The organism is Rhizobium esperanzae, from assembly GCF_002204185.1.
Taxonomy (GTDB): domain Bacteria; phylum Pseudomonadota; class Alphaproteobacteria; order Rhizobiales; family Rhizobiaceae; genus Rhizobium; species Rhizobium esperanzae.
This window is the reverse complement of sequence record NZ_MXPU01000007.1, coordinates 223434-279601: the sequence shown is the minus strand read 5'-3', so window position 1 is coordinate 279601 and position 56168 is coordinate 223434. Positions and strand designations below refer to the sequence as shown.

Here is a 56168-nt window from a genome sequence, read left to right as displayed (position 1 = left end):
CCTGATACGGCGATCTTGCCACCTTCGAGTGGCAGTTGCCCGGAGATGTAGAGAAGATTGCCGCTAATGACATAGGGGACGTAATTTGCGGCAGGTGCTGCGGCTTCGGGTAGAGTTATCCCCATCTTAGTCAGGCGGGCTGCAATTTCGTCGGACATTTTCGTCTCCGCTTTTGTTGTCAATGTTTCAAAAATTATGCATCAAGACTAGAATCTTTATTATGACAGCTTCGAGCCTCGATTTGGCCGAAAGAGTTCATATAACATCGCGGCTGAGTCCAACAGGAGTGAATGAATGTTCCGATCGTCGCTTGCCGCTCTGCTTCTCGCCGGCCTTTCCGCCAATGCATGGGCGGGTGCGCCTGCGGCAAGCGCTGCGATCGCGACCGGTCTCGTCGCCCATCGCGCCGTCTACGATCTGGAATTGAAGGATGCCTCGGACCGCTCCGGCATCGCCTCGATGTACGGCCGCATGGTCTATGAATTCGACGGCAGCTATTGCCAGGGCTTCACCACCAATTTCCGCTTCGTGACGCAGATCGACACCGGCGACAGCGTGCGCGTCAGCGATCAGCAGACAAAGACCTTCGAGAACCTGAAGGACCGCAAGTTTACCTTTGACACCAAATCCTTCACCGACGACCAGCTCGACAAGGAGGTCAACGGCGCGGCCGAGAATCAGGCCAATGGCGTCAAGGTCGATCTCAAGCGGCCGGCGAGCCGTGAGCTGCAGCTTGGCGAAAGCCGCTTTCCGACAGAACATATGCTCGATGTGATCCAGAACGCCAAGGAGGGAAAACGTTTCTTCGAAGCCCGCGTTTTCGATGGTTCCGATGACGGCGATAAGTCGCTGGTGACGACAACCATTGTCGGCAAGCAGGAAACGCCGGCTGCCGAGGAGGCCGATGCCGGCAATGCCGGCGCCTTCTCGAAGACGGCCTTCTGGCCGGTGACCATCGCCTATTTCAACGAGAATGCAAAATCGGATTCGCTGCCCGTCTATCGCATGTCGTTCAAGCTTTACGAGAACGGCATCACCCGCGACCTGACGATGGATTATGGCGATTTTGTCCTGACCGGCAAGCTCGCCAAGCTCGAGCTGCTGGATCACAAGGCTGAGGTCTGCAAGTAGGCCGCGGTTTCTCCGCTGTCATAAAACTGTATCATAAAGTTCATTATTGTGTCGGCGACCAGCGATGATTGAGTCGCCTCCTGTCGTCCTACTCTTGTGATCGGTGCGATTCCAGCGGCCAGTCCATTGCGACGGGGCCTGCAGTTGCGAAATAGGCCTCCAGACCATCACGCGCCGCAAGCCTGGAAAGCCTCACTATCATCGACGAGACACGGCTTCCGCGGTGCCTTGGGCACCGCGACCGGCAATGCAGACGCGATCGGCACCCTGCTGCCGGCTGAGGTCGACGCCATTCTGCCGATGCCGGACGCCGGCGTCATGCCGTCGCTGCTGCCGACGCTGTCAGGCTGAGCGGCGCGTTTTCAGGGCAGGGCAGTCGGCCGGAAGTTCGGCATGATCCTTGTTTTTAGGCCGAGTGGAATGTTTTCCTTGCTTTTATGCCGAACCGAATGTATGGGCACCGGCATTCCACACGTAAGGCTTGGGATCGTCCGGGAGAAATCCGGGCTGTTCCGCCGGTGGCATTCTCTAAGAGGGTGCTGTTCGTCTTGCGGAGGTTCAACCGGAAAAGGAGTAACAAGGCATGGCATTGCCTGATTTTTCTATGCGTCAGCTTCTTGAAGCAGGCGTCCACTTCGGCCACCAGACCCATCGCTGGAACCCGAAGATGAAGCCGTACATCTTCGGCGATCGCAACAACATTCACATCATCGATCTGGCGCAGACGGTTCCGATGCTCTCGCGCGCTCTTCAGGTCGTCAGCGACACCGTCGCCCGCGGCGGCCGCGTTCTCTTCGTCGGTACCAAGCGCCAGGCGTCCGAGATCATCGCCGACAGCGCCAAGCGCTCGGCCCAGTACTACGTCAACTCGCGCTGGCTCGGCGGCATGATGACGAACTGGAAGACGATCTCCAACTCGATCCAGCGCCTGCGCAAGCTCGACGAGATCCTCAACGGCGAAGCCCAGGGCTTCACCAAGAAGGAACGCCTCAACCTCGAGCGCGAGCGTGAAAAGCTCGACAAGGCTCTCGGCGGTATCCGCGATATGGGCGGCACGCCCGACCTGATGTTCATCATCGACACCAACAAGGAAAAGATCGCGATCGACGAAGCCAAGCGCCTCGGCATCCCGGTCGTCGCCATCATCGACTCGAACTGCGATCCGGACCTGATCGACTATCCGATCCCGGGCAATGACGATGCATCGCGCGCCATCGCCCTGTACTGCGAGCTGATCTCCCGCGCTGCCATCGACGGCATTGCGCGCCAGCAGAGCTCTTCCGGCCGTGATCTCGGCGCATCCTCCGAAGTTCCGGTCGAGCCGGCTCTCGAGGAAGCAGCCGAAGGCTGATGAAGGCGGGCGGAGACAAAACTCCGTCGAAGCTTGCATAGACTGGGAAGGCCGCTCGCGACTCATCGAAGTTCGGCGGCCTTACCCGTTTCAAGGCGGAGGCGTCAGGCGCTCCGTCAGTAAAGTTTCGTTATGACGCGTCTTCATCACGTTGTCATACATACAGGTACATTTCGTGCCTCAATCCGGTGTCGCGCCGCTTTGCGGTCCACCGTTTGAACCGACAAGAGGAAGATAATGAGCGAGATTACGGCTGCAATGGTGAAGGAACTGCGCGAAAAGACAGGCGCAGGCATGATGGACTGCAAGAAGGCTCTTGCTGAAACCAGCGGCGACATGGAAGCGGCGATCGACTGGCTGCGCGCCAAGGGCATCGCCAAGGCCGACAAGAAGTCGGGCCGCACCGCCGCTGAAGGCCTCGTGGGCGTTTCGAGCCAAGGCACGAAGGCCGTCGTCGTCGAAGTCAACTCCGAAACCGACTTCGTCGCCCGTAACGATGCCTTCCAGGATCTCGTCCGCGGCATTGCCAAGGTCGCCGTTTCCACTGACGGCACGGTCGACGCCGTGGCTGCCGCGACCTATCCGGCATCCGGCAAGTCCGTTTCCGACACGATCAAGGATGCGATCGCAACGATCGGCGAAAACATGAACCTGCGCCGTTCGATCGCTCTCTCCGTCGAGGACGGCGTCGTTGCCACCTATATCCACAATGCTGTTTCCGATGGCCTCGGCAAGCTCGGCGTTCTCGTCGCGCTGAAGTCGACCGGCGACAAGGAAGCCCTGAACGCAATCGGCCGCCAGGTCGCCATGCACATTGCTGCGACCGCGCCGCTGGCGATCCGCCCGGAAGAAGTCGATGCCGCCGTCGCCGAACGCGAGCGCAACGTCTTCATCGAGCAGTCGCGCGCTTCGGGCAAGCCCGACAACATCATCGAAAAGATGGTCGAAGGCCGCATGCGCAAGTTCTTCGAGGAAGTCGCTCTTCTCTCGCAGTCTTTCGTCATCAATCCGGATCTCACCGTCGCAGCCGCCATCAAGGAAGCTGAAAAGGCCGTCGGCGCCCCGATCGAAGTTGCCGGCATGGCACGTCTCCTGCTCGGCGAAGGCGTCGAGAAGGAAGAGACCGATTTCGCAGCTGAAGTTGCGGCTGCTGTCAAGGGTTGATCTTTCAGCCATAATTGGGAAAACGCCAGGGCATCGCGTGACAACGCGGTGCCCTTCGTGTATCGGGCATTCACGGCAATTTACGAGGAGCCAAGATGTCTTTAGAGCCTGTCTATAAACGCGTTCTGCTCAAGGCTTCCGGCGAAGCGCTCATGGGTGGCCAGGGTTTCGGGATCGATGTCGCAGTGGCGGACCGCATTGCATCCGATATCGCCGAGGCAAGGCATTTGGGCGTGGAAGTCGGCGTCGTCGTCGGTGGCGGCAATATCTTCCGCGGTGTCGCAGTCGCATCCAAAGGCGGTGACCGGGTGACCGGCGACCATATGGGCATGCTCGGCACCATCATCAACGCGCTCGCGCTCGCAACCTCGCTGCGCAAGCTGAACATCGATACGGTGGTGCTTTCCGCCATCTCCATGCCGGAGATCTGCGAGAGCTTCTCGCAGCGAGCGACCCTTTATCATCTGTCGATGGGACGCGTGGTGATCTTTGCCGGCGGCACCGGCAATCCCTTCTTCACCACTGATTCCGCCGCCGCGCTGCGCGCCGCCGAAATGGGCGCGCAAGCGATCTTCAAGGGCACGCAGGTGGACGGCATCTACACCGCCGACCCGAAGAAATATCCCGATGCGACCCGCTTCGACCGCCTGACGCACCAGGAAGTGCTGGACAGGGGGCTTGCGGTGATGGACGTTGCCGCCGTGGCGCTTGCCAGGGAGAATTCCATTCCGATCATCGTCTTCTCGATCCACGAGAAGGGTGGTTTTGCTGAAATCTTGACGGGCGGTGGCCTCAAGACCATCGTCTCCGACAACTGATACAAGCCGCGCCGCGGTTTCGGCGCAGCCCTCGCTAGAACATGATTGAGCTTTAGGTGCGGTTGGCCTGAAATCTGAAACATGTTCTACATTAAGAATTAGAGCCTGAGACGTCCCGAAAACCGCTGACTTTTCGGCATCGCTCTAAACGGGAGCATCGACATGAGTGAAGGTATCGATATCAAGGAACTGAAGCGCCGGATGGACGGCGCGGTCTCCGCATTCAAGAGCGACATCGCATCGCTGCGCACCGGCCGTGCTTCGGCCAACATCCTCGATCCGGTCACGATCGAGGCCTATGGTTCGCGCGTGCCCTTGAATCAGGTCGCGAACATCACCGTGCCCGAGCCGCGCATGCTGACGGTTTCCGTCTGGGACAAGTCGATGGTCAGCGCCGTCGAACGCGGCATCCGCGAATCCAATCTCGGCCTCAACCCGATCGTCGACGGCCAGAGCCTGCGCATTCCGCTGCCGGAATTGAACGAGGAGCGCCGCAAGTCGCTCGTCAAGGTGGCGCACGACTATGCGGAGAAGAGCAAGGTCGCGATTCGCCATGTTCGCCGTGACGGCATGGACGGCCTCAAGAAAGCCGAAAAGGACGGTGTAATCGGCCAGGACGAGAGCCGTGCGCAATCCGAACGCGTACAGAAGATGACGGACGAGACGATTTCCGAAATCGACCGCTTGCTTGGCGAGAAGGAAAAGGAAATCATGCAGGTCTAGTGGACCTGTGCCTTTGCCTGGAAAGACCGGACGGGAAATGTCGGAATCTGTATTTGTGACTGTGCCAGAGCATGTTGCCATCATCATGGACGGCAATGGCCGTTGGGCCAAGCAGCGCGGCTTGCCGCGCACGATGGGCCATCGCAAGGGCGTCGAGGCGGTCCGCGAGACAGTACGCGCCGCCGGCGCGGCCGGCATAAAATATCTCACCCTCTTCGCCTTCTCCTCGGAGAACTGGCGCCGGCCCGAAGCCGAGGTTTCCGATCTGCTCGGTCTGCTCAAGGCTTTCATTCGTCGCGACCTTGCTGAGCTTCATCGCCAGAATGTACGCATCAAGGTGATCGGCGACCGCCACAGCCTGCGCAGCGACATTCTCGGCCTGCTGCTTGAGGCGGAGGAGACCACCAGGGACAACACGGCGCTGACGCTGGTCATCGCCTTCAATTACGGCTCGCGTGATGAAATCTCGCGCGCCGTCGTGAGTCTCGCGAGGGATGTCGAGTCCGGCCGCCTGCGGGCACAGGACATCACCCCCGCGCTGATCAACGCCCGTCTCGACACGGCCGGCATCCCGGATCCGGATCTCATCATCCGCACCAGCGGCGAGGAACGGCTTTCCAACTTCCTGCTTTGGCAGGCCGCCTATTCGGAATTCATCTTCATCCCGGAATATTGGCCCGATTTCAGTCCGGAGATTTTCCGCTCGGCGCTGGAAAAATTCGCCTCCCGCGACCGGCGCTTCGGTGGCCTGTCATCGCAGGCAGCCGCGGTCGGCACCTGATGCAGAAGGAATTGAAGCTCCGCATCGTTTCAGGATTGATTCTCGCGCTCATCGTTCTTGTCGCCACCTGGTATGGCGGCCTTGCCTTTCGCACCTTGGCCGTGGTGATCGGTCTGCTGATCTACTATGAATGGTCTAAGATAACCGGCATTGCGCGGGATTGGGTGGCCAATGTGGTTGGTTGGATCGGCGAAGCGGCGATCGCCTTCCTCGTGCTTGTCGGCAATTTCGAATTCGCCGCCGGCATGCTGGCCGGCGTCACCGCCGTCGGCATAGCCCTGATCATCCTGCACGGCACGAGTCGCTGGCTGCCGGTCGGCCTCTTCTATGCCGGCGCCACAGGCCTGGCGCTTGCCGCGATCAGAGGCAACGACCAGCCCGGTCTTTACGCCATGCTTTTCGTCTTTGCCGTCGTCTGGGCGACCGATATCCTCGCCTATTTCGTCGGCAGGGCGCTCCGCGGACCGAAGCTTGCCCCGTCGATCTCGCCGGGAAAGACATGGTCTGGCGCTATCGGCGGCGCCGTTTTCGCGGTCGCAGCCGGCGTCCTTCTCGCCCATTTCCTCCTTCCGGGCACCGAAGTCGTCGCCGCCGGCGTGGCGCTCATCCTGTCGGTCTGCAGCCAGTCGGGTGATCTTTTCGAATCCTTCATCAAGCGAAAATTCGGCGTCAAGGATTCGAGCCGTCTCATTCCGGGCCATGGCGGCGTCATGGACCGCGTTGACGGACTGATTTTCGCCTGTTTTGCTGCGTTCTTGCTTGCTGTATCATTTTCCCTGATAAAGGGAGCTGGCATGACGTCGCTCGGAGCGGCATTATTTGGCCTCTGATGACGCGGTAGCCCGACGGAAGGAACCATGGACGTGATGACCGGCATATACGCATTTGTGATGGGGAATATCGTCACCTTCATCCTGGTGCTCTCGCTGCTCGTCTTCGTGCATGAGATGGGCCATTACCTTGTCGGGCGCTGGAGCGGAATCCGTATCCTTGCCTTTTCGGTCGGCTTTGGTCCCGAGCTATTCGGCTTCACCGACCGCCATGGAACACGCTGGAAGATCTCCGTAATCCCGCTTGGCGGTTACGTCCGCTTCTTTGGCGACGAGGATGCGTCGAGCAAAACGGACAGCGACAAGCTTGCCGCCATGTCCGAAGAGGAGAGGGCGCGCTCCTTTGCCGGCGCCAAGCTGTGGAAACGTGCCGCGACCGTCGCAGCAGGTCCGATCGCCAATTTTCTGTTGGCGATCGCCATCTTTACTGTTCTCTTCACCGTCTATGGCCGCATGATCGCCGACCCGGTCGTTGCCGAAGTCAAGCCGGAGAGCTCGGCGGCCGCCGCCGGTATCCTTCCCGGTGACCTCCTGGTTGCCATCGATGGCGGCAAGGTCGAGACGTTTGAAGATGTGCGCCGCTATGTCGGCATGCGCCCCGGCCAAAGGATTGTCGTTACAGTCGAGCGCGGCGGCCAGAAGCTCGATGTGCCGATGGTGCCGCAGCGCGTCGACCAGACCGATCAGTTCGGCAACAAGATGGAAGTCGGTCAGATCGGCATCGCTACCGACAAGAACTCCGGCAATTTCCGGCTGCAGACCTACACTCCGCTCCAGGCGCTGCGTGAGGGCGTGATCGCCAGCGGGCAAATCGTCACGGACACCTTCAAATATATCGGCAACATCTTCAGCGGATCGATGCGGGCCGATCAGCTGGGCGGACCGATCCGTGTGGCGCAGGCTACCGGCCAGATGGCGAAGCTTGGCCTGGGGGCAGTGTTGCAGCTTGCTGCGGTGCTGTCGGTTTCGATAGGATTGCTTAACCTGATGCCGGTTCCGGTACTTGATGGCGGCCACCTGATGTTCTATGCGGTGGAAGCGGTCAGAGGAAAACCGCTGGGTGCCAAGGCCCAGGAAATTGCATTTCGCATAGGCCTTGCAATGATATTGACATTGATGGTTTTCACGACCTGGAACGACATCAGCCTGAGCTGAAGGTAAACGCGTAAGGCAAGGGAATTACTATTTATTTACGATGTTTCAAGGCTGTAGTGGCGAATGGGTCACGCTTGGAAATGAAGTAAACAGAAATTAACGCCCTCCCTTGCTTGTATGTCAAAAGCGGGTAAAACGACACACGTGACCGGAATCGGGTTCTCCCGGGGACGGGGACGAGGGAAAAAAGGTAATAGGTGAAATGAAGGCTGGTTCAAAGTTTTTGAACGCAGTATCGGCGGTTGCGCTGTCTGCTAGTGTTGTTGCTTCGGGCGCAGGTGCTTTGACGTTCGTTTCCGCTACGGCCGCCGAGGCCGCGGTCATCCAGCGCATCGATGTGCGTGGCGCAAGCCGCGTCGGCGCGGAAGCCGTCCGGTCGAACCTCACCATCACGCCCGGCAAGAGTTTCTCGAACACTGATATCGATAACTCGGTCAAACAGCTTTACGGCACGGGCTACTTCTCCGATGTGAAGATTTCGGTTTCCGGCGGCACGCTCGTCGTTAACGTCCAGGAGGCCCAGCTCGTCAATCAGGTGGTCTTCAACGGCAACCGCAAGATCAAGGACGACAAGCTCGCGACGATCGTCCAGACGCATGCTGCCGGTCCTTACAGCGACACGCAGATCCAGTCCGACATCCAGGCGATCAAGGATGCCTATGCCGCCACCGGCCGCAGCGAAGTCGAGGTGACGACGCAGGTGGTGCCGCTCGGCGAAGGCCGCGTCAATCTCGCCTTTGTCATCAACGAGGGCGATCGCACCAAGATCGATTCGATCAATTTCGTCGGCAACAACGCCTACAGCGCCGGCCGTCTGGCTGCCGTCATCAATACCAAGCGCTCGAACTTCCTTTCGTTCCTGACCCGCAAGGACGTCTACAACGAAGACAAGCTTCACGCCGACGAGGAAGCGCTGCGCCAGTTCTATTACAATCGCGGCTATGCCGATATGCGCATCGTTTCTTCCGATGCCAGCTTCGACGAGGCGACCAACAAATACACGCTCACCTTCAATATCGAGGAAGGTCAGCGCTACGACTTCGGACCGGTGACCGTCCAGTCGACCGTCGAAGGCGTCGGCTCCGATCAGCTGCTGCCGCTCGTGCGCACGAAGGAAGGCCACGTCTATAGCGCCAAGGAAGTGCAGAAGTCGATCGAGGCGATCTCCGATCAGGTCGCGTCGGCCGGTTATCCCTTTGCGCGCGTCACGCCGCGCGGTAACCGCGACCTCAACAACAACACGATCGGCGTCGAATATCTCGTCGACCAGGGCGAGCGCGCCTATGTCGAGCGCATCGAGATCCGCGGCAACAGCCGTACGCGCGACTACGTCATCCGCCGCGAATTCGACATGAGCGAAGGCGACGCCTTCAATCAGCAGATGATCACCAAGGCCAAGCGCCGCCTGGAAGCGCTCGGTTACTTCTCTTCCGTCAATATCTCCACCCAGCCGGGCAGCTCCCCGGACCGTGTCGTGGTGGTGGTCGACGTGCAGGATCAGTCGACCGGTTCGTTCGGTGTCGGCGCGGGTTATGCCGCTGGCGGCGACGGTCTGCTGCTCGAAGCATCGATCGAAGAAAAGAACTTCCTTGGTCGTGGTCAGTACATCCGCATCTCGGCCGGCGGCGGTCAGGAAGGATCGCGCGCCTACGGCGTCAGCTTCACCGAACCCTATTTCCTCGGCTACCGCCTGGCGGCGGGCTTCGACGTCAACCACAGCGAAACGTCGAGCAACGACAATTACGACTATGAGGAAACCAGCGTCGTTCTGCGCGTCACGGCGCCGATCACCGAAGATCTGGCGACGACTTTCCGCTATAACTACAAGCAGATGAAGTACGACGCTGACAACAGCGATCTTTCCGATCTGTCCGCTCCGTATCAGCACCTGGTTGAGGACAGCCCGTGGACACGTTCTTCCGTCTCGCAGACGCTGACCTACAACACGCTCGATGACACGGTTCTACCGCGCGAAGGCATCTATGCGACGGCGACGCAGGAAATTGCCGGCCTCGGGGGCGACTCGCAGTTCTACAAGATCTACGGCAAGGCCCGCTACTACCACCTGCTCGCCGACGATGCCGATATCATCGGTTCGGTTTCGGCTTCGGCGGGTTATGTCGTCGGGTTTGGTGAGCACCTGAATGTCTTCGACCAGTTCACGCTGACCAATGGCGACATTCGCGGCTTCGAGAACAAGGGTATCGGCCCGCGCGTCAGGGGTGACAACGACGATCCGCTGGGCGGTACAACATACTTCACCGCATCGGCCGAAGCGACTTTCCCGATGCCGGGCTTCCCGCGCGACTTCAACCTGCGCGGCGCGGTCTTCGCCGACGCCGGCACGTTGTTTGGCAATGACGTTGACCTGAGGGGCGACGGCATTGAGGGCGAAGACGCCTCGCTGCGCGCTTCAGTCGGTGTCGGTGTCGTTTGGCAGTCTCCTTTCGGTTCATTGCGTCTGGATTACGCAATCCCGGTCCTCAAGGAAGACTTCGACAAGACGCAAAACTTCAAGTTTGGCATCAACAACCAATTCTGATATCGGCAGTCCGGAACTGTAAGACTCAATTCCGTTCTGGAGCATTGCCGATGGAGCAAAACGTTTTTTTTCTGCCCCATGAAGGTCTGAAGCTCGCTGAGCTGGCAGAGTTTCTTGGGGCGGAACTCGTCAATTCCGATCATGCCAATGTCATCGTCAGGTCCGTCGCACCCATCAGCCGGGCGCGAGCGGGCGATGTCTGCTATATCCTGTCGCGCCGTAACCGCGAGGAGTTTGCGACCTGCGAGGCCTCGGCGGTGATCTGCGACAAGGCGCTTGCCGATCTCGTTCCTCCGCATCTTCCGGTTATCTTCTCGTCCAATCCGCATGCCGCCTTCGCAATGGCGGGCGGCCTGTTCTATCCCGCAGCATTGCGTCCGATCGCTCTTTCGGGTGAAAGCGAGATTGCTGCGAGCGCAGTGATCGATCCGAGCGCTAAACTTGAAAAGGGCGTGATCGTCGAACCGTTGGCCGTCATCGGTGCGCATGCCGAGATCGGGGCGGGAACGCGCATCGGCGCGAACAGTGTCATCGGCCCGAATGTCAAGATCGGCCGGGATTGTTCGATTGCGGCTGGAGCAAGCATACTTTGTGCGCTGATCGGCAATGGCGTCATCATCCACAACGGCGTTCGGATCGGCCAGGACGGTTTTGGTTATGCACCGGGTCCGCGCGGCATGATCAAGATCGTTCAGATCGGCCGGGTGATCATCCAGGACAGTGTTGAGATCGGCGCCAACACCACCATCGACCGCGGGGCCATGGACGACACGGTAATCGGCGAGGGGACCAAGATCGACAATCAGGTCCAGATCGGCCACAACGTCCAGATCGGCCGCCATTGCGCCATTGTTTCGCAGGTCGGCATTGCCGGCAGCACGAAGATCGGCAATGGCGTGCAGATCGGCGGCCAGGCGGGAATCAAGGGACATGTGACGATCGGCGATGGCGTGCAGATAGCTGCCAAAAGCGGTATCATGACTGACCTTGCCGCGGGCGGACAATATGGCGGTATACCTGCCCGTCCGCTAAAAGACTATTTGAGAGAGGCCGCGCAACAGGTGTCGAAGTCCAAGTTGCGCGGGAGGAACCCTGGAGGCAAGCAAAATGACTGAGGAAGCCACGACGACGCTTTCTTCGGCTGATATTACCGAGATCATGAAGCTGCTGCCGCATCGCTATCCGTTTCTCATGGTCGACAAGATCATCGGGATCGACGGCGACAACACGGCGATCGGCATCAAGAACGTCACGGTGAACGAACCGCATTTCACCGGCCATTTTCCGGAAGCGCCGATCATGCCGGGGGTTTTGCTGATCGAGGGCATGGCTCAGACGGCGGGTGCCATCTGCGCCAAGAACGAAGGTCAAACCGGCAACCTCGTCTATTTCATGACCATCGAGAATGCGCGCTTCCGTAAGCCGGTTGTGCCCGGCGACCGCGTCGAATTCCACGTCAAGAAAAACAAGCAACGCGGCAATATCTGGAAATTCCATTGCGACGCCAAGGTTGACGGCGCACTTGTCGCCGAAGCTGATATCGGCGCGATGATCGTTCGTAAGGATCAGGCATGAGCAATATCGCCGAAAGCGCCCGTATTCATCCGATGGCTGTCGTCGAAGACGGGGCTACCATCGGCGAGGGCGTCAAAATCGGTCCTTTCTGCCATGTCGGGCCGCATGTCGACCTGCATGCGAATGTCGAGCTCCTGGCGCATGCGGTCGTCACTGGCCGCACCGTGATCGGCAAGGGCACGCGCATCTTTCCGATGGCCGTCGTCGGCGGTGATCCGCAGAGCGTGCATCACGGCGGCGAGGAAACGACGCTGACGGTCGGCGCCAATTGCACGATCCGTGAAGGTGTGACGATGAACACCGGCACCGCCGATTTCGGCGGCCGGACGATCGTTGGCGACAACAACCTTTTCCTTGCCAATTCTCACGTCGCGCATGACTGCCGGGTCGGCAACCATGTGATCATGTCGAACAACGTCATGCTCGCCGGCCATGTCGTCATCGAGGATCGGGTCATCCTGGGTGGCGGCTCGGCGGTTCACCAGTTCACCCGCGTCGGCCGCCACGCCTTTGTCGGGGGCCTGTCGGCCGTGAGTTACGATGTCATTCCCTATGGCATGCTGAACGGCAATCCCGGTCTGCTGGGCGGCCTCAATGTCGTCGGCATGACGCGGGCGGGCATCGACCGCGCTGTCATCCACCGGGTGCGCCGCGCCTACAAGGCGATCTTCGAAGGAACGGGCTCAGTGCGCGAAAACGCCGCCGCGATCCGTGGTGAATATGCCGATTGCGAGCAGGTCGTGCAGATCCTCGACTTCATTGCAGCCGAGAGCGACCGCGCGCTGTCCTCGCCGACGCGGGGGCAGAAGGGCTAGTCCGTGGCTTTAACAGGCGACACCGCTGCGGGCCGGTTGGCGATCATCGCCGGCGGTGGCCTTCTGCCTTCCTATGTCGCCGAAGCCGCGCGCGCGGCTGGCGAAAATCCCGTTATCGTCGCGCTGAAGGACGAGAGTGATCCACGCTGGGAAGGCTATGATCACGCCGTTATCGGCATTGGCGATTTCGCCGCCCTCGAGGGTCTCTTCAACCGATATGGCGTCGAACGTGTGGTAATGTCGGGAAGTGTGCGCCGCCGGCCGGAATGGCGCGAGGTGCGCCCGACGTTGCGCATTCTGATGAAGGTCCCGGCCGCCATTCGCACACTGCTCTCCGGCGGCGACGATACCGTTCTGCAGATGGTGATCCGGTTGATCGAGGGGAACGGCCGGCGCGTCGTCGGCGCCCACGAGATTGCCCCCGACCTGCTCGCTTCCGTTGGCCCGCTTGGTGCCGCCGCGCCCTGCGAGGAAGACCGACGCGATATCAGCCAAGCCGCCAATGCCGCCGAGACGCTTGGCCGGCTGGATGTCGGGCAGGGTGCAGTCAGCATCGGCGAGCGCGTCGTCGCGCTGGAAGGACTTGAGGGCACAGATGAGATGCTGGACCGTGTCGCCGGCCTCAGGGCCGCCGGACGGATCTCGCCGCGCCGCCGCGGCGTGCTGGTCAAGCTCTGCAAGCCGCAACAGGACATTCGCGCCGACCTGCCGGCGATCGGCGTTGCCACAATCCAGAACGCTGCGAAAGCCGGCCTTGCCGGCATCGCAATCGAAGCCGGTCGCTCGCTGGTGCTTGATCGGACCGCAGTCATCAGCGCCGCCGACGAGGCTGGGTTGTTCGTCTGCGGCATCGATCGCGGTCTGCCGGCATGGGGGCTCGAATGAACGGGGCGCCGCTGAAGATCGCCGTCATTGCCGGGGAAGTGTCGGGCGATCTGCTCGGCGCCGATCTCATCGCGGCCCTCAAGCGGAATTACAGCGGACCGGTGGAGCTTGTCGGCGTTGGCGGCGAGGGGCTGCAGGCGGAGGGATTGAAATCCCTGTTCGATTTTTCCGAGCTGTCGATCATGGGCGTCACCCAGGTGCTGAGCCGGCTGCCAAGGCTGTTTGGCCTGATCCGTCGAACCACGGCTGAGATCATCGCCGCAAAGCCGGATATCCTTGTCATCATCGACAGTCCCGATTTCACCCATCGCGTCGCCAAGCGCGTGCGCACCGCGTTACCCGATCTGCCGGTCGTCAATTACGTCTGTCCGAGCGTCTGGGCCTGGAAGGAATATCGCGCCACGCGAATGCTCGGCTATGTCGATCACGTGCTTGCCGTCCTGCCCTTCGAACCGGCAGCCATGCAGCGCCTCAATGGTCCGGCGACAACCTATGTCGGGCATCGTCTGGTCGCCGACCCGGCGCTGCTGGAGACACGTCGCCTGCGCCTGGGAAGGCAGCCAGGCAATGGCCCGATCCTGCTTCTTCCCGGCTCGCGCTCCTCCGAGATCCAGAAGCTTCTGCCTTACTTCGAGGTCGCCACGAATGAACTCGTCGCCCGCAATGGGTCCATGCGCTTCATTCTGCCGACGGTGACGCACAGGCAAGCGCTTGTCCGCGAAATCACGGCGGGCTGGGCGGTAAAGCCGGAGATCGTCGTCGGCGCGCAAGCAAAATGGAAGGCCTTTGCCGAGGCCGATGCAGCCATGGCGGCGTCCGGAACCGTTATTCTCGAGCTCGCACTTGCCGACGTTCCCGTCGTCTCCGCCTACAAGGTCGACTGGATCATGCGCATGCTGACATCGGGCATCAAGACCTGGACCGGCGCGCTGCCGAACCTGATTGCCGATTACCCGGTCGTGCCGGAATATCTGAACGATGTCGTTCGCGGCGCAAGCCTTGCACGCTGGATGGAAAGGCTGTCGGCCGACACCTATCAGCTGAAGGCGATGAAGGAAGGTTACGATCTCATCTGGCAGCTCATGCAGACGGAAAAGCCGCCCGGCGAACAGGCCGCCGAAATCCTTCTCGACGTTTTGAAAAAGAAAAAACCCGGCCATTCCTGACCGGGCTTCTTTTTGAGCCTGATGCGATCAGCGCTTCGAAACCGGGATGTAGTCGCGCTTGGGCTCGCCGACGTAGAGCTGGCGCGGACGGCCGATGCGCTGTTCCGGATCCTCGATCATCTCGTTCCACTGCGCGATCCAGCCGACGGTGCGGGCAAGCGCGAAGAGCACCGTGAACATGGTGGTGGGGAAGCCCAGAGCCTTCAGCGTGATGCCGGAGTAGAAGTCGATGTTCGGATAGAGCTTCTTTTCGATGAAATACTCGTCGGTGAGCGCGATACGCTCCAGCTCCATCGCAACTTCCAGCAACGGATCGTCCTTGATGCCGAGTTCGCCAAGCACTTCATGCGTCGTCTTCTGCATGATCTTGGCGCGCGGATCGTAGTTCTTGTAGACGCGGTGACCGAAGCCCATCAGACGGAACGGGTCGTTCTTGTCCTTGGCGCGGGCAATATACTCCGGAATGTGATCGACCGTGCCGATTTCCGTCAGCATGTTGAGTGCTGCTTCATTGGCGCCGCCGTGAGCGGGGCCCCAGAGGCAGGCGATGCCGGCGGCGATGCAGGCGAACGGGTTGGCGCCCGACGAGCCGGCGAGGCGGACGGTCGAGGTCGAAGCGTTCTGCTCGTGGTCGGCGTGCAGGATGAAGATACGGTCCATGGCGCGCGACAGAACCGGATTGACGACGTATTCCTCGCACGGAACGGCAAAGCACATGCGCAGGAAGTTCGAGGCATAGTCGAGGTCGTTCTTCGGGTAAACGAAGGGCTGGCCGATATGGTACTTGTAGGCCATGGCGGCAAGCGTCGGCATCTTGGCGATCATGCGCAGGCTGGCGACCATGCGCTGGTGCGGATCGGTGATGTCTGTGGAGTCATGATAGAAGGCCGACAGGGCGCCGACGCAGCCGCACATGACGGCCATCGGGTGCGCATCGCGGCGGAAGCCGGTGAAGAAGCGGCTCATCTGCTCATGCACCATCGTATGGTGCGTGACGCGATAGTCGAAATCCTTCTTCTGCGCGGCCGTCGGCAATTCACCGTAGAGCAGGAGGTAGCAGACCTCGAGGAAATCGCCATGCTCTGCGAGCTGCTCGATCGGATAACCGCGGTGCAGCAGCACACCTTCGTCACCGTCGATATAGGTGATTTTCGATTCACAGGATGCGGTCGAGGTGAAGCCCGGATCGTAAGTGAAGGAAGCGGTGTTCTTGTAGAGAGCACCGATGTCGATGACGCTCGGTCCGATCGTGCCGCTTTTAACGGCGAGGTCGACTGATTTGTCACCGATTTTTATTGTAGCGCTTTGATCCGTCATGCTGATCCTCCGAAATGTCGGTGGCGCCACAAAAGCGCCATAGGGGTTAAGCGTCCTTTCCGATAGCTATATGATCGCAACGCTAATGCCAAGTTACCGTGACGGCATTTTGTGCATTGCGGCATCACCTTTTAGGCACTGCAGCGATGAGCCGCACGCATAGCGGAAGCCGATGATTCGACTGATCTTTTGCCCCTCAAGATTTTCGCTCATATTTCAATCGATTATCCTTGCCGGATTTACCTGAAGGTTGCATTCTGGCGACTTTACGGGGTGATCTTGGGCGGGGCATGCAGGAATTGACGACAGCCGAATTGCGGCCGCAAGCGGGCGTCGGCCTTGCCGATCCGCCAGATTTTCCTGCGCCTGCGGTGGTGACTCGATCGATTAGGACGCAGTCGCAGATCCCATTGCGTCGTCGGCTGCTGGCCACCGCCCGGCGATCGCTGCGTGCCGGAGCCTGCATGCTGGGCGAAGAGGCCGATCATGGCCGCCTGCTGCTGTTCTCGCCGGTCTTCCTCGGAGCCGGCTCGGCCTTCTGGTTTCTCGGCGGATCGGATTTTCCCCTCGTTGCGTCGCTGCTCTGCCTGCTGGTGTCGGCGGCCGCGGTTTTCCTCACCGGTCCCAGCCGGCCGGCCTTGCGCGCAAGTTTCATGGCGCTGGCACTTTTCGCCGGCGGCATGCTCTCGGCGCAGTTCGAGAGCTGGCGGGCTTCGACGGTGATCCTCGATTCATCCGTGACGACGACGGTGACCGGCCGTGTCGAACGGCGGGAAGGCGACGGCCGCGGGCGCTGGCGCTACATTCTTGCCGTCACCGGCACCGAGGCGCCGGAGCTGAAACGGCCGCCGAGACGCATAACCGCGATCGTCCGGGGCGCCGATGCGCCTTTCGAGATCGGCGACATCATTACCGGCAAGGCACGGCTGACGCCGCCGGCGGGCCCCGCACTTCCCGCGCTCAACGACTTCTCCTTCGGTGCCTATTTCGACGGCATCGGCGCCAACGGCTTCTTCTACGGTGCGCCGGAGAAACTCGACTTCGAGGCAGGCCCGCAGGCGGCCAGGTCTAAGGACGCGCTGCTCGAATGGCTCTACCGGCTGCGCAGCAGCATCGGCGACCGCATAAGATCGATCCTGCCCGGCGACACCGGCGCTTTTGCCGCTGCCCTGGTGACGGATGAACGGCGCGCCATCTCGAAGACGACGACGGAGGCGCTGCGCCAGTCCGGCCTTGCCCATATCGTCGCGATCTCGGGCCTCAACATGGCGCTGTCGGCCGGCATCTTCTTCGTCGGCTTCCGGATGCTGCTCAGCCTCTTTCCCGGTGTCGCCCAAGCCTATCCGACAAAGAAGATCGCCGCAGCCGGCGCGCTCATCGCCGTCACCGCCTATTACCTGATCTCCGGTTTCGGGGTTTCGGCCGAGCGCGCTTTTATCATGATGGCCATTATGCTGATTGCCGTCTTCTTCGATCGGCCGTCGATCAGCCTGCGCAATATCGTTCTCTCTGCGCTCATCATCATCGCCATTTCACCTTCTGAAGTATTGGGACCGAGCTTTCAGATGTCCTTTGCCGCGACGTCGGCTTTGGTATCGGGCTATCAGCTGTGGAAGGACAGGCGTGTCCGCGAAAACGCTTTTCTGAAACTGCCGATCATCAGGCCGGTGGTTGCCGTCGCCGGTTTCTTCGGCGGCGTCTTCCTGACCTCGCTGATCGGCGGCTTTTCCACCGCACTGTTTTCGATCGAGCATTTTCATCGCCTGACGGCTTACGGCCTGCCGGCAAACCTTGCGACGATGCCGATCATCTCCTTCATCGTCATGCCGGCCGGGTTGCTGGCGATGTTGCTCATGCCTTTCGGTGTGGACGCTCCGCTCTGGAAGGTGGTCGGATTCGGCCTCGATCTGGTGATTGCGGTTGCCAAGACGGTGTCCGGCTGGGGCGGTGATATCGGCGTCGGCCGCTTGCCCGCCTGGTATTTCGCAGTGGCGGTGGCAGGCTTTCTGCTGCTGACGCTGCTGCGCACCCGGCTGCGCCATGTCGGCACATCGATCATCGCCATCTCGACGCTCATCGTGCTGCTTCTGCCGGTTCCCCGGCCGCCGGATCTGGTGATTTCGGAGGATGGCAGTCTGGTTGCGGTCGTCGCGGCTGAGGCAATAGCTTCCAACCGTGAAAACCCGCCGGATTTCATCTTCGACCAGTGGCAGCGAGCGCTGGTCCTGCCGACACATGATCCGCCGAAGATGCTGGATGGTCCGGCCATCCCGGCGGAAGGAGAAGACCGCCGTGTCAGGCTTTCCCGCGATCAACAGAACGAAGCGAGTGCAGCGATGCGGGCAGCCGCAGCAGGCGGTGAAGCAAACCGCTTTTCCTGCGTCAAGAAGGCCTGGTGCACATCAAAACTCGGCGATGGCCATATCGTCACCGTCATCGACAATGCCGCCTATCTCGGTCCGGCCTGCGATACGGCCGATATCGTTGTGACCTCGGTCCGTCTGCGTTTCAACAGCTGCCGTGCAGGCGGCACGCTTTTCACCGGCGAGACGCTACGCAGGACCGGTTCCGTCGAATTGCGCTTCGCCGGTGCCGACCTGGAGGTCACTACCGCCTTCGATACTTTGTCGCGACCATGGATGCGCCATCGCGCCTATGATTGGCGCAACGATCGTTTTACCGATTCCGGCAAATCCGGCATCAGTGATAGCGACGGATGAGGCCGACGAGCTTGCCCTGCACCTTGACGCGGTCGGGTCCGAAGATGCGGGTCTCGTAGGCCGGGTTGGCGGCCTCGAGCGCGATCGAGGCACCCTTGCGGCGGAAACGCTTCAGCGTTGCTTCCTCGTCGTCGACGAGGGCAACGACGATATCGCCGGGACTTGCGGTGCTGCCGTTGCGGATGATCACGGTATCGCCGTCGAAGATGCCGGCATCGATCATCGAATCGCCCTTGACCTCCAGCGCATAGTGCTCACCGGAGCCGAGCATATCCGCGGGAACGACGATGTCGTGGGTGTTGTTCTGGATCGCCGAGATCGGAACGCCGGCGGCGATACGTCCCATGACCGGCACGGAGATGGAGTTGCCATTGTCGGCGACCGGCTTTGGCGCAGCGGGGGCGGCGACCGGCTGGGGCTTGCCGAGGCTGCCCTCGATGACGCTCGGCGAAAAACCGCGACGCTGTTGAAGGCTGGGATTATAGGCCTCCGGAAGTTTGATCACTTCAAGCGCCCGGGCGCGATTCGGTAGGCGGCGAATGAAGCCGCGCTCCTCGAGCGCCGTGATCAGCCGGTGGATTCCGGATTTCGAGGCGAGATCCAGGGCATCCTTCATTTCGTCGAAAGAGGGAGGGACGCCGGATTCCTTCATGCGCTCATGAATGAATAGGAGAAGCTCCTGTTGTTTGCGCGTGAGCATCGACGTCAGACCCCGTGATTGAAACAAATCCAGAACGGACACTATATGTTCCATATGTGTTCCGCAAGTAGCTAAATTTCCGTAAAACTTCGCGCCAACTCGTCGAGATTTTTATTTTCATTCGCCGGATTGGTGCACATGTCTTGCATTGAGCGAGGTGCTGTCGCACATCTCTTGCCGGTTTCAGGAGGGATATTCATGAACGCGCATTCCGCCAAGTCGCACCCGCTGGATCATGTCGTGCTGCCCGTGGTCAATATCGATCTGGCGCGTGAAAGGCTCGGCAAGCTCGGTTTCACCGTCGCCGCCGATGCGCGCCATCCCTTCGGAACGGAGAATGCCTGCGTCTTTTTCGCCGACAAGACCTATCTGGAGCCGCTTGGCGTTGCGAGTGTCGAGGAGAGCGAGGCAGCGGCCCGCCGGGGCAATGTCTTCATTGCCCGCAATCGCGCCTTCCGTTTCCGCTGCGGCGAGGAGGGACTTTCTGCGCTGGCCTTCCTCAGCGAGGATGCCGGCCTCGATCATAAGCGCTTCGTCGGCAACGGCGCGAGCGCCGGTGAGATGTTGCAATTCAGCCGGCCGATGCGGATGCCGGATGGTTCGGAGAGCGTCGGTAGCTTCAAGCTGGCCTTTGCAACTGATTTGCGCGCCCCCGATTTCTTTCTCTTTACCTGCCAGCGCATCAATTCGTTCCCGACAGATCGCGCCGCGCTGGAGACGCATGCCAATGGCGTGATCGGTATTGCCGAGATCGCGCTTTGCGCGCCGGACCCGGCGGCATTCGCCGCTTTCGTCGGACTTGCGATAGGGCAGGCGGCGGCGGAGAAAACCGGTTTCGGCGTGAATATCGCGGCATCGAATGCGAAGATCAGCCTGATGACGCCGGAAGGGCTGGAGGCCTATTTCGAGCTTGTCGTCTCCTCCGCCGATCGTGGCCTGCGCGGCCGGGCAATCCTCTTCACTGTCGCCGATCTTGCCGTGACAGAAGCGCATTTGGCTGCTAACGGGGTGACCTACACGCGCAAGAACAACCGCATTCTGGTGAAACCCACGCCCGGGCAGGGTGCGCTCTTCGCCTTCGAGGAACCACGATGAGCAATTATACCAATTCCGAGGTCAAGATTGGCGAAGGCGAAGGCCAGGTCACCTTTTCCAATGCAGGCCGCCTGTCGCTGATCGCCGGCCCCTGCCAGATGGAGAGCCGCGATCACGCCTTCATGGTCGCCGGCACACTGAAGGAGCTCTGCGCAAAGCTCGGCGTCGGCCTCGTTTATAAGAGTTCATTCGACAAGGCGAACCGCACCTCGCTCTCGGCCGAGCGCGGCATCGGCCTGGAAAAGGGGATGGAGGTCTTTGCCGACCTGAAGAAGGAATTCGGCTTTCCCGTCCTGACCGACGTCCACACCGCCGAACAATGCGCCGAGGTGGCGGAAGTGATCGACGTTCTGCAGATCCCGGCCTTCCTCTGCCGTCAGACCGACCTTCTGATCGCAGCCGCCAGGACCGGCCGCGCCGTCAACGTCAAGAAGGGCCAGTTCCTCGCCCCCTGGGATATGAAGAACGTCCTGAAGAAGCTCAATGCCAGCGGCAATCCGAACGTGCTGCTGTGCGAGCGCGGCGCCTCCTTCGGCTACAATACGCTAGTTTCCGACATGCGCTCGCTGCCGATCATGGCGGCGATGGGCGCGCCCGTCATTTTCGATGCGACCCACTCCGTCGCCCAGCCCGGCGGGCAGGGCGAATCCTCGGGCGGTCAGCGCGAATTCGTCGAGACGCTGGCGCGCGCAGCAGTGGCGACGGGTATTGCCGGCGTCTTCCTCGAAACACACCAGGACCCCGACAACGCACCGTCCGACGGCCCGAACATGGTCTATCTCAAGGACATGCCGCGGCTGCTTGAGAAATTGCTTGCGTTTGATGCGGTCGCCAAGGCCTGACCTTCAACAGGATGACATGATCGTGGTCTAGGCCACTTGGGAACGCCGATTCGAAGGCTGGTAATTGCGGCATTGTAATTTGCACGCCTTCGATTATGACAGGCTTCGAACGTTTGATCACCCACCGAGCAGGAAGAACCCATGACTGCAATCACCGATATCATCGCCCGCGAGATCCTCGATAGCCGTGGCAATCCCACCGTCGAAGTCGACGTCTATCTCGAAGACGGCAGCATGGGCCGCGCGGCCGTTCCCTCGGGGGCCTCGACGGGCGCGCATGAGGCGGTCGAGTTGCGCGACGGCGGCAAGCGCTATCTCGGCAAGGGCGTCGAAAAGGCGGTCGAGGCGGCCAACACCGAGATCTTCGACGCGATCGGCGGCATCGACGCCGAAAACCAGATCCAGATCGACAACATCATGATCGAGCTCGACGGCACGCCGAACAAGTCGCGCCTCGGCGCCAATGCCATCCTCGGCGTGTCGCTCGCCGTCGCCAAGGCCGCCGCCCAGGCATCCGGCCTGCCGCTTTACCGTTACGTCGGCGGCGCTTCCGCGAGCCTGCTGCCAGTGCCGATGATGAACATCATCAACGGCGGCGCCCATGCCGACAACCCGATCGACTTCCAGGAATTCATGATCCTGCCGGTCGGCGCCGATTCGATCGCCGAAGCCGTGCGCATGGGTTCGGAAGTCTTCCATACGCTCCGCAAGGAGCTTGCCGCGCAGGGCCACAACACCAATGTCGGCGACGAAGGCGGCTTCGCCCCCGGCCTGAAGAGCGCGCCCGAAGCCCTCGACTTCATCATGAAGTCGATCGAGAAAGCCGGCTACAAGCCGGGCGACGACATGTGCCTCGGCCTCGACTGCGCCTCGACGGAATTCTTCAAGGACGGCAAGTATGTTCTCGAAGGTGAAGGCCGCACGCTCGAATCAGGCGCCATGGCCGAATATCTGGCCGAGCTTGCCGGCAAATACCCGATCATCTCGATCGAAGACGGCATGGCCGAAGACGACTGGGATGGCTGGAAGGCACTGACCGATCTGATCGGCAACAAGACCCAGCTCGTCGGCGACGATCTCTTCGTCACCAACTCCGCGCGCCTTCGCGACGGCATCCGCATGGGCGTCGCCAATTCGATCCTCGTCAAGGTCAACCAGATCGGTTCGCTGACGGAAACGCTCGATGCTGTCAACACGGCGCACAAGGCGGCCTATACCGCCGTCATGTCGCACCGCTCCGGCGAAACCGAAGATTCGACCATCGCCGATCTCGCCGTCGCCACCAACTGCGGTCAGATCAAGACCGGTTCGCTGTCGCGTTCCGACCGTCTTGCCAAGTACAATCAGCTGATCCGCATCGAGGAAGGCCTCGGCCCTCAGGCGCAGTACGCCGGTCGCTCGATCATCAAAGGCTGATCCTTCCGATTTTTACGGCTCGACCCGCGCCTCCGGGCGCGGGTTTTTTCTTGCGCGCTTTTTACGGTCAATGAACGGTTAATCTCTGTGCGTTATGCTGAACGAATTGGTAATGCGTTTAAGAGCATGCGTGTATGTGGACAAAGCATCATAAGAAGAGAAAGCTCGGCCGCTTCGTCATTCCGGCCATGACGGTCGCCTTCCTTTCCTATTTCGGTTATCATTGCATCCATGGCGATTATGGCCTGCGGGCGACGGAGACGTTCGAGCGTCAGCGCGTCGCGCGCGAACGAGAGCTTGCTGTGTTGAAGGCGAGGCGCGAACATCTGGAAAGCCAGGTCGCGCTGCTGAGTGACGGCTCGCTCGACAAGGATATGTTGGATGAAAAGGCGCGATATCAGCTGAATATGTCGCGTGCGGACGAGATCGTCATATTCAGCCATTATTCCAATTAACCGGAATTCGGTTAATTGGAATTTCTGATTTATTTACAATGATTTAGCGCCGAATACGAGCCATGCAATTATGGCATTGCTGTGGTCATATTTCTTCCCTATGGTACGCGCCACCGAGAAACGACAAACCCATAGGGAGGGTTGAATGGCGCCGCGAAAGACCGCGACCGTTTCCAGCCGCAAAACTGCAGCAAAACCAGCAGCCAAAGCATCGAATGGAGGCCCGGTAGCCGACTTCGATCGGGATGAGGAACTCAAGGCCTATCGCGAGATGCTACTGATCCGCCGCTTCGAGGAGAAGGCCGGTCAGCTTTACGGCATGGGCTTCATCGGAGGCTTCTGCCATCTCTATATCGGTCAGGAAGCTGTCGTCGTCGGCATGCAGATGGCGCAGAAGGAAGGCGATCAGGTCATCACCGCCTATCGCGACCACGGGCACATGCTGGCAACCGGCATGGAGGCGCGCGGCGTCATGGCGGAACTGACCGGGCGCCGCAGCGGCTATTCCCACGGGAAGGGCGGCTCGATGCACATGTTCTCGAAAGAGAAGCATTTCTACGGCGGTCACGGCATCGTCGGCGCCCAGGTTTCGCTCGGAACAGGGCTTGCTTTTGCAAACCATTACCGCGGCAACGGCAATGTCGCCATCGCCTATTTCGGCGACGGCGCTGCCAACCAGGGCCAGGTTTACGAGAGCTTCAACATGGCGGCTCTCTGGAAGCTGCCGATCGTCTATATCGTCGAAAACAACCGTTACGCCATGGGCACCTCGACCGCCCGTGCGACGGCTCAGTCGAACTACTCGCTGCGCGGCTCCGGCTTCGGCATCCCCGGCATTCAGGTCGACGGCATGGATGTTCGCGCCGTCAAGGCCGCGGCCGACGAGGCGCTCGAACATTGCCGCTCCGGCAAGGGTCCGATCATTCTCGAAATGCTGACCTACCGCTACCGCGGCCATTCGATGTCGGACCCCGCGAAATATCGCACGAAGGAAGAAGTGCAGAAGATGCGCTCCGAGCAGGATCCGATCGAGCAGGTAAAGGCGCGCCTCATCGAAAAGGGCTGGGCTTCCGAAGACGATCTGAAGGCGATCGACAAGGATGTTCGCGACATCGTCGCCGACAGCGCCGATTTCGCCCAGGCCGATCCGGAGCCGGATGCATCCGAGCTCTACACCGACATTCTGCTCTAATCGGGGAGGGAACCCATGCCTATCGATATCCTCATGCCCGCCCTTTCTCCGACGATGGAAGAAGGCACGCTGTCCAAATGGCTGAAGCAGGAAGGTGACAAGGTCACCTCTGGCGACATCATTGCCGAAATCGAGACCGACAAGGCGACGATGGAAGTCGAAGCCGTCGACGAAGGCGTCATCGGCAAGCTGCTCGTCGACGCCGGCACCGAAGGTGTCAAGGTCAACACCAAGATCGCCGTGCTGTTGCAGGATGGCGAATCGGCCGACGCGATTTCCACTGCTCCCGCTGCTGCTCAGCCGGCTCCCGTCGCTGCTCCGCAGGTTGCTCAGGAAGAAAAGCCGACAAATACGGGTTCGGCTGCCGCTCCCGTTCCTGCCGAGCCGAAGGCTGCCGTGCCGAACGATCCGGAAATCCCTGCCGGCACCGAAATGGTGTCGATGACCGTGCGCGAAGCGCTCCGCGATGCCATGGCCGAAGAAATGCGCGCCAGCGACGACGTCTTCGTCATGGGCGAGGAAGTCGCCGAATATCAGGGCGCCTACAAGGTCACGCAAGGGTTGCTGCAGGAATTCGGCCCCCGTCGCGTCATCGATACGCCGATCACCGAACACGGCTTTGCCGGTGTCGGCGTCGGCGCCGCCATGGCCGGCCTTCGCCCGATCGTCGAATTCATGACTTTCAACTTCGCCATGCAGGCGATCGACCACATCATCAACTCGGCCGCCAAGACGCTCTATATGTCCGGCGGCCAGATGGGCGCTCCGATCGTCTTCCGCGGCCCGAACGGTGCGGCGGCCCGCGTCGGCGCTCAGCACAGCCAGGATTATGCAGCATGGTACAGCGCCATCCCCGGCCTGAAGGTCGTCATGCCCTACACGGCATCCGACGCCAAGGGCCTGTTGAAGGCTGCGATCCGCGATCCGAACCCGGTGATCTTCCTTGAAAACGAAATTCTCTACGGCCAGCACTTCGACGTGCCGAAGCTCGATAATTTCGTCCTGCCGATCGGCAAGGCCCGCATCCATCGCTCGGGCAAGGACGCCACGGTTGTCTCCTTCGGCATCGGCATGACTTATGCGACGAAGGCGGTTGCCGAACTCGAAAAGATCGGCATCGACGTCGAACTGATCGACCTTCGCACCATCCGCCCGATGGATCTGCCGACCGTCATCGAATCGGTGAAGAAGACCGGCCGTCTCGTCACCGTCGAGGAAGGCTATCCGCAGTCTTCCGTCGGCACCGAAATCGCCACCCGCGTCATGCAGCAGGCCTTCGACTATCTCGATGCGCCGATCCTGACGATTGCAGGCAAGGACGTGCCGATGCCTTACGCCGCCAATCTCGAAAAGCTGGCGCTTCCGAACGTCGGCGAAGTCGTCGATGCGGTGAAGGCCGTTTGCTACAAATAAGGGGAGGGTATCTCGATGCCGATCAATATCACGATGCCCGCCCTCTCTCCGACCATGGAAGAAGGCAATCTGGCCAAGTGGCTGGTCAAGGAAGGCGACAAGGTCAAGTCTGGCGATGTGATCGCCGAGATCGAGACCGACAAGGCGACGATGGAAGTCGAAGCTGTCGATGAAGGCACGGTCGCCAAGCTCGTCGTTGCCGCCGGCACCGAAGGCGTCAAGGTCAATGCGCTGATCGCCGTTCTCGCGGCCGATGGCGAGGACGTCGCCGCTGCCGCAAGCGGCGCGGGTTCCGCTGCTCCGGCCAAGGCTGAGGCTGCACCTGCGCCGAAAGCCGACGCTGCGCCGGCGAAGGCTGAGGCCGCTCCGGCCGGGGCACTGGCACCTGCCGCTGCACCCGCGGCCGTTTCGGCTGGTGGCAACCGCACCTTTTCTTCGCCGCTCGCACGCCGCCTGGCCAAGGAAGCCGGTATCGACCTTGCAGTCGTCGCCGGCTCTGGTCCGCATGGCCGCGTGATCAAGAGCGATATCGAAGCTGCCCTTGCAGGCGGCGCCAAGCCCGCTCCGGCGCCTGCCGCTGCTTCGGCTCCGCAGGCTGCCGCGCCGGCTCCTGCCGCCGCGCCGAAGGGCGCTTCCGATGATGCCGTTCTCAAGTTGTTCGAGCCGGGCTCCTACGAGCTCGTCCCGCATGACGGCATGCGCAAGACCATCGCCCGGCGGCTGGTCGAATCCAAGCAGACGATCCCGCATTTCTACGTCAGCGTCGATTGCGAGCTCGACGCGCTGATGGCGCTGCGCGCCCAGCTGAATGACGCAGCGCCGCGCAAGGACAACGCTCCGGCCTACAAGCTTTCGGTCAACGACATGGTGATCAAGGCCATGGCGCTGGCACTGCGCGATGTTCCGGACGCCAACGTGTCGTGGACTGACAGCAACATGGTCAAGCACAAGCACGCCGATGTCGGCGTCGCCGTCTCGATCCCCGGCGGCCTGATCACCCCGATCATCCGCAAGGCCGAGCAGAAGACACTGTCGGTCATCTCCAACGAGATGCGCGATCTCGGCAAGCGGGCCAAGGACCGCAAGCTGAAGCCCGAAGAATATCAGGGCGGCACCAGCTCAGTCTCCAACATGGGCATGATGGGCGTGAAGAACTTCGCCGCCGTCGTCAATCCGCCGCATGCGACGATCCTGGCGGTCGGCGCCGGCGAACAGCGGGTCGTCGTCAAGAACGGCGAAATGGCCATCGCCACGGTGATGTCGGTGACGCTGTCGACCGACCATCGCTGCGTCGACGGCGCCCTCGGCGCCGCGCTGCTCCAGGCCTTCAAGGGCTACATCGAAAACCCGATGGGCATGCTTGTCTGATAGCGAAACGGAGGCGGAAATGACCAAGACCGTTCTTTGCTATGGCGACTCGCTGACCTGGGGTCATGACCCCGAGACAATCGGCCGTCATGAGTACAAGAATCGATGGCCGAGCGTGCTTCAGGCAGCGCTCGGCAGCGAGGCGCGTGTTATCCCCGAAGGGCTGAACGGTCGCACCACCGCTTTCGACGACCACCTTGCCGATTGTGACCGCAACGGTGCGCGCGTCCTGCCGACGATCCTGCAGACGCATGCGCCGCTCGACCTCGTCATCCTGCTGCTCGGCACCAACGACATGAAGCCCGTTGTGGCCGGCTCCGCGTTTGCCGCCTGCCAGGGCATCAGCCGCCTCGTGCGGCTGATCCGCAATCACGCCTGGCCCTTCGAATTCGACGGGCCGGAGATCCTGATCGTGGCGCCGCCGGCGATCTGCGCGACCGGCAATGTGCCCTTCGCCGCATCCTTTCCCGGAGGCATCGAGGAATCGGCAAAGCTTGCGACACTCTATCGCGATCTTGCCGACGAGCTCGGTTGTGGCTTCTTCGACGGCAATTCCGTCGCCAAGACCACGCCGATCGACGGCATTCACCTCGATGCGGAAAATACCCGCGCACTCGGACGCGGGCTGGAATCGATCGTGCGGATGATGCTGGGGATCTGAGCATGACCGCCTTCATCGCGCTGCGGCAGGCCTCACGGCGGGATGCCTCGGAGCTGGCGATCCTGGCGGATATCGCATCGCACGGTTTTGCCTCCTGGCTCTGGTTCGCCGATGTCGCGAAAGACGTCAGCGATACGCCGCTGGAGCGGGGCAGGCTGAAGATGAGCGAGGAGGAAGCCGTCGGGGGCTGGCGGGATGCGGTCATCGCCGAGGCCTATGGCGAGGTCGCAGGTGTCGCGATCGGTCATGCGCTGGATGAAGGCATAAGCGATATCGAGGCGACGATCGCGGCGACGGAGCCGATGCTCGCCTTGCAGAAAACGGTTGTGGGGAGCTGGTTCATCGGCAGTCTCGGCGTTTACCGCCATATGCGCGGCATTGGCATCGGGCGCAGGCTGCTGGGCGATCAGATCGAAAGGGCGGGTTACCGCCCCGTCAGTCTCATTACCGCAAGTGATAACGAGGCGGCTCTGTCGCTTTATGCAAGAAACGGATTCCTAGAGGCTGCGCGCGCTGATGCCGTGCCGCTCTTCGAAAACAGCAAGAGACACGCGTGGGTGCTCATGACCCGCAGCGCAGCGTAACAAAAGGGCAGGAAACACATGGCTGAATCCTACGACGTCATCATCATCGGCTCCGGCCCCGGCGGCTATGTCGCCGCCATCCGCGCAGCGCAGCTCGGCCTCAAGACCGCGATCGTCGAGCGCGAGCATATGGGCGGCATCTGCCTGAACTGGGGCTGCATACCGACGAAGGCGCTGCTGCGTTCGGCCGAGGTGCTCGACCATGCCAGTCACTTCAAGGATTTCGGCCTTGTCCTCGAAGGCTCGGTCAAGCCGGACGCCAAGGCCGTCGTTGGCCGCTCGCGCGCTGTCTCCGCCCGCCTCAACGCCGGAGTCGGCTTCCTGATGAAGAAGAACAAGATCGACATCATCTGGGGCGAAGCGAAGTTGACGAAGCCCGGCGAGATCGTCGTGGGCAAGTCGTCGAAGCCGGTCGTCGAGCCGCAGCATCCGCTGCCGAAGAACGTCAAGGGCGAGGGCACCTATACCGCCAAACACATCATCATCGCGACCGGCGCCCGTCCGCGCGCGCTGCCGGGCATCGAGCCGGATGGCAAGCTGATCTGGACCTACTTCGAGGCGCTGAAGCCGGATGCGCTGCCGAAATCGCTGATCGTCATGGGCTCGGGCGCGATCGGCATCGAATTCGCCAGCTTCTATCGCTCGATGGGCGTCGACGTCACGGTTGTCGAAGTCATGCCGACGATCATGCCGGTCGAGGATGCCGAAATAACCGCCATCGCCCGCAAGCAGTTGGAAAAGCGCGGCCTCAAGATCTTCACCAGCGCCAAGGTCACCAAGGTCGAAAAGGGTGCCGGCAGCATCACCGCCCATGTCGAGACGTCAGATGGCAAGGTGCAGCAGATCACCGCCGATCGGATGATCTCTGCCGTCGGCGTCCAGGGCAATATTGAAAATCTCGGCCTGGAGACGCTCGGCGTCAAGACCGACCGCGGCTGCGTCGTTGCCGACGGTTACGGCAAGACCAATGTCGCCGGCATCTATGCGATCGGCGATGTCGCCGGCCCGCCGATGCTGGCCCACAAGGCCGAGCACGAGGGTGTCGTCTGCGTCGAGAAGATCGCCGGCCTGCTGAATGTGCATCCGACCGACAAGGGCAAGGTCCCCGGCTGCACCTACTGCAGTCCGCAGGTCGCCTCCGTCGGCCTCACCGAAGCCAAGGCCAAGGAGCTTGGCCGCGACATCCGCGTCGGCCGCTTCTCCTTCGCCGCCAACGGCAAGGCGATCGCACTCGGCGAGGACCAGGGCATGGTCAAGGTGATCTTCGACAAGAAGACCGGCGAACTGCTCGGCGCCCATATGGTCGGCGCCGAGGTCACCGAACTCATCCAGGGCTTCGTCGTCGCAATGAACCTCGAGACGACAGAGGAAGAGCTGATGCACACGATCTTCCCGCATCCGACGGTGTCCGAGACGATGAAGGAAGCGGTGCTCGATGCTTATGGTCGTGTGCTGAACGCTTGAGAATTTTCGGGGCGCCACCTTGTTCCCGGAGTGGAAAGCCACTCCGGCAGGGTGGAAAAAGCGAAAGGAAATCATCATGTCTATGGAGACGCAGGCGTTGCTGGTGTTTTTGCTGATCGGCCTTGTCGCGGGCTTCCTGGCAAGTCTCGTCGTCGGTGGCGGCGGCTTGATCAGGTGCCTGCTGAGCGGCATCATCGGCGCCTTCGTCGGCGGTTATCTGTTCAGCGCGCTCGGGATTTCGCTGGGCATTGAGAACGCGCTGGTCGTACAGATCATCCACGCCACCGTCGGTGCCATCATAGTGGTTCTGGTCGCCAGAGCGGTCGCTTAAGGGTAAGGGCGGGTATGGAAGGCGTGGGCTGGATTTCGGCAATCATCATCGGCGGGCTTGCAGGCTGGCTCGCCGGCAAGCTGATGGAGGCGCGGTACGGGATTTTCCTGAATATCGTGCTCGGCATCGTCGGCTCGGTCGTCGCCACCGCCATTCTCGCCCAATTCCATGTCCAGTCGCTGGCGGACGGCTCGGTTATTTCGTGACGGGTTTCCTTGGCGCCTGCCTGCTGATATTCGTTGCGCGGCTGGTGCGGCGCTAGATCAAGGGATGATGCCGCTTTAAGGGCGACGGAAAGCTGAAACTGCAATGGTGACCATTCTCGACACGATCAATCCCGACGCCAAGCGCGTGCGCCATCCCGAAAAGGCGCATCGGCCCGATACGGAAATCATGCGCAAGCCGGACTGGATCCGCGTCAAGGCGCCGACCTCCAAGGGCTATGCCGAGACGCGCGCGATCGTGAAGGAGCACAAGCTCGTCACCGTCTGCGAGGAGGCCGGCTGCCCGAATATCGGTGAGTGCTGGGACAAGAAGCACGCCACCTTCATGATCATGGGCGAGATCTGTACCCGCGCCTGCGCCTTCTGCAATGTCGCCACCGGCAAGCCGAATGCGCTCGACATGGCAGAACCGGAAAATGTCGCCAAGGCGGTCAAGGAGATGGGCCTTTCCCACGTCGTCATCACTTCGGTCGACCGCGACGATCTGGAGGACGGCGGCGCCGAACATTTCGAAAAAGTGATATGGGCGATCCGCGCCGCTTCGCCGGCAACGACGATCGAGATCCTGACCCCGGACTTCCTGAAGAAGCCCGGCGCCTTAGAGCGCGTCGTCGCCGCCAAGCCCGATGTCTTCAACCACAATATGGAAACGGTTGCCGGCAACTATCTGACGGTTCGCCCCGGCGCCCGCTACTTCCACTCCATCCGTCTCTTGCAGCGGGTGAAGGAACTCGATCCGACCATGTTCACCAAGTCTGGCATCATGGTCGGCCTGGGTGAAGAGCGAAACGAAGTGCTGCAGCTGATGGACGACCTGCGCACCGCCGATGTCGACTTCCTTACAATCGGCCAATACCTGCAGCCGACCCGAAAGCACCACAAGGTCGAAAGCTTCGTCACTCCCGAAGAGTTCAAGTCCTACGAGATGGTCGCCTACAGCAAAGGCTTCCTGATGGTCGCCTCAAGCCCGCTGACCCGCTCGTCACACCATGCTGGAGATGATTTTGCGCGGCTGAAGGCGGCGCGCGAGAAGAAATTGCAGCTGGCCGCTGAGTAATAACTTTATCTTGTGTACTGGTCGGCCGGAGGCTCGTTGATTTCTGATTCAATCGAGTTTCATTTTTGACGTCCGAGAACGATAATCGAGCCTGCTTGGAAAGCTGCCTTCAGGTACTCGTGGGATTGCCGTTGAGCATTGCCCGCAACGCCGTAGACATGAAGATTTTCCATTTTGGAGCAATACGACCGCATCCTTCAGGCAAAGGAACGGTTGGTGCGTACGCACTACATTTGCAATGCCCGTGGCGTCTCGTTGCTAAGAATATGGTGGTTACGGGGACATTAGATCGTTTTGTCAAGCCTGCAGAAGGAGGTGAGATAGACGATGACGATCCCAGAACAGGCAACCTGCAGCTGATCAAAATCGCATCTCTGCTGAAAGGGTATGACGAGGCGACAAACTCGTTTGTGAACGCCACAGAACAACTCGTTGTTATCTCGGTCAATGCGGACAACTATGGTGGGGCTGATCTCCTGTTGTCGGGTGATTACCGGCTTCAGATTTTCCCGGATGGTTCGCTTGAAGAGAGTTGGCGCCTTGTCGAGTTGCAAGGGCGTCATGTCGTTATCGAAGGTGGCCACGTACGGATTGACGAATAGCAGCCGATAATGACAGCGGCTCGCGGGGGTTTAACTGTATGGGCGCAAACCGGCAGCGAGGATGACACGATGGACCAGAGAGCAGAGCTGCCGCCGCGTCAGCAGATCGCTGACCTCAAGCAGGCGGCGGAGCATATTCGAAGAGCCCGACGCATCCTTGTCGTGGGTTGCTCGGGCGGCGGCAAGTCCGCTCTTTCTCTAAAAATTGCCAGGCGCTTCGGACTTCCTTACATCTCGCTTGACCGCGACGTCTATTGGCTTCCCGGCTGGGTGGCGCGCGACAGGGCGGAGCAGCGACGTATCATCGCCGGCCGGATCCTCGAAGAACGCTGGATCATGGACGGCACCAACCCCTCCTCGCTGGACATTAGGCTACCGCGGACCGATTTCGTCATCTGGGTTCGCATGCCGCGACTTCTCTGTATCTGGGGTGCGGTCAGCAGATGGGCGAAATGGATTGGCCGCACCCGCCCGGAAATGGCACCGGGTTGCATCGAGAAGGTCGATTTGGAATTCCTGCGCTTCATCTGGACCTTCGAGGCGAAATTTGCGCCGCGCGTTGCCGCCGGGATCGCCGAACATGGTCCCGATGTGCGGTTCTCCAGCTAAAATCCCGCCGCCGGACGCGCGAACTCCTTGATCTTCTGGATCGGCCCGCTTAAGTGCCGCCTATGCCGCAATTCGAAACGCACCGTTCCGTCCCGCATACGCCCGACCAGATGTTCGATCTCGTTGCCGATGTCGAACACTATCCCGAATTCCTGCCGCTCTGCGAAGCGCTTTCGGTCAGGAGCCGCAAAGAGCGCGAGGGCAAGATCCTGCTCCTTGCCGATATGACGGTCGGTTATAAGGCGATCCGCGAGACCTTCACGACCCAGGTGCTGTTGAACCGGGCCGAGCGTGTCATTGAGGTCAAATATATCGACGGCCCGTTCAAATATCTCGAAAACCGCTGGCATTTTGCCGAAACGCCGGCCGGCGGCTGCACCATCAATTTTTTCATCGATTATGAGTTCAAGAGCCGCATCCTCGGGGCGCTGATGGGCTCGATGTTCGACCGCGCCTTCCGCATGTTCACCGAAGCCTTCGAGACGCGCGCGAGCAAGATCTACGCTCCCGTCTGACGGCCGGTTGCAGGCATCCTCAGCCCGTGAGCAGCGAACGCACCATCTCCAGCGCCGTCCTGACCGTGGCCATCCGAACCTCGCTGCGGCCGATGTCGCCGTAGAGCATTTTCCGATGGACGAGGGCGCCGCCGCGCGATTTGGCGGCAAGATGTACCAAGCCGACCGGTTTTTCGGCCGATCCGCCGCCGGGGCCGGCAATGCCGGTGACGGCGACGGCGATATCGGCGCGCGAGCGGAAGAGGGCGCCATGTGCCATTTGCCGGGCGGTCTCCTCGGAGACTGCGCCGAAACGCAGCAGCGTTTGCGCCTGCACCCCGAGCAGCTCGGTCTTGGCGCTGTTCGTGTAGGTGACGAAGCCGCGGTCGACGACGGCGGATGAGCCGGATATCTCCGTCAGCGCGCCTGATATCAGCCCACCGGTGCAGGATTCGGCCGTCGAGATCATCAGCCCTGCCGCGGTGAAATCACGGATGATTGCCTCTGCCGCCGAAAGGATATCCGGAGGGAAACGGCCCATCATGTCCTCCCGCGATAGACGACGGTCGCCGTGGCGATCGCCGCGATGCCTTCGCGCCGCCCGACGAAGCCGATCTTCTCATTGGTCGTCGCCTTAACAGAGCAGCGCTCGAGATCGATGCCGAGATATTCCGACAGGTTCGTCCGCATGGCCTCGCGATGCGGCCCGACCTTCGGCGCCTCGGCGATCAGCGAGACGTCGGCATTCATGATCGTGCCGCCGCGTTCCCGTACGATCCGAGCGGCATGCTCGATGAAGATCTTCGAAGCCGCTCCCTTCCATTGCGGATCGGACGGCGGGAAATGATCGCCGATATCGCCGGCGCCGCAGGTGGCAAGCAGCGCGTCTGTCAGCGCATGCAGCGCCACGTCGGCATCGGAATGGCCCTTGAGCTTCTGATCGTGCGGAATGAACACGCCGCAGAGTGTCACGCCATCGCCCGGCTCGAGCTGGTGCACGTCATAGCCGTTGCCGGTGCGCACGTCGGGCAGCAGCGAAGCCGAGAGTTTGTCGTCGGCCATGGCGATATCGCGCTTGACCGTCAGCTTGACGTTATCGGGCGTGCCCTCGACGATCGTCACCGGAATGCCCGACCACTCGGCGATCGAGGCGTCGTCAGTAAAATCGCTTCGCCCGCTCGCCGCCGCCTTCTCATGCGCGTCAAGGATTGTTGCGAAGGCGAAGGATTGCGGCGTCTGCGCCGCATAGAGGTGCTCGCGCGAGACCGTCGCCGATATGGTGCCGGCGCTGTCGGCGCGTTTCAGGGTGTCGGTGACTGGCATGGCCGGCAGCACCGCCGGCGCGCCATTGCCAAGGCGCTCGGCAATGCGGTCGAGAAGAACATGGTCGAAGAAGGGCCGGACTGCGTCGTGGATCAGCACATGGCTGACATGCTTGTCCTTGAGGTATCTCAGGCCGGCGAGTACGGACTTCTGTCTTGTCGCACCGCCATGTACTGTTTTAATCGGCGTTTCCGAGATGATGTGGCGAGCCGCCTTGGCAAACAGCGCCTCGTCGTCGGGATGAATGACGACGACGATCTGTTTGGCAGCTTCCCATGTCATGAAGTTTTCAAGCGTATGAACGATAATCGGCTTGCCCCCGATCATGCGATATTGCTTGGGGCCTTCCGTGGAGGATCCGGCGCGCTCGCCGCGACCGGCGGCAACGATGACAATTCCAGCCGATATCGGTTGCTTGGACGGCATTTGCAGCATAAATCCCCTAAATTATGCGGAATTGACCGGAGTGCTCTAATCTCTTGCTTTGGCCTTTTCCAGCGTCTGCCCCGAAAAATATCGATTCCGATCCGAGCCCCCTTGGCAAAGGCATGGATCTGTGGCTAAAAATAATGCAGTTCCATGCTGTGCCTGAAAGATAATCATTTGATTTGCAAGAATCTCGCAGCGTCTTTCCGAATCGGACCCGTGTCCGTGCGGAACCGCGTTGTGCTGGCGCCGATGTCCGGCGTCACGGACATGCCCTTCCGTGAGCTTGCCTGGCGCTTCGGCGCCGGCCTCGTCGTCACCGAGATGGTGGCGAGCCGCGAGCTGGTCAACGACACCGCCGAATCCTGGTCGCGGCTCAAGGCTGCCGGCTTTCGGCCGCATATGGTGCAGCTCGCCGGGCGCGAGGCGCATTGGATGGCGGAAGCGGCGAAGATCGCGGCCGATCATGGCGCCGATATCATCGACATCAATATGGGCTGTCCGGCAAAGAAGGTGATCGGCGGTTATTCCGGCTCGGCGCTGATGCGCGATCCCGATCATGCGCTCGCTCTGATTGAGGCAACAGTCAAGGCCGTCGACATTCCGGTGACGCTGAAGATGCGCCTCGGCTGGGATGAGAATTCCATCAACGCGCCCGACATTGCGCGCCGCGCCGAGGCGGTCGGCATCCAGCTCGTGACCATTCATGGCCGCACCCGCATGCAATTTTATGAAGGCCGCGCCGATTGGGACGCGATCCGCGCAGTCCGCGAGGTGATCTCCGTTCCGCTGATCGCCAATGGCGATGTCGAGAGCGCGCACGACGCGCAGGAAATCCTGCGCCGCTCCGGCGCTGATGCCGTCATGATCGGCCGAGGCTGCCAGGGCAGGCCGTGGCATGCCGGCGTGCTCGCCGGAGCAGCGGAACCGCGGCGCGAAGATATTGCCGATATCGCCGTCGAACATTATCGGATGATGCTCGATTTTTACGGCGAGGCGGTGGCGATCCGCCATGCCCGCAAGCATCTCGGCTGGTATCTCGAGCGGTTTGCTCCCGGCCTTGCCGGCGGCGAGAAGGCTGACATCATGACCTCGCGCGACCCGAGCGAGGTGGCTGCGCGCCTTCACGATGCACTCGATACAGCCACTGTCGACAGCCGGGAGGCGGCATGACGAAAGATATGACATCTCCGCCCGACCACGCCGGCGGAACCGTCGCCATGGCCGTGCTGAACGCCATCCAGAACCCCGTCGTCATGGTCGACGAATCCGGTTTCGTCGCCTTCGCCAATTGGGAGGCGGAGGCCTTTTTCGGCGCCAGCGCCTCGCATCTGGCGCGATACCGGATATCGACCTTCATCCCCTTCGGCAGTCCGCTGCTCGCCCTGATCGACCAGGTGCGTGAGCGCAAGGCGCCAGTCAACGAATACCGTGTCGACCTGAGTTCTCCGCGCCTCGGGCAGGACAAGCTCGTCGATCTCTATGTCGCTCCGGTGCTGAGTGAACCCGGCGCCGTCGTCATCGTTTTCCAGGAACGCTCGATGGCCGACAAGATCGACCGGCAGCTGACGCATCGCGCCGCCGCCCGTTCCGTCACCGGGCTTGCCTCCATGCTGGCGCATGAGATCAAGAACCCGCTCTCCGGCATCCGTGGCGCCGCCCAACTGCTCGAACAATCGGCGATCGATGACGACCGGGCGCTGACCCGGCTGATCTGCGACGAGACAGACCGCATCGTCTCGCTGGTCGATCGCATGGAAGTCTTTTCCGACGAACGGCCGGTCGACCGCATGCCGGTCAACATCCATTCCGTGCTCGATCATGTGAAGGCGGTCGCCAAGGCGGGATTTGCCCGCAATATCCGCATCACCGAGAGCTACGATCCGTCGCTGCCGGCCGTCTATGCCAATCGCGACCAGCTCGTTCAGGTGTTCCTCAACCTGGTGAAGAACGCCGCCGAAGCAGTCGGCGACCGGCCGGATGGCGAGATCATGCTGACGACGGCCTATCGTCCGGGCATTCGTCTCTCGGTCGCCGGCACGCGTGAAAAGATCTCGCTGCCGCTGGAGTTCTGCGTCCACGACAATGGCCCCGGCGTTCCCGCCGATCTGTTGCCGCACCTCTTCGATCCGTTCATCACGACCAAGACGAACGGCAGCGGTCTCGGCCTGGCATTGGTCGCCAAGATCATCGGCGATCACGGCGGCATCATCGAATGCGACAGCCAGAACAGCCGCACGACTTTCCGCGTTCTCATGCCGGCGTCGAAGGACGCCTCGCTCGAGGATGCCTCTTCCGTAAGCTCGACAGGACCTTCTCGATGACAGCCACGATCCTCGTTGCAGATGATGATGCGGCCATCCGCACCGTGCTCAACCAGGCCTTGAGCCGCGCCGGCTATGACGTTCGCATCACCTCCAACGCCGCAACCCTCTGGCGTTGGATTTCGGCGGGCGAGGGCGATCTTGTCGTCACCGACGTGGTGATGCCCGACGAGAACGCCTTCGACCTCCTGCCGCGCATCAAGAAGGCCCGTCCGGATCTCCCGGTCCTGGTCATGAGCGCGCAGAACACCTTCATGACCGCCATCAAGGCGTCCGAGAAGGGCGCCTATGATTATCTGCCGAAGCCCTTCGACCTGACCGAACTGATCGGCATCATCGGCCGGGCGCTCGCCGAGCCGAAGCGCAAGCCCGCCAAACTCGACGAGGACATGCAGGACGGGATGCCGCTGGTCGGCCGCTCGGCGGCGATGCAGGAAATCTATCGCGTGCTCGCCCGCCTGATGCAGACCGATCTGACGCTGATGATCACCGGTGAATCCGGCACCGGCAAGGAGCTCGTCGCCCGCGCCCTGCATGATTACGGCAAGCGCCGCAACGGCCCGTTCGTCGCAATCAACATGGCGGCGATCCCGCGCGACCTGATCGAATCCGAACTCTTCGGCCATGAGAAGGGCGCCTTCACCGGCGCGCAGACCCGCTCGACCGGTCGCTTCGAGCAGGCCGAAGGCGGTACGCTCTTCCTCGACGAAATCGGTGACATGCCGATGGACGCCCAGACGCGGCTTCTGCGCGTGCTGCAGCAGGGCGAGTACACCACCGTCGGCGGCCGCACGCCGATCCGTACCGACGTGCGCATCGTTGCTGCCACCAACAAGGATCTGAAGCAGGCGATCAATCAGGGCCTGTTCCGCGAGGATCTCTATTATCGGCTCAACGTCGTGCCGCTGCGCCTGCCGCCGCTGCGCGACCGTGCCGAGGACATTCCAGATCTGGTGCGCCACTTCATCCAGCAGGCCGAAAAGGAGGGGCTCGGCTCCAAACGCTTCGATCAGGAAGCGCTGGAGCTGATGAAGGCCTATGCCTGGCCGGGCAATGTCCGCGAGCTGGAAAATCTCATCCGCCGCCTGATGGCGCTCTATCCGCAGGATGTCATCACTCGCGAGATCATCGATGCTGAGCTGCGCTCCGACGTGCCCGACAGCCCGATCGACAAGGGGCCGATCCGCAACGGTTCGATGACGATCGCCCAGGCGGTCGAGGAGAACATGCGCACCTATTTTGCGAGCTTCGGCGACAACCTGCCGCCGCCAGGCCTCTATGACCGCGTGCTGACCGAATTGGAATATCCGCTGATACTCGCTGCGCTCACGGCAACGCGCGGCAATCAGATCAAGGCGGCAGACCTTCTCGGCCTCAACCGCAACACCTTGCGCAAGAAGATCAGGGAGCTCGGCGTTTCTGTGTACAGAAGCTCCCGCACCGCCTAATAAAAAAGGCGGTGGGCTCCTCGTTTGCCCACCGCCTCCTCCTCCCAGTATCCGCCGCCACGGTCGGGAACAAAACCAAATCTATCCCAGCCCCGTCATCGTTTGTATCTGCGCCGGCAAACAAAAACGCAGTGTCATTTGATGGTCACATAGTATTTGCGAGCTATTGTTTGCCGCCGGGCAAATGTCATTGAAGTTGCTACGCTCGCCGCCGCCACGCCTGTGGACAAGCTGTGGATAACCGGTGGATGAGATGGCTGGTCAGCGGGCGATAAGGTGCTCGATTTCATCAGGATGTTGCTCATCCGTTCCGCATGCCGCCACCGCCGTTGCGCTCGAAATGAGGTTGGAGGCCGTTGAGGAGGTAGCCCTCCTAGATCAGCGTGGCGAGACAATCGTCAACACAGCCCGTCTCGCAGCGGCAACGGCGCCGGCAAGGAAGCCGGGTTCAGTCGCGCTCGTCTCGCTGCCGGCCATAAACAGTCGCTGAGCCCACGGTCCGCACACCCAATCCTTATCCTCGGCCCACAAATGCCCGGCTGCGATGCGGTCGCGGACTGTCGCAGTGAATGGATCGGCGGCCCAGTCTTTCAAAATTGTGGTACGCGGTTCCAATGAGTCAGCGCCGAAAATTCGCCCGAACTGAGCCAGGCAGGCTTTCGTCAACGCCTCGTCACCCAATGCCGCCCGCTGATCCGCGCCGACGCCGATGAAGCCGAAGAGGGCTGCCTTTCCATTCGCCAGCGTCGCGTCATGCATTTCGACCATAGGCCCGACCATGCTCTGCGCGGTGCCCGACAATCCGCCGTCACGCCAGAAGGGTCGATCGTAGATTGCGAAAAACTTGGCGTGCGGCGCCATCCAGGTCGGCGTATCGCGCCAGCGAGCCACGGTGGATTGGTCTTGCTGCGGCGTGAAAGTCACGTTTGCCTCAAGCAATCGAGGCGGCAGGGCGCAAATGACCTGCTGCGCGTGGACCACCGCGGCCATGCCGTCCGCAGCGTTCGAGGTAATCTCGACGCCGTCACCGGCAAGCGCCATGGCCGAAACAGGGCTGTTGAGTTGAATTCTGTCGGCCGGGATCTCTCGTTCCAAAGATCGCACCAGCGCCGCCGAACCGCCGGTCAGTCGAAGCGATTTTCCCTGCGGTTCGACAGGGCGATACTTTTGCGGTCCTTCCCGCGACATTCGCTCGAATATCACATCGCCATCATTGTTTTGCGAGAACGACGGGAGCTCCAGTTCCAGAACGAGCTCGGCTATATCAGGCTGCATGATCGGCCAGAACCAGGAGGGGCCGAGATCGAACCCGTCGTCGGAAGGAATTCCATGTTCGTCTGATGTCAGGATGCGGCCGCCCAGCCGATCCCTTGCTTCAAGCAACAGGAAGTCGATGCCCTTCGAATTGAGGGCCCGTGCCGCGCAGAGCCCGGCGAGTCCTCCCCCGACGACAGCGACTTGGCATCTTTTCATCAAACTACCTCTGGCCCGCCATCAGAATGCAGGAAGCGGGCGAATTTCAGCGCGGGTTTTATTTACAGGGCCGCGCATGCTGGCGTCCAGTCAAAGACGTAACCCGCTACGATGGCAGTTTCAGAACATCGGCGTGCTGCAACGGTGCGTCTTTGATCCAGGCATATGCACCCTCTGGACCGGCGCTCGCCATCAGGTTTTCGCCTTCGGGCAGCCGCATCCAGCTCTGCGATCGAAGGCGCTCCGTTCCAACGGACAGCTCACCTTCAAGAACCAGCAGCTCCAATCCACGATGATTCGAAAGTTTGATCGAGGCGCTGCGACCCCACCTTTGAAGATAGACCTGCTCATGACCGTCATCGAACAGGATCGTTGCGGTGACGGCATCGTTTTGAAGTCCAGGCTCTCCTTCACCCGGTCTGCGCACGATTTGCGCCTCGTCGCCCTCGCGAAACTGCCAGAGCTTGACGAAGATGGTGCACCCGTCAGCGGATGCGGGCGCATGCGACGTCCCCGGCGGATTGCGGAAGTATGATCCGGCCGGGAAGCGACCGTGTTCGTCCTCGAATATCCCGTCGAGCACCAATATTTCTTCACCGCCCGCGTGGGTATGAGACGGAAATACGCTGCCTGCGGCATAGCGGACAATCGAGGTCGCCCGAGCCACTTCCTCGCCGACGCGATAAAGCATTCGACGATCGACCCCGCGAGCCGGACTGGCGACCCAATCCAGTTTCGCGGCGTGGACGACCGTCGGCTTGGTGAAATCATCATTCAGACGCATCGTTTTTCTCCATCGTCAGCACCACCCGAAACTTGACGCGGCCGGACTTCATCTCACCGCTATTCTTCGTCAACGGCAAGAAGTTTACCAAGGCACAATCGGTCGAGGAATGAGAGCCAGTATCGAGGAGGCATCAAAACCGCATTGAGCGTCTTTTGCGGGGCTGGTTTAAGCAGCTTGTTGCGCCGAGGCTCGCATATTGTCGTTCATGCCATAGATTAAGCCGATCGGTCGTTGATCGATCGTGTGCTGTTGAGGCCGGGTACCGGCCGGCCCATGTTCTAACCTGCGGGAGCTGCGTGATGGAATATCGTCGTTTGGGAAAGTCGGGTCTGAAGGTGAGCGAGTTCTCCTTCGGCTCATGGGTCACTTTCGGCAAGCAGGTGAACGGCGGCGACGCCGTCGATCTCATGCGGCTTGCCTACGACAATGGGGTGAATTTCTTCGACAATGCCGAAGGTTATGAAAGCGGCAAGTCGGAGATCGTCATGGGCGAGGCGCTCAAGTCGCTCGGCTGGAGCCGCGACAGCTTCATCGTCTCGAGCAAGGTTTTCTGGGGAGGTGAGAGGCCGACGCAGCGCGGTCTGTCGCGCAAACATGTGACCGACGCCTGCCACGCGGCGCTGAAGCGGCTTCAGGTCGATTACCTCGACCTCTATTTCTGCCACCGCCCGGATATCGACACGCCGATCGAGGAAACGGTGCGGGCGATGCATGATCTCGTCGCCCAGGGCAAGGTGCTTTACTGGGGGACCTCCGAATGGTCCGCACAGCAGTTGACCGAAGCCTACGCCATTGCCCGCGACCTTCGCGTCACGCCCCCCACCATGGAGCAGCCGCAATACAATATCTTCGAACGGCAGAAGGTCGAAGCCGATTATCTCCCGCTCTATGACCTGATCGGCCTTGGCACCACGATCTGGTCGCCGCTCGCCTCCGGCGTCCTGACCGGCAAATACAATAATGGCGTGCCGGCCGACAGCCGCATGAATTTGCCCGGCTATGAATGGCTGAAGGAAAGATGGTCGAGCGATGCCGGCCGCGCTCAGCTCCGACAAGTCGGCGAACTCGCAAAACTCGCGGACGAGATTGGCTTGTCGATCACCCACCTCGCGCTTTTGTGGTGCCTCGCCAATCGCAACGTCTCAACCGTCATTCTCGGCGCCTCGCGCGCCAGCCAGTTGCAGGATAATCTCGCGGCCCTCTCTCACAGGCACAAGCTGACGGCTGAGGTGTTGGAGCGCATCGATGCGATTGCCGGAAATAAGCCGGAAGGTCCACGACGTTTCTGACGCAAGTCGCGCAAAAGTGTCCGAGGCGGGGCTCTGCCGGAGCTTGACAACGTGACGAGGCGCGTTGCATTTTCGCCACAATGCGTTGCTTAAAGGTCACGCAAGGGTTTTGGACATTTCGCTCCCGATCGAGTCGTTCTGACGCTGGCTCTCCTGAGCCGGCGTTGTCTGGTTTCGGTCGGATGGCGGGACGGCGGGGTGCCGTCTGGAGAGAGGCCGAATGACGCAGGATGGGGTAGCGCCGGCGGCGACGGGCGAGACGGTGACGACGGTGACCGATCGCCGCGCCCTTTTCGCCGTGCCCGGCCTCGTGCTGGCCGGCGGCGCGCTTCTCTGCGCCACAATCACACTCTTCATATTGCTCGGCCTGACGCCGATCGCGCCGAGCTCGCACGTCGTCATCACCTCGGTGATCGTCAATTCCTTCTTCGTCCTGACTCTGCTGGCGCTGATCGCCCGCGAGGTGGCAAGGCTGCTCAAGGCGCGCACCCGGGGCAGGGCGGCCGCGCGCCTGCACATTCGTATCGTCGTGCTCTTCTCGATCGTCGCGATCACGCCGGCGATCCTCGTCGCCATCTTCGCCAGCATCACGCTGAATGCCGGCCTCGATCGGTGGTTTGCGCTGCGCACCCAGTCGATCGTCAGCTCGTCGCGCAATATCGGCCAGGCCTATATGATGGAGAACGCCAGCTACCTGCAGGGGCAGACGGTTTCCATGGCCAACGACCTGGAGCGCAACCGTGCTCTCTACAGCCTCGACAGGACGGGCTTTGCCGAACTGATGACGCGCCAGGCAAGGGGCCGCGGCCTGCTCGGCGCCTTCCTCGTCGAAAGCGACGGTTCGGTGGTCGTCCAGGCCGATATCACCACGGAAAAACCATTGCCGGCCATTCCGAAGGATGCGCTGGAAAAGGCCGCGGCCGGCCAGCCGACGCTCATTCCGCCCGGCGTCACCAACCTCGTCGGCGCCATCATCAAGCTCGATGCCATTCAGGGCACGTTTCTCTATACGGTGCGGGCCGTCGATCCCAAGGTCATGGGCGCCATGCGCATGATGGAGGAAAACGCCACCGAATACCGCTCGATGGAGGCCAACCGCTTCTCGCTGCAGATCGCCTTCGCCGTGCTCTACATCGGCTTCGCGCTGATCGTGCTGCTTGCGGCGATCTGGACGGCGATTGCTGTCGCCGACCGCATCGTGCGGCCGATCCGGCTGCTGATCACGGCGGCCGACAGCGTTGCATCGGGCAATATGGATATCGTCGTGCCGGTGCATGCCGTCGATGGCGACGTCGCCAACCTGTCGCGCACCTTCAACAAGATGATCTCGGAAATCCGCACCCAGCGCGACGAGATCCTCGAGGCCAAGGACGAGGTCGACGACCGCCGGCGCTTCATCGAAGCGGTTTTGTCGGGCGTTACCGCCGCCGTTATCGGCGTCGAACAGGATCGCCGCATCGCCATCGTCAACAGTTCTGCCGAGACGCTGATGTCGCTGTCGGCCGACGAGATGCTCGGCAAGCAGCTGGTCGACATCGCGCCCGAGGTCGATCAGGTGCTGACCGAGGCGGCGGTGCGTCATCGCGGCGATTTCCGCAAGCAGATCGCGCTGGTGCGCGGCGGTACGGTGAGGACGCTGAGCGTGCAGGTCACCCGCGAGGAAGTGCGCGACATGAGCGAATCCTACGTGATCACGCTCGACGATATCACCGATCTCGTCATCGCCCAGCGCTCGACGGCTTGGGGTGACGTGGCAAGGCGCATTGCCCACGAGATCAAGAATCCGTTGACGCCGATCCAGCTGTCCGCCGAGCGCATCCAGCGCCGTTACGGCAAGCAGATCAACCAGGACGACCGCACCGTCTTCGACCAGTGCACGGATACGATCATCCGTCAGGTCGGCGATATCGGCCGCATGGTCGACGAATTCTCGGCTTTCGCCCGCATGCCGAAGCCGACCAAGGAGCCGAGCGACCTGCGCGATATCCTGCGCGATGCGATCTTCCTGCGTGAGATGGGCAATCATCACGTCACCTTCCTCTCGGAGTTCGGCGATAAGCCGCTGGAGGGCCTGTTCGACAGTCGCATGCTCGGCCAGGCTTTCGGCAATCTCATCAAGAATGCTGTGGAATCGCTGGAAGCCGTTCCGAGTGATGAGCGCGACGAGCGCAAGGTTCTCGTGCGCGCCGCACTCGATGTGGCCCGCGACCGTTTCACCGTCGACGTGATCGACAATGGTCGCGGCCTGCCGGTGGAAAACCGCCACAGCATTCTGGAGCCCTATATGACGATGCGCGAGAAGGGCACTGGCCTCGGCCTCGCCATCGTCAAGAAGATCATCGAGGAACATGGCGGGCAGCTCGAGCTGCATGATGCGCCCGCCGATTTTGACCGGGGAAGAGGGGCCATGATCCGCGTGCATCTGCCACGCCTGGAGCCAGCGCCTGCCGCTCCCGCAGCCAATGACAAGGAAAGCGCTTATGGCCTCTGATATTCTCGTCGTCGATGACGAGCACGATATTCGCGAGATCGTTTCCGGCATTCTCTCCGACGAAGGCCATGAGACACGCACGGCCCATGACAGCGACAGCGCACTGGCGGCGATATCCGATCGCGTGCCGCGGCTGATCTTCCTCGATATCTGGATGCAGGGCAGCAAGCTCGACGGCCTGTCGCTGCTCGACGAGATCAAGACCCGTCATCCCGATCTCCCGGTCGTGATGATCTCAGGCCACGGCAACATCGAAACCGCGGTCTCGGCGATTAAGCGCGGCGCTTTCGATTTCATCGAAAAGCCCTTCAAGGCCGACCGGCTGATCCTGATCGCCGAACGTGCGCTGGAAAATTCCAAGCTCAAGCGCGAGGTTTCCGAGCTGAAGCGGCGCACCGGCGACGCCCTGGAGCTGATCGGCACTTCGGTTGCCGTCTCGCAACTGCGCCAGACGATCGAGAAGGTGTCGCCGACCAACAGCCGCATCATGATTCTTGGCGCGTCCGGTTCCGGCAAGGAGCTGGTAGCGCGGATGATCCACAAGAAGTCTGCCCGCGCCAATGGCCCCTTCGTGGCGCTGAATGCCGCCAACATCACGCCCGATCGCATGGAAGTGGCGCTCTTCGGCACTGAGGGCACGCCCGGCCAGGCCCGCAAGATCGGCGCGCTCGAGGAAGCCCATCGCGGCATTCTCTATCTCGACGAGGTCGGCGAGATGCCGCGCGAAACGCAGAACAAGATCCTGCGTGTCCTTGTCGATCAGCAGTTCGAGCGTGTCGGCGGTTCGAAGCGCGTCAAGGTCGACGTCCGTATCATTTCCTCGACCGCCTATAATCTCGAAAGCCGCATCGCCGAAGGCTGGTTCCGCGAGGATCTCTATCATCGCCTGGCCGTCGTGCCGGTACGCGTGCCGCAGCTTGCCGAGCGTCGCGAGGATATTCCCTTCCTCGTCGACCAGTTGATGCGCCAGATATCAGAACAGGCCGGCATTCGTCCGCGCCGCATCGGCGACGACGCCATGGCGGTGCTGCAGGCGCATGACTGGCCGGGCAATATCCGCCAGCTGCGCAACAACATCGAGCGGCTGATGATCCTTGCCCGCACCGACGGCCCGGATACGCCGATCACCGCCGACATGCTGCCGACCGACCTCGGCGACATGCTGCCCAAGGTTTCGGCCAAGAACGATTATCACATCATGACGCTGCCGCTGCGCGAAGCCCGCGAGATGTTCGAAAAGGATTATCTGATTGCCCAGATCAATCGCTTCGGCGGCAATATCTCGCGTACCGCTGAATTCGTCGGCATGGAGCGCTCGGCGCTGCACCGCAAGCTGAAGTCGCTCGGCGTCTGATCCTATCGGCGCGGCCCCGCCGCCGCGCTGCGTCCCTCCCACATCCCGAAGATCAGGTTCCCATGCCGAGAATTGCCTATGTCAACGGCCGTTACGTCAAGCATTCCGATGCCAGCGTGCATATCGAGGACCGCGGCTACCAGTTCGCCGACGGGGTCTACGAGGTCTGCGAGATCCGCCACGGCTATATCGTCGATCTCACCCGCCATCTGAACCGGCTCGGCCGTTCACTCGGGGAACTCAGCATCGCCTGGCCGATGAGCCGGGCCGCACTGACGCAAGTCATTCGCGAGACGCTGCGCCGCAATCATGTGCGCAACGGGCTTTTCTACCTGCAGGTGACGCGCGGTGTCGCCCGCCGCGACCATGTCTTCCCGGCCGAGGGCACGCCGCCCTCGCTCGTCATCACCGCAAAGAGCACCGATCCGAAGATCATCGCCGCCAAGAATGCCAACGGCATCAAGGCGATCACCGTCACCGACAACCGCTGGGACCGCGTCGACATCAAATCCGTCGGCCTGCTGCCGAATGCCATGGCCCGCCAGCAGGCTAAGGAAGCCGGTGCCCAGGAGGCGATCTATGTCGATGGCGACGGCATGGTGAAGGAAGGGGCCGCGACCAATGTCTGGATGGTCGATTCGGATGGTACGCTGGTGACCCGTCCGGCCGAACACGGCATCCTGCGCGGCATCACCCGCACCACATTGATGGATGTCGCCGCCAAGCTGGGCTTGAAGATAGCCGAGCGGAATTTCTCTGTTTCCGAAATGCTCGCGGCCCGCGAGGTCTTCCTCACCGCAGCCACAAGTATCTGTTTTCCGGTCGTTTCCGTCGATGGTCTGCCTATCGCCAACGGCCATCCCGGCAGCGTCTCGCAGAAAATCCGCGAAGCCTTTTTCGACGTTGCGGAAAAGATTGCGATTTGATACCAAGATTTGCTGGACCGGTGGAATGAGGGTGTTGCCGGTCTCGCATGGAGAGGTTGATTGATATTCTACCGGCCAACACGGGTCGGCAATAAAGAAAGAAGCGGCGCGATGGCGGAACGTTCTCAGAATTTGCAGGACTTATTTCTCAATACTGTTCGCAAACAAAAGATTTCCCTGACAATCTTTTTGATCAACGGCGTGAAACTCACGGGTGTTGTTACCTCCTTCGACAATTTCTGTGTTCTGCTTCGCCGTGACGGCCACTCGCAGCTCGTGTATAAGCATGCGATCTCGACGATCATGCCGGGTCAGCCCATGCAGATGTTCGAGAGTGAAGAAGCCGCGTCCTAACAGGATCAGCCGTCATTTCGACACGCGATACCAAGAACGATTCGATCATCCCTGAGGCCGCCAAGCACAGGGACGATATGCGCGCGACCGTCGTCGTGCCGGTTCTGAAATCGCGCAACCGCGGAGGCCAGACCGAATCGGCCTCGACCCGCACGCCGGAAAGCCGGCTCGAAGAGGCGACGGGCCTTGCCCAGGCGATCGACCTCGACGTCGTCAATGGATCGATCGTCCCGGTCAATGATCCCAGGCCGGCGACGCTGCTCGGCACCGGTAAGATCGAGGAGATCAAGGCGCTTCTCGACGAGCGCGATTCCGGTCTCGTCATCGTCGATCATCCGCTGACCCCGGTGCAGCAGCGCAACCTCGAAAAGGAGTGGAACGCCAAGGTCATCGACCGGACGGGCCTGATCCTCGAGATCTTCGGCCGCCGCGCCTCTACCAAGGAGGGCACGCTGCAGGTCGATCTCGCCCATCTGAACTATCAGAAGGGCCGGCTGGTCCGCAGCTGGACCCACCTCGAACGCCAGCGCGGCGGCGGCGGTTTCATGGGCGGCCCCGGCGAAACCCAGATCGAAGCCGACCGGCGACTGCTGCAGGATCGTATCATCAAGCTCGAACGCGAGCTGGAGCAGGTCGTACGCACCCGCCAGCTCCATCGCGCCAAGCGCCGCAAGGTGCCGCATCCGATCGTCGCGCTCGTCGGCTATACCAATGCCGGCAAATCGACGCTGTTCAACCGCATCACCGGCGCCGGCGTGCTGGCCGAAGACATGCTCTTTGCGACGCTCGATCCGACGCTGCGCCGCATGAAGCTGCCGCACGGCCGCACCGTCATCCTGTCTGACACGGTAGGTTTCATCTCGGACCTGCCAACACATCTCGTCGCCGCCTTCCGCGCCACCCTGGAAGAGGTGCTGGAAGCCGATCTCATCCTGCATGTCCGCGACATGTCCGATCCCGACAACCAGGCGCAGAGCTCCGATGTGATGCGCATTCTCGGCGATCTCGGTATCGATGAGGCCGAAGCGGAGAAGCGGCTGATCGAGGTCTGGAACAAGATCGACCGGCTGGAGCCCGAGGTTCACGACACTATGGTGCAGAGGGCGGCGGGCGCCAACAATGTTGTCGCCGTCTCGGCCGTCAGTGGCGAGGGCGTCGACACGCTGATGGATGAGATCAGCCGCAGGCTTTCCGGCGTGATGACCGAAACCACCATCCGCCTTCCCGTCGACAAGCTGGCGCTGCTGCCCTGGCTCTACGACCATGCGATCGTCGACGGCCGCGAGGATAATGAGGACGGCTCGATAACGCTCGATCTGCGCCTGTCGGAAACCGAGGCCGCCGAACTCGAGCGCCGCATCGGCAACGGCCCGAAGCCTTCGAAGGAAGATTGGGAGCGGTGAGTGGAATTCCCTTCTCCCAGCGGGGAGAAGGTGGCCCGAACGGTCGGATGAGGGGGCACACGGTACGCCCTTCATGATGCCCTTCGCTTGCGCTTCGTGCATTCGCTCCTGCCGTCGCTCACCCCCTCATCTGCCTGCAGGCATCTTCTCCCCGCTGGGGCGAAGGGAGATGTGGCAACGTTGTGTTCACTCAACCTCAGCCACGAGCGCTCTTTCAATCGCCTTCGCTGCCTGCCAGATCTCCTCCATTCGTTCTAGGCTGGCTGCCTCCAGCGTCTCACCTTCCGCTTCAAGAATATTCTCTATGTGATTGAACCGACGCCGGAATTTCGTATTCGTTCCGCGCAGCGCCTGTTCCGGATCGGCCTTCACGTGCCGGCCGATATTGACGACGGCGAAGATCAGGTCGCCGAGTTCGTCGCTGACCTTGGCCCGGTCTCCGTCTCTCAGCGCCGCCCGCAATTCGCCGATCTCCTCCTCGATCTTGTCGAGAATCGGCTCGGGCGCCGACCAGTCGAAGCCGACCTTGGCGGCGCGTTCCTGCAGCTTCAGCGCCTCGGTCAAAGCCGGAAAACTGCGCTGCACCGAGCCAAGAAAGCCGCCCTTGAAATCCTCGGTGATGCCGCGCTTGGCCCGGCGCTCGGCGCGCTCGCGTTTTTCCGCCTGTTTGATCTCGTCCCACTGGATCTTCACCGCATCAGGCGTATCGGCTGCCGAGCGGGCAAAGACATGCGGATGGCGGCGGATCATCTTGGTGGTGATGGCGTTGACCACGTCGCCGAAGGAGAATTCGCCGGCCTCCTCGGCCATGCGGGCGTGAAAGACGACCTGTAGAAGCAGGTCACCGAGTTCATCACAGAGATCGTCCATATCGCCGCGTTCGATCGCGTCGGAGACCTCATAGGCTTCTTCGATCGTGTAGGGCTTGATCGTCTGGAAATTCTGCGCGATATCCCAGGGGCAGCCGGTTTCGGGATGGCGCAGCGCCGCCATGATCTCGATCAGCCGCGAAATGTCTTTGGAAGGTTCCATGGTGCCTCAGTTCAGGGGAATGTCGTTGGCGCTCTTCGACGACTGGTAGGTGGAAGACAGCGCATCGTAGCGCACCTTGATGCGGGCGGTCTGCGCCTTCAGCGCCGTCTTCCGGGAAGCCTCCTCGGTCTCGACCAGATCGGCGATGGCAAAGCTGTTCCAGAAGGCGTTCTGCCTGCGATAGCCGCCGGGTTCAAGCCCGAAGACCTCCTTCAGGATCTTCAGGTCGTGCGGAATTGCGAAGGCATCGCGCGAATCTTCGTGGCTGAAGAAATAGTAGAAATTGTCGAATCCCGCCCAGGTGATCGCCGACATGCACATGGTGCAGGGTTCGTGGGTCGACAGGAAGATCAGCTCCTTGGTCGCCGGCCTGTCGCCGAGCTCGTAGAAGCGCTTCAGCGTATGCACCTCGCCGTGCCAGAGCGGATTGTCGAGCTCGTTATTGGTCTCGGCGACGACGAGCGACAGATCGGATTTGCGCAGGATTGCCGCGCCGAACACCTTGTTGCCCAAGGAGACGCCGCGTTCGGTCAGCGGCAGGATATCCTCTTCGATGACCGAAAGCAGGCGGGCGGCAATGGTCTTGTCGGGCATTGATGATCTCCGGTTTGCCCCAGTCTATCGCCTTGGCGGCACGAGCGAAATGCGGCAAACGCCGGTGGACGTCGTTTGTCACAGGCTTTACACTGCACCGCAACAAAGAGAGTGGGAACAGGTGGTTGTCGTCGGCACGGTTGACTTTTCTCAAATCGCCGGTGAGGCGAGCAAAAGAATACGCGCTTGCGGGGGCTTTCGAATTTCTGTTCCTTCAATCGCTTGTCGATCACGGGCATATTCTGGCAACTTCGAAGTGGATTGGTAATGTCTTCCAAGACTGAGCAGCTTTCGGTATTTCCAGCTTTCTTTCGCGTGGAAGGCCAGAAGACGGCTGTCTTCGGCAATGGCGATGAGGCTTTCGCCAAGGTGCGGCTGCTCTTGAACACAAGGGCACGGATCGTCGCCTATGCCGAGCGGCCGGAAGCCGATTATCATGCCTTCCTGATCGCCAACCGCATCGAGACGGTGCGCGCCGGCTTTGCCGCCGGCCAGGTCGAGGGTGCGGCCCTTGTCTTTGCCGCCACCGGTAATGAGGCCGAAGATCGCCGGATCGTCGATGCCGCTCGCGCCGCGAAGATTCCGGCCAATGCCGTCGATCAGCCCGACTACTGCGATTTCTTCACGCCGGCGCTGGTCAATCGCGCCCCGGTCGCTGTTGCGATCGGCACCGAGGGGGCGGGGCCGGTACTGGCGCAGATGATCCGCGCCCAGATCGACCAGCTTCTTTCGCCTTCGCTCGGGCGCCTGGCCGCACTGGCGACGAGCTATCGCAAATCCGTCGAGCAGCTGGTTCCCCGCGGCGTTTCACGCAGGGTCTTCTGGCGCCGATTCTTTTCCGGCCCCGTTGCCGATGCGGTCGCCAATGGCAACCTGCCGCAGGCCCGCCACGCTGCCGACCGGCTGCTCTCTTCGATGGACAAGGTCGCCGGCCATGTCTGGCTTGTCGGCGCCGGTCCGGGGGCTGAGGATCTGCTGACGCTGCGCGCCCAGCGCGTGATGATGGAAGCCGATGTCATCGTCTACGATGCGCTCGTGCCGCAGGCGATCGTCGATATGGGCCGCCGCGATGCCGAACGCCTTTCAGTCGGCAAGCGCAAGGGCTGTCATTCCAAGTCGCAGGAAGAGATCAACGAGCTGCTCGTCGATCTCGGCCGCCAGGGCAAGCGCGTCGTCCGCCTCAAGTCAGGCGATCCGCTGGTCTATGGTCGGGCAGGGGAAGAGATGGCCGCCTTGCGCGCCGCCGGCGTTACCTATGAGGTCGTGCCCGGCATCACCTCGGCCTTCGCTGCCGCTGCCGATTTCGAGCTGCCGCTGACGCTGCGAGGCGTCGCCTCCTCGCTCGTCTTCACGACAGGCCATGATCTCACCGGCGACGTGCTGCCCGACTGGGCAAGCCTTGCCGTCTCGGGCGCGACGATCGCCGTTTACATGGGCCGCACCGTTGCCGCGTCGGTCGCCGAGCGGCTGATGCAGGCCGGCATTCCCGCCGAGACCACCGTCGCCGTCATCGAGAACGCCAGCCGCGCCGAGCGGCGGCTGCTGCATGGCACGCTCGCCGATCTGCCCGATCTGCAGCACCGCGACGAGCTGACCGGCCCTGTGATGGTCATTATCGGCGATGCGGTCGCCGGCGCCAATTTCGAACTGTCCGAGCCGCTGATGCGCGAGAACGCCAGGCTCGAGGAATTTGCAAGGAGCTGAATATGGGTGACAAGGTCCTGACCGCCAACCGGCTGACGGACGGCATTGCCGTCTGGCTGGATGCCAACGGCAAATGGTCGACCTCGCTGCAGGAGGCGGTTGTCGCCCGTCACAACGAAGCCGTCGAAGCATTGGAAGCCATTGGCAAAAAGTCGTATGCCGACAATGAAGTCGTTGACGTCGCCGTCGTCGACGTTCAGGAAACCAACGGCATTCTCTGGCCGCTTCGCCTTCGCGAGCGCATCCGCGCGCAAGGGCCGACCATGGAATATGCGCCGGGCTACGCTCCTGCCGATCCCGAATTCATTGCAGTCTGAGGAAGACGATGTACCGTTACGACGAATTTGATCATGCCTTTGTCAGCGAGCGCGTCGAGCAGTTCCGCGACCAGGTTCAGCGCCGCCTTTCCGGCGAGCTAGCCGAGGATGCGTTCAAGCCGCTGCGCCTGATGAACGGCGTCTACCTGCAGCTTCATGCCTACATGCTGCGCATCGCCATTCCCTACGGCACGCTGAGCGCACGTCAGCTGCGCATGCTCGCCCATATCGCCCGTACCTATGACCGCGGCTATGGCCACTTCACCACGCGCCAGAACCTCCAGTTCAACTGGCCGAAACTGTCGGACATTCCCGATGCGCTGGCCGATCTTGCAAGCGTCGAGATGCACGCGCTGCAGACCTCGGGCAACTGCATCAGAAACGTCACCGCCGACCACTTCGCCGGTGCTGCCGCCGACGAGATCGCTGATCCCAGGCCCTATGCGGAAATCCTGCGCCAGTGGTCGTCCGTCCACCCGGAATTCTCTTTCCTGCCGCGCAAGTTCAAGATCGCCGTGACAGGCGCCGAGCGCGACCGCGCCGCCATCCAGGTCCATGATATCGGCCTGCACCTGAAGAAGAACGACAAGGGCGAGATCGGTTTTGCCGTCTATGTCGGCGGTGGCCAGGGCCGCACGCCGATGATCGCCAAGCTGATCCGCGACTTCCTGCCCGAGGAAGATCTGCTCTCCTACACCACGGCGATCGTGCGGGTGTACAATCTGCACGGCCGGCGCGACAACAAGTACAAGGCCCGCATCAAGATCCTCGTGCACGAGACCGGCGCCGAGGAACTGGCGCGTCAGGTTGACGCCGAATTCGCCGCCCTGAAGGATAGCGAGCTGAAGCTGCCCGAACAGGATGTCGAGGCGATCGCCGCTTATTTCGCGCTGCCTGATCTGCCCGAGCGCGCCGAGGGCTGGGAAAACCTCGCCCGCTGGAAGAAGGCCGATCCGGCTTTCGCCCGCTGGGTGCAGCAGAATGTGCAGCCGCACAAGAACCCCGATTACGGCATGGTGACGATCTCGCTGAAGCCGATCGGCGGCATTCCGGGCGACGCCACCGATGCGCAGATGGATGCCGTCGCCGATCTCGCCGAGGAATATGCCTTCGACGAAATCCGCGTCAGCCATGAGCAGAACCTGATCCTGCCGCATGTGGCGCTGGCCGATCTCGAAGCGGTCTATCGCGGCCTCGTCGCCATCAATCTGGCCGAAGCCAATGCCGGCCTGATCACCGATATCATCGCCTGTCCGGGGCTGGACTACTGTGCGCTCGCCAATGCGCGCTCCATCCCGGTCGCGCAGGAAATCTCCCGCCGCTTCGGCAGTCCCGAACGCCAGGCCGAGATCGGCGAGCTGAAGATCAAGATCTCCGGCTGCATCAATGCCTGCGGCCATCACCATGTCGGCCATATCGGCCTGCTCGGTGTCGAGAAGAAGGGCGCCGAACTCTACCAGATCACGCTCGGCGGTTCCGGCGACGAACATACCTCGATCGGCGAGATCATCGGCCGCGGCTTCGAGCCGGACCGGGTGACGGATGCGATCGAGACGATCGTCGACACCTATCTTGGCCTGCGTCTTGATCAATCCGAAACCTTCCTCGCCGCCTATCGCCGCGTCGGGCCGCAGCCTTTCAAGGATGCGCTCTACGGCTCGGCCGCCGAAGCGGCTTAAGGAGGGGACGATGACGAAGATCTGGAGAGAAACCGGTTTTGTCGACAATGATCCCTGGCTGATCGAAACCGACGAGGTGAAGGCAACAGGCGAGCAGAAGCCGCTGCTCAGCCTCGATGAACTGATCGCAAAGGCCGATGGAAGCAACGATGCCGGCCTCGGCGTGCTGATCAAGCCGGCCGACGACGTGCGCCGGCTGGAGCCTTATCTCGATCGCCTCGCAATCGTGGCGGTCGCCTTTCCCGCCTTCAACGACGGCCGCGCCTTCAGCCATGCCTCGCTGCTGCGCCAGCGCCTCGGCTACACCAGCGAGCTGCGCGCCGTCGGCGACGTGCTGATCGACCAGGTGCCGCTGATGCTGCGTGTCGGCATCGACAGCTTTGCCGTGACCAACGCCACGGCGCTGAAGCGGCTTGCCGAAAACCGTCTGCCCGCCATTCCCCATCATTATCAGCCGGCGGTGCGTGACGCCGAAGCCGGCAAGGGCTATAGTTGGCGCCGTCAGGCGAAGCCGGCCGCATAAGCGACGGGTCCGCCTCTTTACGATGGCGGAATATAGCATGAAGACATTCGAAATCGCGGTGATCGGTGGCGGGCTTGCCGGCATGATCGCCGCCATTGCGCTTGGCCGCGGCGGCCGCAGCGTGGCGCTGGTGGCTCCCGTTGCTGCAAAGGAGGACCGGCGCACGACGGCGCTGATGGATCAGTCGATCCGCTTCCTCGACCGCCTGACGCTCTGGGAAAAGCTGCGCTCGGCGGCGGCGCCTCTCACCAGCATGCGCATCATCGACGGCACCGACCGGCTGCTGCGCGCGCCGACCACCACGTTCCGCGCGGCCGAGGTCGGCCTCGATGCCTTCGGCTACAATTTCCCCAACAGGGCGCTGACCGAGATTCTCGAAGCGGCCACGGCCGGCGAGGGCAATATCACCCGCTTCACCGATATGGCCGAATCGATTGAGATATCGACCGAGAGAGTGTCGATCACGCTTGCCGGCGGCGAGACGCTGACGGCAGATTTCGCCGTTGGCGCCGACGGCCGCGGCTCGAAGCTGCGCGAGGCGGCAGGTATCGGCGTGCGCAACTGGTCCTACCCGCAATCGGCCATGGTGCTGAATTTCGCCCATTCGCTGCCGCACCAGAACATTTCGAGCGAATTCCATACCAAACACGGCCCTTTCACCCAGGTGCCGCTGCCAGGAAGCCGCTCCAGCCTTGTCTGGGTGCAGGATCCCGCCGAAGCGGCCGCCCGCCTGGAGCTGCCGCTGGCCGAGCTGGGCTCTCTCGTCGAGACGCAGATGCAGTCGATGCTCGGCAAGGTGAGCATCGAGGAAGGCGTCCAGGTCTGGCCGCTGTCGGGCATGATGGCCCATCGTTTCGGCAAAGGCCGCATCGCTCTGATCGGCGAGGCCGCCCATGTGTTCCCGCCGATCGGGGCGCAGGGGCTGAACCTCAGTCTGCGCGATATCCTGGCGCTCACCGACATTCTCTGCGACCGGGCGGAACTGCCGGTGCCGGCCGATGCCGGCGAAAGCTTCGACCGCCGCCGCCGCGCCGACATCATGACGCGCACGGCGAGCGTCGATCTGCTCAACCGTTCGCTGCTTTCCGATTTCCTCCCCGTGCAGGTGCTGCGCGCCGCCGGCCTGCACATCCTCTCGGCCATTCCGCCGCTGCGCAACCTCGTCATGCGCGAAGGCATCGAGCCCGGCCGTGGTTTTCGCGATATTCCCGATGCCCTACGGGAAAAGCTGAAGCGAAAGA

Annotated in this window: 55 protein-coding genes and 2 pseudogenes (3 of these 57 running past the window's edge); 46 read left to right on the top strand and 11 right to left on the bottom strand. The window is 61.5% G+C overall.

The features are described 5' to 3' along the window. On the bottom strand, positions 1–158 hold the 5' portion of the coding sequence (locus tag B5E41_RS13280; protein ID WP_088394217.1) for a RidA family protein. The gene continues 313 nt to the left of window position 1, outside the view; the window shows 158 of its 471 coding nt (coding positions 1–158); its start codon is at positions 156–158; its stop codon lies off the left edge, out of view. 136 nt (positions 159–294) lie between these two features. Between B5E41_RS13280 and B5E41_RS13275 the strand changes: the two genes are divergently transcribed. The 15 genes from B5E41_RS13275 to lpxB all read left to right on the top strand — a co-directional run bounded on the left by B5E41_RS13275 (position 295) and on the right by lpxB (position 14936). Continuing rightward, positions 295–1131, top strand: coding sequence for a cell envelope integrity EipB family protein (locus B5E41_RS13275; protein ID WP_088394215.1), 837 nt, complete (start codon positions 295–297; stop codon positions 1129–1131). Positions 1132–1359: 228 nt separating this feature from the next. Continuing rightward, positions 1360–1482 (top strand): hypothetical protein, encoded by a 123-nt coding sequence (locus tag B5E41_RS32570; protein ID WP_280950619.1) that lies wholly within the window; start codon positions 1360–1362, stop codon positions 1480–1482. A 232-nt stretch (positions 1483–1714) separates the two neighbouring features. Next, on the top strand, positions 1715–2482 hold the full coding sequence (gene rpsB, locus B5E41_RS13265) for a 30S ribosomal protein S2 (RefSeq protein ID WP_003573382.1): 768 nt from the start codon (positions 1715–1717) through the stop codon (positions 2480–2482). Between the two features lie 237 nt (positions 2483–2719). Next, positions 2720–3646 (top strand): translation elongation factor Ts, encoded by a 927-nt coding sequence (gene tsf / locus B5E41_RS13260; RefSeq protein ID WP_064802271.1) that lies wholly within the window; start codon positions 2720–2722, stop codon positions 3644–3646. Positions 3647–3741: 95 nt separating this feature from the next. Further along, complete coding sequence (gene pyrH / locus B5E41_RS13255; protein ID WP_088394211.1) at positions 3742–4464, top strand: UMP kinase; 723 nt, start codon at positions 3742–3744, stop codon at positions 4462–4464. A gap of 162 nt (positions 4465–4626) precedes the next feature. Continuing rightward, complete coding sequence (frr, locus tag B5E41_RS13250; protein WP_004678618.1) at positions 4627–5187, top strand: ribosome recycling factor; 561 nt, start codon at positions 4627–4629, stop codon at positions 5185–5187. A gap of 37 nt (positions 5188–5224) precedes the next feature. Continuing rightward, positions 5225–5968 (top strand): isoprenyl transferase, encoded by a 744-nt coding sequence (locus B5E41_RS13245; RefSeq protein ID WP_088394209.1) that lies wholly within the window; start codon positions 5225–5227, stop codon positions 5966–5968. Next, the gene (locus B5E41_RS13240; protein ID WP_088394207.1) at positions 5968–6798 is read left to right on the top strand and encodes a phosphatidate cytidylyltransferase; all 831 of its coding nucleotides are present in this window, start codon (positions 5968–5970) and stop codon (positions 6796–6798) included. The genes B5E41_RS13245 and B5E41_RS13240 overlap by 1 nt, the downstream gene beginning before the upstream one ends. A gap of 27 nt (positions 6799–6825) precedes the next feature. Continuing rightward, positions 6826–7953 (top strand): RIP metalloprotease RseP, encoded by a 1128-nt coding sequence (gene rseP / locus B5E41_RS13235; RefSeq protein WP_088394205.1) that lies wholly within the window; start codon positions 6826–6828, stop codon positions 7951–7953. A 202-nt stretch (positions 7954–8155) separates the two neighbouring features. Further along, entirely contained in the window at positions 8156–10495 is a 2340-nt protein-coding gene (gene bamA / locus B5E41_RS13230) for an outer membrane protein assembly factor BamA (protein WP_088394203.1), read from the top strand. 50 nt (positions 10496–10545) lie between these two features. Then, complete coding sequence (lpxD, locus tag B5E41_RS13225) at positions 10546–11610, top strand: UDP-3-O-(3-hydroxymyristoyl)glucosamine N-acyltransferase (protein WP_088394201.1); 1065 nt, start codon at positions 10546–10548, stop codon at positions 11608–11610. Beyond that, positions 11603–12070: a 3-hydroxyacyl-ACP dehydratase FabZ gene (fabZ, locus tag B5E41_RS13220; RefSeq protein ID WP_088394199.1), complete on the top strand. Its 468-nt coding sequence runs from the start codon at positions 11603–11605 to the stop codon at positions 12068–12070. The genes lpxD and fabZ overlap by 8 nt, the downstream gene beginning before the upstream one ends. Then, on the top strand, positions 12067–12885 hold the full coding sequence (gene lpxA / locus B5E41_RS13215; protein ID WP_088394197.1) for an acyl-ACP--UDP-N-acetylglucosamine O-acyltransferase: 819 nt from the start codon (positions 12067–12069) through the stop codon (positions 12883–12885). The genes fabZ and lpxA overlap by 4 nt, the downstream gene beginning before the upstream one ends. Positions 12886–12888: 3 nt before the next feature. Beyond that, a complete protein-coding gene (locus B5E41_RS13210) occupies positions 12889–13770 on the top strand; it encodes an LpxI family protein (protein ID WP_088394195.1) in 882 nt (293 codons plus the stop codon). Continuing rightward, entirely contained in the window at positions 13767–14936 is a 1170-nt protein-coding gene (gene lpxB, locus B5E41_RS13205; protein WP_088394193.1) for a lipid-A-disaccharide synthase, read from the top strand. Before B5E41_RS13210 ends, lpxB begins: the two co-directional genes overlap by 4 nt. 27 nt (positions 14937–14963) lie before the next feature. On the opposite strand, the gene gltA is transcribed toward lpxB, so the two are convergent. Next, positions 14964–16253 (bottom strand): citrate synthase, encoded by a 1290-nt coding sequence (gene gltA / locus B5E41_RS13200; protein WP_038688692.1) that lies wholly within the window; start codon positions 16251–16253, stop codon positions 14964–14966. Positions 16254–16519: 266 nt separating this feature from the next. Next, positions 16520–16741: a hypothetical protein gene (locus B5E41_RS32195; protein ID WP_245303087.1), complete on the bottom strand. Its 222-nt coding sequence runs from the start codon at positions 16739–16741 to the stop codon at positions 16520–16522. On the opposite strand from B5E41_RS32195, the gene B5E41_RS13195 reads away from it, so the two are divergent. Beyond that, a complete protein-coding gene (locus tag B5E41_RS13195) occupies positions 16718–18973 on the top strand; it encodes a ComEC/Rec2 family competence protein (protein ID WP_245303086.1) in 2256 nt (751 codons plus the stop codon). The two genes, B5E41_RS32195 and B5E41_RS13195, sit on opposite strands and share 24 nt — an antisense overlap. On the opposite strand, the gene lexA is transcribed toward B5E41_RS13195, so the two are convergent. Continuing rightward, on the bottom strand, positions 18954–19673 hold the full coding sequence (gene lexA, locus B5E41_RS13190) for a transcriptional repressor LexA (protein WP_064806107.1): 720 nt from the start codon (positions 19671–19673) through the stop codon (positions 18954–18956). The two genes, B5E41_RS13195 and lexA, sit on opposite strands and share 20 nt — an antisense overlap. A gap of 198 nt (positions 19674–19871) precedes the next feature. On the opposite strand from lexA, the gene B5E41_RS13185 reads away from it, so the two are divergent. The 16 genes and pseudogenes from B5E41_RS13185 to B5E41_RS13110 all read left to right on the top strand — a co-directional run bounded on the left by B5E41_RS13185 (position 19872) and on the right by B5E41_RS13110 (position 33501). Next, positions 19872–20768 carry a VOC family protein gene (locus tag B5E41_RS13185; protein ID WP_088394189.1) on the top strand — a complete coding sequence of 299 codons (897 nt, stop codon included), beginning with the start codon at positions 19872–19874 and terminating at the stop codon, positions 20766–20768. Continuing rightward, positions 20765–21610: a 3-deoxy-8-phosphooctulonate synthase gene (kdsA, locus tag B5E41_RS13180; protein WP_088394187.1), complete on the top strand. Its 846-nt coding sequence runs from the start codon at positions 20765–20767 to the stop codon at positions 21608–21610. Before B5E41_RS13185 ends, kdsA begins: the two co-directional genes overlap by 4 nt. 141 nt (positions 21611–21751) lie before the next feature. After that, positions 21752–23026, top strand: coding sequence for a phosphopyruvate hydratase (gene eno / locus B5E41_RS13175; RefSeq protein WP_064802304.1), 1275 nt, complete (start codon positions 21752–21754; stop codon positions 23024–23026). 134 nt (positions 23027–23160) lie between these two features. Next, positions 23161–23481 (top strand): FtsB family cell division protein, encoded by a 321-nt coding sequence (locus B5E41_RS13170; protein WP_088394185.1) that lies wholly within the window; start codon positions 23161–23163, stop codon positions 23479–23481. Positions 23482–23626: 145 nt separating this feature from the next. Continuing rightward, entirely contained in the window at positions 23627–24673 is a 1047-nt protein-coding gene (gene pdhA, locus B5E41_RS13165; protein WP_011425209.1) for a pyruvate dehydrogenase (acetyl-transferring) E1 component subunit alpha, read from the top strand. Between the two features lie 15 nt (positions 24674–24688). Continuing rightward, the gene (locus B5E41_RS13160) at positions 24689–26086 is read left to right on the top strand and encodes a pyruvate dehydrogenase complex E1 component subunit beta (protein WP_088394183.1); all 1398 of its coding nucleotides are present in this window, start codon (positions 24689–24691) and stop codon (positions 26084–26086) included. 15 nt (positions 26087–26101) lie between these two features. Further along, entirely contained in the window at positions 26102–27454 is a 1353-nt protein-coding gene (locus tag B5E41_RS13155) for a pyruvate dehydrogenase complex dihydrolipoamide acetyltransferase (RefSeq protein WP_088394181.1), read from the top strand. 19 nt (positions 27455–27473) lie between these two features. Next, complete coding sequence (locus B5E41_RS13150) at positions 27474–28115, top strand: SGNH/GDSL hydrolase family protein (protein WP_088394179.1); 642 nt, start codon at positions 27474–27476, stop codon at positions 28113–28115. 2 nt (positions 28116–28117) lie between these two features. Continuing rightward, complete coding sequence (locus tag B5E41_RS13145; protein ID WP_088394177.1) at positions 28118–28699, top strand: GNAT family N-acetyltransferase; 582 nt, start codon at positions 28118–28120, stop codon at positions 28697–28699. Between the two features lie 18 nt (positions 28700–28717). Then, positions 28718–30163: a dihydrolipoyl dehydrogenase gene (gene lpdA, locus B5E41_RS13140; protein ID WP_088394175.1), complete on the top strand. Its 1446-nt coding sequence runs from the start codon at positions 28718–28720 to the stop codon at positions 30161–30163. A gap of 76 nt (positions 30164–30239) precedes the next feature. Then, on the top strand, positions 30240–30494 hold the full coding sequence (locus tag B5E41_RS13135; RefSeq protein ID WP_011425215.1) for a GlsB/YeaQ/YmgE family stress response membrane protein: 255 nt from the start codon (positions 30240–30242) through the stop codon (positions 30492–30494). A 14-nt stretch (positions 30495–30508) separates the two neighbouring features. Next, positions 30509–30756, top strand: a pseudogene (locus B5E41_RS13130) (GlsB/YeaQ/YmgE family stress response membrane protein). Positions 30757–30803: 47 nt separating this feature from the next. Continuing rightward, positions 30804–31775, top strand: a complete 972-nt coding sequence (gene lipA, locus B5E41_RS13125) for a lipoyl synthase (RefSeq protein WP_088394173.1) — start codon at positions 30804–30806, stop codon at positions 31773–31775. A 131-nt stretch (positions 31776–31906) separates the two neighbouring features. Then, a complete protein-coding gene (locus B5E41_RS13120) occupies positions 31907–32377 on the top strand; it encodes a hypothetical protein (RefSeq protein WP_245303085.1) in 471 nt (156 codons plus the stop codon). A gap of 69 nt (positions 32378–32446) precedes the next feature. Continuing rightward, positions 32447–33039: pseudogene (locus B5E41_RS13115) on the top strand (P-loop NTPase family protein). Between the two features lie 9 nt (positions 33040–33048). After that, complete coding sequence (locus B5E41_RS13110) at positions 33049–33501, top strand: type II toxin-antitoxin system RatA family toxin (protein ID WP_088394169.1); 453 nt, start codon at positions 33049–33051, stop codon at positions 33499–33501. A gap of 19 nt (positions 33502–33520) precedes the next feature. Here the strand turns inward: B5E41_RS13110 and B5E41_RS13105 are convergent, their stop codons facing one another. Both B5E41_RS13105 and B5E41_RS13100 read right to left on the bottom strand, forming a co-directional pair. After that, complete coding sequence (locus B5E41_RS13105; RefSeq protein WP_425350128.1) at positions 33521–34024, bottom strand: CinA family protein; 504 nt, start codon at positions 34022–34024, stop codon at positions 33521–33523. Further along, the gene (locus B5E41_RS13100) at positions 34021–35238 is read right to left on the bottom strand and encodes a bifunctional 2-C-methyl-D-erythritol 4-phosphate cytidylyltransferase/2-C-methyl-D-erythritol 2,4-cyclodiphosphate synthase (RefSeq protein WP_088394165.1); all 1218 of its coding nucleotides are present in this window, start codon (positions 35236–35238) and stop codon (positions 34021–34023) included. The genes B5E41_RS13105 and B5E41_RS13100 overlap by 4 nt, the downstream gene beginning before the upstream one ends. Before the next feature lie 144 nt (positions 35239–35382). Here B5E41_RS13100 and dusB point away from each other — a divergent pair, with 144 nt between their 5' ends. Genes dusB through ntrC form a run of 3 tightly spaced genes read left to right on the top strand, consistent with a single transcriptional unit; the run spans position 35383 to position 39001 of the window. Then, positions 35383–36402: a tRNA dihydrouridine synthase DusB gene (dusB, locus tag B5E41_RS13095; protein WP_088394163.1), complete on the top strand. Its 1020-nt coding sequence runs from the start codon at positions 35383–35385 to the stop codon at positions 36400–36402. Beyond that, positions 36399–37553, top strand: coding sequence for a two-component system sensor histidine kinase NtrB (locus B5E41_RS13090; RefSeq protein ID WP_064802337.1), 1155 nt, complete (start codon positions 36399–36401; stop codon positions 37551–37553). The genes dusB and B5E41_RS13090 overlap by 4 nt, the downstream gene beginning before the upstream one ends. Then, positions 37550–39001 carry a nitrogen regulation protein NR(I) gene (ntrC, locus tag B5E41_RS13085; protein WP_088394161.1) on the top strand — a complete coding sequence of 484 codons (1452 nt, stop codon included), beginning with the start codon at positions 37550–37552 and terminating at the stop codon, positions 38999–39001. The genes B5E41_RS13090 and ntrC overlap by 4 nt, the downstream gene beginning before the upstream one ends. A 378-nt stretch (positions 39002–39379) precedes the next feature. On the opposite strand, the gene B5E41_RS13075 is transcribed toward ntrC, so the two are convergent. Together B5E41_RS13075 and B5E41_RS13070 are read right to left on the bottom strand one after the other, a co-directional pair. Next, the gene (locus B5E41_RS13075; RefSeq protein ID WP_088394159.1) at positions 39380–40474 is read right to left on the bottom strand and encodes a flavin monoamine oxidase family protein; all 1095 of its coding nucleotides are present in this window, start codon (positions 40472–40474) and stop codon (positions 39380–39382) included. A 106-nt stretch (positions 40475–40580) separates the two neighbouring features. After that, entirely contained in the window at positions 40581–41258 is a 678-nt protein-coding gene (locus B5E41_RS13070; protein ID WP_088394157.1) for a cupin domain-containing protein, read from the bottom strand. A 302-nt stretch (positions 41259–41560) separates the two neighbouring features. On the opposite strand from B5E41_RS13070, the gene B5E41_RS13065 reads away from it, so the two are divergent. The 6 genes from B5E41_RS13065 to hflX all read left to right on the top strand — a co-directional run bounded on the left by B5E41_RS13065 (position 41561) and on the right by hflX (position 49078). Next, complete coding sequence (locus B5E41_RS13065; RefSeq protein WP_088394155.1) at positions 41561–42550, top strand: potassium channel beta subunit family protein; 990 nt, start codon at positions 41561–41563, stop codon at positions 42548–42550. Between the two features lie 220 nt (positions 42551–42770). Further along, complete coding sequence (locus B5E41_RS13060) at positions 42771–45041, top strand: sensor histidine kinase NtrY-like (RefSeq protein WP_088394153.1); 2271 nt, start codon at positions 42771–42773, stop codon at positions 45039–45041. Continuing rightward, the gene (ntrX, locus tag B5E41_RS13055; protein ID WP_011425228.1) at positions 45031–46395 is read left to right on the top strand and encodes a nitrogen assimilation response regulator NtrX; all 1365 of its coding nucleotides are present in this window, start codon (positions 45031–45033) and stop codon (positions 46393–46395) included. The genes B5E41_RS13060 and ntrX overlap by 11 nt, the downstream gene beginning before the upstream one ends. 62 nt (positions 46396–46457) lie before the next feature. Continuing rightward, positions 46458–47321 carry a D-amino-acid transaminase gene (locus B5E41_RS13050; protein ID WP_064810276.1) on the top strand — a complete coding sequence of 288 codons (864 nt, stop codon included), beginning with the start codon at positions 46458–46460 and terminating at the stop codon, positions 47319–47321. A gap of 111 nt (positions 47322–47432) precedes the next feature. Next, the gene (gene hfq / locus B5E41_RS13045) at positions 47433–47675 is read left to right on the top strand and encodes an RNA chaperone Hfq (RefSeq protein WP_003539403.1); all 243 of its coding nucleotides are present in this window, start codon (positions 47433–47435) and stop codon (positions 47673–47675) included. 77 nt (positions 47676–47752) lie between these two features. Continuing rightward, positions 47753–49078: a GTPase HflX gene (gene hflX / locus B5E41_RS13040; protein ID WP_088394150.1), complete on the top strand. Its 1326-nt coding sequence runs from the start codon at positions 47753–47755 to the stop codon at positions 49076–49078. A 186-nt stretch (positions 49079–49264) separates the two neighbouring features. Here the strand turns inward: hflX and mazG are convergent, their stop codons facing one another. Both mazG and B5E41_RS13030 read right to left on the bottom strand, forming a co-directional pair. Further along, positions 49265–50110 carry a nucleoside triphosphate pyrophosphohydrolase gene (gene mazG / locus B5E41_RS13035; protein WP_088394148.1) on the bottom strand — a complete coding sequence of 282 codons (846 nt, stop codon included), beginning with the start codon at positions 50108–50110 and terminating at the stop codon, positions 49265–49267. A 6-nt stretch (positions 50111–50116) separates the two neighbouring features. Continuing rightward, positions 50117–50704, bottom strand: a complete 588-nt coding sequence (locus tag B5E41_RS13030) for a deaminase (protein ID WP_088394146.1) — start codon at positions 50702–50704, stop codon at positions 50117–50119. Between the two features lie 267 nt (positions 50705–50971). On the opposite strand from B5E41_RS13030, the gene cysG reads away from it, so the two are divergent. The 5 genes in view from cysG to B5E41_RS13005 are tightly spaced (at most 37 nt apart) and all read left to right on the top strand, a layout consistent with a single transcriptional unit that may run on beyond the window. Then, complete coding sequence (gene cysG, locus B5E41_RS13025) at positions 50972–52408, top strand: siroheme synthase CysG (RefSeq protein WP_088394144.1); 1437 nt, start codon at positions 50972–50974, stop codon at positions 52406–52408. 2 nt (positions 52409–52410) lie between these two features. Then, positions 52411–52725: a DUF2849 domain-containing protein gene (locus tag B5E41_RS13020; protein ID WP_088394142.1), complete on the top strand. Its 315-nt coding sequence runs from the start codon at positions 52411–52413 to the stop codon at positions 52723–52725. A gap of 8 nt (positions 52726–52733) precedes the next feature. Then, positions 52734–54404 carry a nitrite/sulfite reductase gene (locus B5E41_RS13015; protein ID WP_088394140.1) on the top strand — a complete coding sequence of 557 codons (1671 nt, stop codon included), beginning with the start codon at positions 52734–52736 and terminating at the stop codon, positions 54402–54404. A 10-nt stretch (positions 54405–54414) separates the two neighbouring features. After that, entirely contained in the window at positions 54415–54927 is a 513-nt protein-coding gene (locus tag B5E41_RS13010; protein ID WP_011425236.1) for a DUF934 domain-containing protein, read from the top strand. A gap of 37 nt (positions 54928–54964) precedes the next feature. Then, positions 54965–56168 carry the 5' portion of a UbiH/UbiF family hydroxylase gene (locus B5E41_RS13005; protein WP_088394138.1) on the top strand. It continues 8 nt past the right edge of the window, so only the first 1204 of its 1212 coding nucleotides appear in the window; the start codon lies at positions 54965–54967; the stop codon falls past the right edge of the window. Next, on the bottom strand, positions 56144–56168 hold the 3' portion of the coding sequence (locus B5E41_RS13000) for an AEC family transporter (protein WP_088394136.1). 938 nt of this gene lie beyond the right edge of the window; the window shows 25 of its 963 coding nt (coding positions 939–963); the start codon falls outside the window, past its right edge; the stop codon is at positions 56144–56146. The genes B5E41_RS13005 and B5E41_RS13000 overlap by 33 nt on opposite strands.

Excerpts from the sequence above, each read along its gene's own strand:
- B5E41_RS13100 (WP_088394165.1), bottom strand. The coding sequence starts at position 35,238 with ATGCTGCAAATGCCGTCCAAGCAACCGATATCGGCTGGAATTGTCATC.
- pyrH (WP_088394211.1), top strand. The coding sequence starts at position 3,742 with ATGTCTTTAGAGCCTGTCTATAAACGCGTTCTGCTCAAGGCTTCCGGC.
- B5E41_RS13060 (WP_088394153.1), top strand. The coding sequence starts at position 42,771 with ATGACGCAGGATGGGGTAGCGCCGGCGGCGACGGGCGAGACGGTGACG.
- B5E41_RS13070 (WP_088394157.1), bottom strand. The coding sequence starts at position 41,258 with ATGCGTCTGAATGATGATTTCACCAAGCCGACGGTCGTCCACGCCGCG.
- B5E41_RS13030 (WP_088394146.1), bottom strand. The coding sequence starts at position 50,704 with ATGCCCGACAAGACCATTGCCGCCCGCCTGCTTTCGGTCATCGAAGAG.
- hfq (WP_003539403.1), top strand. The coding sequence starts at position 47,433 with ATGGCGGAACGTTCTCAGAATTTGCAGGACTTATTTCTCAATACTGTT.
- B5E41_RS13275 (WP_088394215.1), top strand. The coding sequence starts at position 295 with ATGTTCCGATCGTCGCTTGCCGCTCTGCTTCTCGCCGGCCTTTCCGCC.
- B5E41_RS13105 (WP_425350128.1), bottom strand. The coding sequence starts at position 34,024 with ATGATGGGCCGTTTCCCTCCGGATATCCTTTCGGCGGCAGAGGCAATC.
- B5E41_RS32195 (WP_245303087.1), bottom strand. The coding sequence starts at position 16,741 with ATGATCGGCCTCTTCGCCCAGCATGCAGGCTCCGGCACGCAGCGATCG.
- B5E41_RS13170 (WP_088394185.1), top strand. The coding sequence starts at position 23,161 with ATGTGGACAAAGCATCATAAGAAGAGAAAGCTCGGCCGCTTCGTCATT.
- B5E41_RS13155 (WP_088394181.1), top strand. The coding sequence starts at position 26,102 with ATGCCGATCAATATCACGATGCCCGCCCTCTCTCCGACCATGGAAGAA.
- B5E41_RS13065 (WP_088394155.1), top strand. The coding sequence starts at position 41,561 with ATGGAATATCGTCGTTTGGGAAAGTCGGGTCTGAAGGTGAGCGAGTTC.
- pdhA (WP_011425209.1), top strand. The coding sequence starts at position 23,627 with ATGGCGCCGCGAAAGACCGCGACCGTTTCCAGCCGCAAAACTGCAGCA.
- B5E41_RS13145 (WP_088394177.1), top strand. The coding sequence starts at position 28,118 with ATGACCGCCTTCATCGCGCTGCGGCAGGCCTCACGGCGGGATGCCTCG.
- lipA (WP_088394173.1), top strand. The coding sequence starts at position 30,804 with ATGGTGACCATTCTCGACACGATCAATCCCGACGCCAAGCGCGTGCGC.
- lpdA (WP_088394175.1), top strand. The coding sequence starts at position 28,718 with ATGGCTGAATCCTACGACGTCATCATCATCGGCTCCGGCCCCGGCGGC.
- B5E41_RS13150 (WP_088394179.1), top strand. The coding sequence starts at position 27,474 with ATGACCAAGACCGTTCTTTGCTATGGCGACTCGCTGACCTGGGGTCAT.
- frr (WP_004678618.1), top strand. The coding sequence starts at position 4,627 with ATGAGTGAAGGTATCGATATCAAGGAACTGAAGCGCCGGATGGACGGC.
- cysG (WP_088394144.1), top strand. The coding sequence starts at position 50,972 with ATGTCTTCCAAGACTGAGCAGCTTTCGGTATTTCCAGCTTTCTTTCGC.
- B5E41_RS13240 (WP_088394207.1), top strand. The coding sequence starts at position 5,968 with ATGCAGAAGGAATTGAAGCTCCGCATCGTTTCAGGATTGATTCTCGCG.
- eno (WP_064802304.1), top strand. The coding sequence starts at position 21,752 with ATGACTGCAATCACCGATATCATCGCCCGCGAGATCCTCGATAGCCGT.
- tsf (WP_064802271.1), top strand. The coding sequence starts at position 2,720 with ATGAGCGAGATTACGGCTGCAATGGTGAAGGAACTGCGCGAAAAGACA.
- B5E41_RS13010 (WP_011425236.1), top strand. The coding sequence starts at position 54,415 with ATGACGAAGATCTGGAGAGAAACCGGTTTTGTCGACAATGATCCCTGG.
- B5E41_RS13020 (WP_088394142.1), top strand. The coding sequence starts at position 52,411 with ATGGGTGACAAGGTCCTGACCGCCAACCGGCTGACGGACGGCATTGCC.
- rpsB (WP_003573382.1), top strand. The coding sequence starts at position 1,715 with ATGGCATTGCCTGATTTTTCTATGCGTCAGCTTCTTGAAGCAGGCGTC.
- kdsA (WP_088394187.1), top strand. The coding sequence starts at position 20,765 with ATGAGCAATTATACCAATTCCGAGGTCAAGATTGGCGAAGGCGAAGGC.
- lpxD (WP_088394201.1), top strand. The coding sequence starts at position 10,546 with ATGGAGCAAAACGTTTTTTTTCTGCCCCATGAAGGTCTGAAGCTCGCT.
- ntrX (WP_011425228.1), top strand. The coding sequence starts at position 45,031 with ATGGCCTCTGATATTCTCGTCGTCGATGACGAGCACGATATTCGCGAG.
- mazG (WP_088394148.1), bottom strand. The coding sequence starts at position 50,110 with ATGGAACCTTCCAAAGACATTTCGCGGCTGATCGAGATCATGGCGGCG.
- B5E41_RS13075 (WP_088394159.1), bottom strand. The coding sequence starts at position 40,474 with ATGAAAAGATGCCAAGTCGCTGTCGTCGGGGGAGGACTCGCCGGGCTC.
- B5E41_RS13245 (WP_088394209.1), top strand. The coding sequence starts at position 5,225 with ATGTCGGAATCTGTATTTGTGACTGTGCCAGAGCATGTTGCCATCATC.
- B5E41_RS13015 (WP_088394140.1), top strand. The coding sequence starts at position 52,734 with ATGTACCGTTACGACGAATTTGATCATGCCTTTGTCAGCGAGCGCGTC.
- dusB (WP_088394163.1), top strand. The coding sequence starts at position 35,383 with ATGCTGTGCCTGAAAGATAATCATTTGATTTGCAAGAATCTCGCAGCG.
- lpxA (WP_088394197.1), top strand. The coding sequence starts at position 12,067 with ATGAGCAATATCGCCGAAAGCGCCCGTATTCATCCGATGGCTGTCGTC.
- ntrC (WP_088394161.1), top strand. The coding sequence starts at position 37,550 with ATGACAGCCACGATCCTCGTTGCAGATGATGATGCGGCCATCCGCACC.
- gltA (WP_038688692.1), bottom strand. The coding sequence starts at position 16,253 with ATGACGGATCAAAGCGCTACAATAAAAATCGGTGACAAATCAGTCGAC.
- fabZ (WP_088394199.1), top strand. The coding sequence starts at position 11,603 with ATGACTGAGGAAGCCACGACGACGCTTTCTTCGGCTGATATTACCGAG.
- B5E41_RS13050 (WP_064810276.1), top strand. The coding sequence starts at position 46,458 with ATGCCGAGAATTGCCTATGTCAACGGCCGTTACGTCAAGCATTCCGAT.
- lexA (WP_064806107.1), bottom strand. The coding sequence starts at position 19,673 with ATGCTCACGCGCAAACAACAGGAGCTTCTCCTATTCATTCATGAGCGC.
- B5E41_RS13185 (WP_088394189.1), top strand. The coding sequence starts at position 19,872 with ATGAACGCGCATTCCGCCAAGTCGCACCCGCTGGATCATGTCGTGCTG.
- B5E41_RS13135 (WP_011425215.1), top strand. The coding sequence starts at position 30,240 with ATGTCTATGGAGACGCAGGCGTTGCTGGTGTTTTTGCTGATCGGCCTT.
- lpxB (WP_088394193.1), top strand. The coding sequence starts at position 13,767 with ATGAACGGGGCGCCGCTGAAGATCGCCGTCATTGCCGGGGAAGTGTCG.
- hflX (WP_088394150.1), top strand. The coding sequence starts at position 47,753 with ATGCGCGCGACCGTCGTCGTGCCGGTTCTGAAATCGCGCAACCGCGGA.
- rseP (WP_088394205.1), top strand. The coding sequence starts at position 6,826 with ATGGACGTGATGACCGGCATATACGCATTTGTGATGGGGAATATCGTC.
- B5E41_RS13110 (WP_088394169.1), top strand. The coding sequence starts at position 33,049 with ATGCCGCAATTCGAAACGCACCGTTCCGTCCCGCATACGCCCGACCAG.
- bamA (WP_088394203.1), top strand. The coding sequence starts at position 8,156 with ATGAAGGCTGGTTCAAAGTTTTTGAACGCAGTATCGGCGGTTGCGCTG.
- B5E41_RS13090 (WP_064802337.1), top strand. The coding sequence starts at position 36,399 with ATGACGAAAGATATGACATCTCCGCCCGACCACGCCGGCGGAACCGTC.
- B5E41_RS13195 (WP_245303086.1), top strand. The coding sequence starts at position 16,718 with ATGCTGGGCGAAGAGGCCGATCATGGCCGCCTGCTGCTGTTCTCGCCG.
- B5E41_RS13160 (WP_088394183.1), top strand. The coding sequence starts at position 24,689 with ATGCCTATCGATATCCTCATGCCCGCCCTTTCTCCGACGATGGAAGAA.